General features: G+C 61.6%; 49 protein-coding genes (2 of these 49 running past the window's edge). 31 read left to right on the top strand and 18 right to left on the bottom strand.

All coding sequences use genetic code 11. The features are described 5' to 3' along the window. Window positions 1-1,405 carry the 3' portion of a glutamine-hydrolyzing GMP synthase gene (gene guaA / locus HYE77_RS25440; RefSeq protein WP_003209644.1) on the top strand. Its footprint begins 173 nt before the window's first position, so 1,405 of the gene's 1,578 nt are visible here — the last part of the coding sequence; the start codon falls outside the window, past its left edge; the stop codon is at window positions 1,403-1,405. A gap of 74 nt (window positions 1,406-1,479) precedes the next feature. On the opposite strand, the gene treR is transcribed toward guaA, so the two are convergent. Further along, window positions 1,480-2,184: a trehalose operon repressor gene (gene treR / locus HYE77_RS25445; RefSeq protein WP_003209636.1), complete on the bottom strand. Its 705-nt coding sequence runs from the start codon at window positions 2,182-2,184 to the stop codon at window positions 1,480-1,482. Between the two features lie 235 nt (window positions 2,185-2,419). Between treR and treP the strand changes: the two genes are divergently transcribed. The 5 genes from treP to HYE77_RS25470 all read left to right on the top strand — a co-directional run bounded on the left by treP (window position 2,420) and on the right by HYE77_RS25470 (window position 9,798). Continuing rightward, window positions 2,420-3,862, top strand: coding sequence for a PTS system trehalose-specific EIIBC component (gene treP / locus HYE77_RS25450; protein WP_177027907.1), 1,443 nt, complete (start codon window positions 2,420-2,422; stop codon window positions 3,860-3,862). A 118-nt stretch (window positions 3,863-3,980) separates the two neighbouring features. Continuing rightward, the gene (gene treC, locus HYE77_RS25455) at window positions 3,981-5,627 is read left to right on the top strand and encodes an alpha,alpha-phosphotrehalase (protein ID WP_177069734.1); all 1,647 of its coding nucleotides are present in this window, start codon (window positions 3,981-3,983) and stop codon (window positions 5,625-5,627) included. A gap of 71 nt (window positions 5,628-5,698) precedes the next feature. Next, complete coding sequence (locus tag HYE77_RS25460; RefSeq protein WP_177069736.1) at window positions 5,699-6,919, top strand: carbohydrate porin; 1,221 nt, start codon at window positions 5,699-5,701, stop codon at window positions 6,917-6,919. A 49-nt stretch (window positions 6,920-6,968) separates the two neighbouring features. Then, window positions 6,969-9,500 carry a phosphoenolpyruvate--protein phosphotransferase gene (ptsP, locus tag HYE77_RS25465; protein ID WP_177069738.1) on the top strand — a complete coding sequence of 844 codons (2,532 nt, stop codon included), beginning with the start codon at window positions 6,969-6,971 and terminating at the stop codon, window positions 9,498-9,500. A gap of 1 nt (window position 9,501) precedes the next feature. After that, on the top strand, window positions 9,502-9,798 hold the full coding sequence (locus tag HYE77_RS25470; RefSeq protein WP_003209625.1) for a PTS transporter subunit EIIB: 297 nt from the start codon (window positions 9,502-9,504) through the stop codon (window positions 9,796-9,798). Window positions 9,799-9,935: 137 nt separating this feature from the next. Here HYE77_RS25470 and mltF read toward each other — a convergent pair whose 3' ends face one another. After that, window positions 9,936-11,396: a membrane-bound lytic murein transglycosylase MltF gene (gene mltF, locus HYE77_RS25475; RefSeq protein ID WP_177008154.1), complete on the bottom strand. Its 1,461-nt coding sequence runs from the start codon at window positions 11,394-11,396 to the stop codon at window positions 9,936-9,938. Between the two features lie 287 nt (window positions 11,397-11,683). On the opposite strand from mltF, the gene purL reads away from it, so the two are divergent. Then, window positions 11,684-15,580 carry a phosphoribosylformylglycinamidine synthase gene (purL, locus tag HYE77_RS25480; protein ID WP_177069759.1) on the top strand — a complete coding sequence of 1,299 codons (3,897 nt, stop codon included), beginning with the start codon at window positions 11,684-11,686 and terminating at the stop codon, window positions 15,578-15,580. A gap of 4 nt (window positions 15,581-15,584) precedes the next feature. Beyond that, window positions 15,585-15,896, top strand: coding sequence for an NGG1p interacting factor NIF3 (locus HYE77_RS25485; protein WP_177069740.1), 312 nt, complete (start codon window positions 15,585-15,587; stop codon window positions 15,894-15,896). Between the two features lie 179 nt (window positions 15,897-16,075). Here HYE77_RS25485 and nagE read toward each other — a convergent pair whose 3' ends face one another. The 7 genes from nagE to HYE77_RS25520 form a co-directional block, all read right to left on the bottom strand. After that, complete coding sequence (gene nagE, locus HYE77_RS25490) at window positions 16,076-17,734, bottom strand: N-acetylglucosamine-specific PTS transporter subunit IIBC (RefSeq protein WP_218174601.1); 1,659 nt, start codon at window positions 17,732-17,734, stop codon at window positions 16,076-16,078. Window positions 17,735-17,808: 74 nt separating this feature from the next. Continuing rightward, window positions 17,809-20,316, bottom strand: coding sequence for a phosphoenolpyruvate--protein phosphotransferase (gene ptsP / locus HYE77_RS25495; protein ID WP_177069744.1), 2,508 nt, complete (start codon window positions 20,314-20,316; stop codon window positions 17,809-17,811). A gap of 36 nt (window positions 20,317-20,352) precedes the next feature. After that, the gene (locus tag HYE77_RS25500) at window positions 20,353-21,375 is read right to left on the bottom strand and encodes an SIS domain-containing protein (RefSeq protein WP_023659131.1); all 1,023 of its coding nucleotides are present in this window, start codon (window positions 21,373-21,375) and stop codon (window positions 20,353-20,355) included. Further along, window positions 21,356-22,462 (bottom strand): N-acetylglucosamine-6-phosphate deacetylase, encoded by a 1,107-nt coding sequence (nagA, locus tag HYE77_RS25505; protein WP_087695120.1) that lies wholly within the window; start codon window positions 22,460-22,462, stop codon window positions 21,356-21,358. The genes HYE77_RS25500 and nagA overlap by 20 nt, the downstream gene beginning before the upstream one ends. Window positions 22,463-22,472: 10 nt before the next feature. Next, on the bottom strand, window positions 22,473-23,231 hold the full coding sequence (locus tag HYE77_RS25510; RefSeq protein WP_003209609.1) for a GntR family transcriptional regulator: 759 nt from the start codon (window positions 23,229-23,231) through the stop codon (window positions 22,473-22,475). A gap of 263 nt (window positions 23,232-23,494) precedes the next feature. Then, complete coding sequence (locus HYE77_RS25515; protein ID WP_003209608.1) at window positions 23,495-23,998, bottom strand: murein L,D-transpeptidase family protein; 504 nt, start codon at window positions 23,996-23,998, stop codon at window positions 23,495-23,497. A 42-nt stretch (window positions 23,999-24,040) separates the two neighbouring features. Further along, complete coding sequence (locus tag HYE77_RS25520; protein ID WP_003209606.1) at window positions 24,041-24,589, bottom strand: NUDIX hydrolase; 549 nt, start codon at window positions 24,587-24,589, stop codon at window positions 24,041-24,043. Between the two features lie 146 nt (window positions 24,590-24,735). Here HYE77_RS25520 and HYE77_RS25525 point away from each other — a divergent pair, with 146 nt between their 5' ends. From HYE77_RS25525 to purT, 5 genes are all read left to right on the top strand, one after another. Continuing rightward, complete coding sequence (locus HYE77_RS25525; protein WP_003209605.1) at window positions 24,736-25,338, top strand: CoA pyrophosphatase; 603 nt, start codon at window positions 24,736-24,738, stop codon at window positions 25,336-25,338. 39 nt (window positions 25,339-25,377) lie between these two features. Then, a complete protein-coding gene (locus HYE77_RS25530) occupies window positions 25,378-25,902 on the top strand; it encodes a gamma carbonic anhydrase family protein (RefSeq protein WP_008438249.1) in 525 nt (174 codons plus the stop codon). Continuing rightward, window positions 25,899-26,114, top strand: coding sequence for a DUF1289 domain-containing protein (locus HYE77_RS25535; RefSeq protein WP_008438244.1), 216 nt, complete (start codon window positions 25,899-25,901; stop codon window positions 26,112-26,114). Before HYE77_RS25530 ends, HYE77_RS25535 begins: the two co-directional genes overlap by 4 nt. Window positions 26,115-26,278: 164 nt before the next feature. Then, entirely contained in the window at window positions 26,279-26,746 is a 468-nt protein-coding gene (locus HYE77_RS25540; protein WP_003209599.1) for a hypothetical protein, read from the top strand. A gap of 69 nt (window positions 26,747-26,815) precedes the next feature. Next, the gene (gene purT / locus HYE77_RS25545; RefSeq protein ID WP_177021408.1) at window positions 26,816-27,997 is read left to right on the top strand and encodes a formate-dependent phosphoribosylglycinamide formyltransferase; all 1,182 of its coding nucleotides are present in this window, start codon (window positions 26,816-26,818) and stop codon (window positions 27,995-27,997) included. Window positions 27,998-28,124: 127 nt separating this feature from the next. Here the strand turns inward: purT and HYE77_RS25550 are convergent, their stop codons facing one another. The 3 genes from HYE77_RS25550 to HYE77_RS25560 all read right to left on the bottom strand — a co-directional run bounded on the left by HYE77_RS25550 (window position 28,125) and on the right by HYE77_RS25560 (window position 31,720). Beyond that, window positions 28,125-29,435 (bottom strand): MFS transporter, encoded by a 1,311-nt coding sequence (locus HYE77_RS25550; RefSeq protein WP_177008147.1) that lies wholly within the window; start codon window positions 29,433-29,435, stop codon window positions 28,125-28,127. 221 nt (window positions 29,436-29,656) lie between these two features. Then, window positions 29,657-30,895, bottom strand: coding sequence for a transporter associated domain-containing protein (locus HYE77_RS25555; RefSeq protein ID WP_008438241.1), 1,239 nt, complete (start codon window positions 30,893-30,895; stop codon window positions 29,657-29,659). Between the two features lie 12 nt (window positions 30,896-30,907). Beyond that, complete coding sequence (locus HYE77_RS25560) at window positions 30,908-31,720, bottom strand: inner membrane protein YpjD (protein WP_010176828.1); 813 nt, start codon at window positions 31,718-31,720, stop codon at window positions 30,908-30,910. 234 nt (window positions 31,721-31,954) lie between these two features. Between HYE77_RS25560 and ffh the strand changes: the two genes are divergently transcribed. The 11 genes from ffh (at window position 31,955) to HYE77_RS25615 (ending at window position 45,587) form a co-directional block, all read left to right on the top strand. After that, window positions 31,955-33,331 (top strand): signal recognition particle protein, encoded by a 1,377-nt coding sequence (gene ffh, locus HYE77_RS25565; RefSeq protein ID WP_003209589.1) that lies wholly within the window; start codon window positions 31,955-31,957, stop codon window positions 33,329-33,331. Between the two features lie 250 nt (window positions 33,332-33,581). Next, the gene (gene rpsP / locus HYE77_RS25570; protein WP_003209587.1) at window positions 33,582-33,833 is read left to right on the top strand and encodes a 30S ribosomal protein S16; all 252 of its coding nucleotides are present in this window, start codon (window positions 33,582-33,584) and stop codon (window positions 33,831-33,833) included. Window positions 33,834-33,838: 5 nt separating this feature from the next. Next, window positions 33,839-34,375, top strand: coding sequence for a ribosome maturation factor RimM (rimM, locus tag HYE77_RS25575; protein WP_003175898.1), 537 nt, complete (start codon window positions 33,839-33,841; stop codon window positions 34,373-34,375). 43 nt (window positions 34,376-34,418) lie between these two features. Then, window positions 34,419-35,129 (top strand): tRNA (guanosine(37)-N1)-methyltransferase TrmD, encoded by a 711-nt coding sequence (gene trmD / locus HYE77_RS25580; protein ID WP_256344226.1) that lies wholly within the window; start codon window positions 34,419-34,421, stop codon window positions 35,127-35,129. Between the two features lie 45 nt (window positions 35,130-35,174). Continuing rightward, window positions 35,175-35,525 carry a 50S ribosomal protein L19 gene (gene rplS, locus HYE77_RS25585; protein WP_003175895.1) on the top strand — a complete coding sequence of 117 codons (351 nt, stop codon included), beginning with the start codon at window positions 35,175-35,177 and terminating at the stop codon, window positions 35,523-35,525. Window positions 35,526-35,887: 362 nt separating this feature from the next. Continuing rightward, the gene (gene xerD / locus HYE77_RS25590; RefSeq protein WP_177020419.1) at window positions 35,888-36,784 is read left to right on the top strand and encodes a site-specific tyrosine recombinase XerD; all 897 of its coding nucleotides are present in this window, start codon (window positions 35,888-35,890) and stop codon (window positions 36,782-36,784) included. Between the two features lie 154 nt (window positions 36,785-36,938). After that, window positions 36,939-37,670 (top strand): bifunctional protein-disulfide isomerase/oxidoreductase DsbC, encoded by a 732-nt coding sequence (gene dsbC / locus HYE77_RS25595; RefSeq protein ID WP_003209582.1) that lies wholly within the window; start codon window positions 36,939-36,941, stop codon window positions 37,668-37,670. 126 nt (window positions 37,671-37,796) lie between these two features. Beyond that, entirely contained in the window at window positions 37,797-39,101 is a 1,305-nt protein-coding gene (locus HYE77_RS25600) for a homoserine dehydrogenase (protein ID WP_003209580.1), read from the top strand. A gap of 67 nt (window positions 39,102-39,168) precedes the next feature. Then, window positions 39,169-40,578 (top strand): threonine synthase, encoded by a 1,410-nt coding sequence (thrC, locus tag HYE77_RS25605; protein ID WP_003209579.1) that lies wholly within the window; start codon window positions 39,169-39,171, stop codon window positions 40,576-40,578. A 109-nt stretch (window positions 40,579-40,687) separates the two neighbouring features. Beyond that, entirely contained in the window at window positions 40,688-44,269 is a 3,582-nt protein-coding gene (locus HYE77_RS25610) for a transporter substrate-binding domain-containing protein (protein WP_177069746.1), read from the top strand. Window positions 44,270-44,342: 73 nt separating this feature from the next. Beyond that, window positions 44,343-45,587, top strand: coding sequence for an EAL domain-containing protein (locus HYE77_RS25615; RefSeq protein ID WP_177069748.1), 1,245 nt, complete (start codon window positions 44,343-44,345; stop codon window positions 45,585-45,587). On the opposite strand, the gene HYE77_RS25620 is transcribed toward HYE77_RS25615, so the two are convergent. Both HYE77_RS25620 and HYE77_RS25625 read right to left on the bottom strand, forming a co-directional pair. Further along, window positions 45,556-46,209 (bottom strand): response regulator transcription factor, encoded by a 654-nt coding sequence (locus HYE77_RS25620; protein WP_003209573.1) that lies wholly within the window; start codon window positions 46,207-46,209, stop codon window positions 45,556-45,558. The genes HYE77_RS25615 and HYE77_RS25620 overlap by 32 nt on opposite strands. Before the next feature lie 150 nt (window positions 46,210-46,359). Continuing rightward, window positions 46,360-46,560, bottom strand: coding sequence for a hypothetical protein (locus HYE77_RS25625; protein ID WP_003209572.1), 201 nt, complete (start codon window positions 46,558-46,560; stop codon window positions 46,360-46,362). A 302-nt stretch (window positions 46,561-46,862) separates the two neighbouring features. Here HYE77_RS25625 and HYE77_RS25630 point away from each other — a divergent pair, with 302 nt between their 5' ends. Further along, window positions 46,863-47,147, top strand: a complete 285-nt coding sequence (locus HYE77_RS25630) for a DUF3509 domain-containing protein (protein WP_003209570.1) — start codon at window positions 46,863-46,865, stop codon at window positions 47,145-47,147. A 171-nt stretch (window positions 47,148-47,318) separates the two neighbouring features. On the opposite strand, the gene HYE77_RS25635 is transcribed toward HYE77_RS25630, so the two are convergent. Both HYE77_RS25635 and HYE77_RS25640 read right to left on the bottom strand, forming a co-directional pair. Beyond that, window positions 47,319-48,197 (bottom strand): TIGR02285 family protein, encoded by an 879-nt coding sequence (locus HYE77_RS25635; protein WP_177069750.1) that lies wholly within the window; start codon window positions 48,195-48,197, stop codon window positions 47,319-47,321. Beyond that, complete coding sequence (locus HYE77_RS25640; protein ID WP_003209568.1) at window positions 48,197-49,396, bottom strand: CaiB/BaiF CoA-transferase family protein; 1,200 nt, start codon at window positions 49,394-49,396, stop codon at window positions 48,197-48,199. Before HYE77_RS25640 ends, HYE77_RS25635 begins: the two co-directional genes overlap by 1 nt. A gap of 145 nt (window positions 49,397-49,541) precedes the next feature. On the opposite strand from HYE77_RS25640, the gene HYE77_RS25645 reads away from it, so the two are divergent. The 6 genes from HYE77_RS25645 to HYE77_RS25670 all read left to right on the top strand — a co-directional run bounded on the left by HYE77_RS25645 (window position 49,542) and on the right by HYE77_RS25670 (window position 54,834). Next, on the top strand, window positions 49,542-50,084 hold the full coding sequence (locus tag HYE77_RS25645) for a YaeQ family protein (protein ID WP_003209567.1): 543 nt from the start codon (window positions 49,542-49,544) through the stop codon (window positions 50,082-50,084). A 186-nt stretch (window positions 50,085-50,270) separates the two neighbouring features. Continuing rightward, on the top strand, window positions 50,271-51,980 hold the full coding sequence (recJ, locus tag HYE77_RS25650) for a single-stranded-DNA-specific exonuclease RecJ (RefSeq protein WP_177069752.1): 1,710 nt from the start codon (window positions 50,271-50,273) through the stop codon (window positions 51,978-51,980). Between the two features lie 151 nt (window positions 51,981-52,131). Next, window positions 52,132-53,238: an NADH:flavin oxidoreductase/NADH oxidase gene (locus tag HYE77_RS25655; protein ID WP_003209564.1), complete on the top strand. Its 1,107-nt coding sequence runs from the start codon at window positions 52,132-52,134 to the stop codon at window positions 53,236-53,238. Between the two features lie 192 nt (window positions 53,239-53,430). Next, complete coding sequence (locus HYE77_RS25660) at window positions 53,431-53,931, top strand: ATP-binding protein (RefSeq protein WP_177051551.1); 501 nt, start codon at window positions 53,431-53,433, stop codon at window positions 53,929-53,931. Next, entirely contained in the window at window positions 53,915-54,451 is a 537-nt protein-coding gene (locus tag HYE77_RS25665; protein WP_177020423.1) for a GNAT family N-acetyltransferase, read from the top strand. Before HYE77_RS25660 ends, HYE77_RS25665 begins: the two co-directional genes overlap by 17 nt. A gap of 197 nt (window positions 54,452-54,648) precedes the next feature. Then, window positions 54,649-54,834 (top strand): hypothetical protein, encoded by a 186-nt coding sequence (locus HYE77_RS25670; protein ID WP_003209560.1) that lies wholly within the window; start codon window positions 54,649-54,651, stop codon window positions 54,832-54,834. A gap of 45 nt (window positions 54,835-54,879) precedes the next feature. Here the strand turns inward: HYE77_RS25670 and HYE77_RS25675 are convergent, their stop codons facing one another. Beyond that, a complete protein-coding gene (locus tag HYE77_RS25675; protein WP_102368202.1) occupies window positions 54,880-56,505 on the bottom strand; it encodes a glucan biosynthesis protein D in 1,626 nt (541 codons plus the stop codon). A gap of 357 nt (window positions 56,506-56,862) precedes the next feature. Next, window positions 56,863-57,671 carry the final stretch of an NAD(P)/FAD-dependent oxidoreductase gene (locus HYE77_RS25680; protein ID WP_177069753.1) on the bottom strand. It continues 1,054 nt past the right edge of the window, so only the last 809 of its 1,863 coding nucleotides appear in the window; its start codon lies beyond the right edge, outside the window — the gene reads right to left on this strand; the stop codon is at window positions 56,863-56,865.

Raw genomic sequence — 57,671 nt, forward strand, 5'->3', positions numbered from 1 at the left:
CGGCCCCGAGTCCGTGCACGAAGCCAACAGCCCGCGTTGCCCGCAGGCGGTGTTTGACCTGGGCGTGCCGGTCTTCGGTATCTGCTACGGCATGCAGACCATGGCCGAGCAACTGGGCGGCAAGGTTGAAGGTTCCGAGCTGCGTGAGTTCGGTTACGCCCGTGTCGACGTGGTCGGCAAGAGCCGCCTGCTGGACGGCATCGAAGACCACATCGACGCCGACGGCCTGTTTGGCCTCGACGTATGGATGAGCCACGGTGACAAGGTCACCCGGATGCCGGAAGACTTCCACATCCTGGCCAGCACCCCGAGCTGCCCGATTGCCGGCATGTTCAACGACGAGCGCGGCTACTACGGCGTGCAGTTCCACCCGGAAGTGACCCACACCAAGCAAGGCGGTCGCATCCTGTCGCGCTTTATCCTCGACATCTGCCAGTGCGAAGCCCTGTGGACCCCGTCGAAGATCGCTGAAGACGCCATCGCCAACGTACGTGCCCAGGTCGGCACCGACAACGTCCTGCTGGGCCTGTCCGGCGGCGTTGACTCCTCCGTGGTTGCGGCGCTGCTGCACAAGGCCATCGGCGACCAACTGACCTGCGTCTTCGTCGACAACGGCCTGCTGCGCCTGCACGAAGGCGAGCAAGTGATGGCCATGTTCGCCGAGAACATGGGCGTCAAGGTGATCCGCGCCAACGCTGAAGATCAGTTCCTGAACAACCTGGCCGGCGAGTCCGACCCGGAGAAGAAGCGCAAGATCATCGGTCGCACCTTCATCGACGTATTCGATGCCCAGTCCAACAAACTGGACAACATCAAGTACCTCGCCCAGGGCACCATCTACCCGGACGTGATCGAATCGGCCGGCGCCAAGAGCGGCAAGGCCCACGTGATCAAGTCCCACCACAACGTGGGCGGCCTGCCTGAGGAAATGAACCTCAAGCTGGTAGAGCCACTGCGCGAACTGTTCAAGGACGAAGTCCGTCGTCTGGGCCTGGAACTCGGCCTGCCGTACGACATGGTCTACCGCCACCCATTCCCGGGCCCGGGCCTGGGCGTGCGGATCCTCGGTGAAGTGAAGAAGGAATACGCCGACCTGCTGCGTCGCGCCGACCACATCTTCATCGAAGAACTGCGCAAGGCCGACTGGTATCACAAGGTCAGCCAGGCGTTCGTAGTGTTCCAGCCGGTGAAATCGGTTGGCGTGGTTGGCGATGGTCGTCGTTACGCCTGGGTTGTGGCCCTGCGTGCGGTGGAAACCATCGACTTCATGACCGCCCGTTGGGCACACCTGCCGTACGAACTGCTGGAGACGGTCAGCGGTCGTATCATCAATGAGATCGAAGGTATTTCGCGCGTGACTTATGACGTGTCGAGCAAGCCGCCGGCGACGATTGAGTGGGAGTGAACCTGCGGTAGCAGGTGAGCGCTGAATAACAAAACCCCGGCCTGGTGCCGGGGTTTTGTGTTTCTGGCGTTTGTCTACCGCCGCGCAATATCCGAAAAGTAAAACTTATCCAGCGTATGCCGCGACTCGGTGTACTCGAATTGCCGTCCATCCTGCAAAAACGTCTGGTTGCTCACCACGATCACATGGCTCTGACCTTCGAGGTCCAGGTGTGTCTGATCGTCCTTTCCCCGTGGCAGCGCTTCGATGGTGCGCTGGGCATAGCTGATCTGCAGCTGCAAGGTCTGTTCGATAAACGCATAGATCGACTGCTCGGCAATCTCCCGATCCAGCCCCGGTATCAGGTCGGCGACGAAGTGGTTGATGTCGAGGATCACCCGTTTGCCATCGATCCGCCGCACCCGTTTGACCCGGGTGATCAAGCTGCCAGCTTCGGCCTCAATGTGTTGCATCAACGGGCCTTCCAGCGGGAATTGGCTGAACTCCACCACTTCGGTACTGACGTCGTCGCCGAGGGCGGCATGGGTCTCGCGAAAGCTGACGATACCGCCGAGCTGGAACTCGATGGGGTTGGGTGACAGCACGAAGGTGCCCTTGCCGTGGATCTTTTGCGCGAAGCCGCGCTCCTGCAATTGCTCGATCGCCCGGCGTACCGTGCCACGGCTGGCCTGGTAAGCGTCCATCAGTTCGGTTTCGGAGGGCAGGCGCGTGCCGCGTTGCAGGCGTTCGGTGGTGATGCTGGCAAGCAGATCGGTATAGATCTGGTTGTATTTACTCATGGGGAAGGGCTCTGTGCCGCGTTGGCGTTCAAGGCAGGAACCTTAGTGGCAGCGATGGGGTTTGTCCATGCAACCCATTGTAGAACTCGGAAATTTCTGACTCAAAAAACAGAAAATTAATCATTTTCAAACTCGTACATACGAGTTATTGCTTTAACTCGTACAGACGAGTACTTTTGGCTTCGGCGTGCTGCCTATGACCGCCCAATAAAAAAAACCAGAGTGGATACCAAGCATGAGCCACGACTATCCGAATATTGCCCGCGAGATTCTCAAGAACCTCGGCGGCAGCGACAACCTTGAGCAAGCTGCCCACTGCGTGACCCGCTTGCGCCTGGCCCTCAAGGACCCGAGCCTGGCCAACAGCGGCGAGCTGAACCAGGTCGACCTGGTCAAGGGTTCGTTCTTCACCGGCGGCCTGTTCCAGATCGTGATCGGCCCCGGCGAAGTGGAAAAGGTCTACGCCGCCCTGCGTGAGCAAACGGGCCTCGCCGCGTCGACCATCGCGGACGTGAAACAGAAAAGCGCCGACAAAATAAACCCGATGCAGCGCCTGGTGCGGGTGTTCTCCGATGTGTTCATGCCGATTTTGCCGGCGCTGATCATTGCCGGCTTGCTCATGGGGGTGAACAACCTGATGGGCGCCAAGGGCATGTTCATCGCGGACAAGACCTTGCTCGACGCCTATCCGAACCTGGATGGCCTGTGGAGCCTGATCAACCTGATGGCCAACACCTCGTTCGTGTTCCTGCCGGCACTGGTGGGCTGGTCGGCGGCCAAGCGCTTTGGTGGCAGTGAAATCCTCGGCATTGTCCTCGGCCTGATGCTGGTGCACCCCGATCTGCTCAACGCCTGGAACTACGGCAAGGCGGTCGCCGGCCTCGACGGCCAGAGCCTGCCGTATTTCGATATTTTCGGCTGGTTCAAGATCGAGAAGGTCGGCTACCAGGGCCAGATCCTGCCGATCCTGCTGGCCGCCTACGTGATGAGCGTGATTGAGAAATGGCTGCGGGCACGGGTGCCGAATGCCATTCAGTTGCTGGTGGTGCCGATCACTACCATCGTCGTCACCGGCGTACTGGCGCTGGCGATCATCGGCCCGGTGACCCGCCACCTCGGCATCCTGATCACCGAAGGCGTGGTCACCCTGTTTGACTTGGCGCCGATGGTCGGCGGCGCAATCTTCGGTCTGCTGTATGCACCGCTGGTGATCACCGGCATGCACCACATGTTCCTCGCCGTGGACCTGCAACTTATTTCCACCCAGGGCGGCACCTTTATCTGGCCGATGATCGTCATGTCCAACCTGGCCCAGGGTAGCGCGGCGCTCGGCGTGTTCTACATGAGCCGCAATGCGCGGGACAAGAGCATGGCGTCCACCTCGGCGATTTCCGCCTACTTCGGCATCACCGAGCCGGCGATGTTCGGGGTCAACTTGCGCTTCAAGTTTCCGTTCTACGCGGCGCTGACCGGCTCGGCGCTGGGCAGTATTTTCCTGTCATTGAACAAGGTCCAGGCCTCGGCGATTGGCGTGGGTGGCTTGCCCGGGTTCATCTCGATCATCCCGCAGTACATCCCAAGTTTTGTCATCGGCATGGTCGTCGCGATTGTCGTGCCGTTTGTTTTGACCTGTGTGTTGAGCATGAAGATCGTGCGCTCTGGCTACCGCGTCGCCTGATCTACCGCTTTCGCGAGCAAGCCCGCTCCCACATTTTGAATGCGTTCCCCTGTGGGAGCCGGGCTTGCCCGCGATGAGGCTCTCAAGGCCAGCACATAACTTATTGAAGGAACCCACCATGCAAAACTGGCAACATTCGGTGATCTACCAGATCTACCCCAAAAGCTTCCACAGCCACGCGGGTAACGCCACCGGTGACCTGCTGGGCATCGTGGACAAGCTCGATTACCTGAAGTGGCTGGGCGTCGATTGCCTGTGGATCACCCCGTTCCTGCGCTCGCCCCAGCGCGACAACGGCTACGACATCAGCGACTACTACGCCATCGACCCGAGCTACGGGACCATGGCCGATTGCGACCTGCTGATCAGCGAAGCCGCCAAGCGCGGCATCACGCTGATGCTCGACATCGTGGTCAACCACACCTCCATCGAACACGAGTGGTTCCAGCAGGCCCGCAGCAGCCTCGACAACCCGTACCGCGACTTCTACATCTGGCGCGACCAGCCGAACAACTGGGAATCCAAGTTCGGCGGCTCGGCCTGGGAATACGAGGCGCAGACCGGCCAGTACTTCCTGCACCTGTTCGACCACACCCAGGCCGACCTGAACTGGGACAACCCCAAGGTGCGCGCCGAAGTGTTCAAGTTGATGCGCTTCTGGCGCGACAAGGGCGTGGGCGGTTTCCGCCTGGACGTGATCAACCTGATCTCCAAGCCGGCGGATTTTCCGGAAGACAACAGCGACGGTCGGCGCTTCTACACCGACGGCCCGAACGTGCATGAATACCTGAAGGAAATGCACCGTGAAGTGTTCGAGGGGCATGACCTGATCAACGTCGGCGAGATGTCGTCCACCAGCCTTGAGCACTGCATTCGTTATTCGAATCCACAGTCGAAAGAGCTGTCGATGACCTTCAACTTTCACCACCTGAAAGTCGATTATCCGAACCTGCAGAAGTGGGTCGCGGCCGACTTCGACTTCCTGCAACTCAAGCAGATTCTGTCCGACTGGCAACTCGGCATGCAGGCCGGTGGCGGCTGGAATGCGCTGTTCTGGTGTAACCACGACCAGCCGCGGGTGGTCTCGCGTTTTGGTGACGACGGCGAGCACCGCGTGGTCTCGGCGAAGATGCTCGCCACTGCGCTGCACTTCCTCCAGGGCACGCCTTTCGTGTACCAGGGCGAAGAGTTGGGCATGACCAATCCGGGCTTCGACACCATCGACCAATACCGGGATGTCGAGACGCTGAACATCTATCGGCTCAAGCGTGAGGCCGGTGAGTCCGAGGCATCGAGCATGGCGGCGATCATGCAGAAGTCCCGCGATAACAGCCGCACACCGATGCAATGGAATGCCGAGCAAAACGCTGGCTTCAGTCGCGGCGAACCGTGGATCGGCATCCCGGCCAACGCCGCGCAGATCAACGTGCAAAGCGAGCTGGATGACCCGCAATCGGTACTGGTTCACTACCGTGCGCTGATCAAGCTGCGTCGGCATGAGCCGCTGATTCAGGAAGGCGTTTACCGCCAACTGCTGCCACAGCACACCCAGGTCTGGGCGTACCTGCGCGAAGGCCACGGCGAACGCCTGCTGGTGCTGAACAACTTCTACGGCACGCCATGCCAGATCGAACTGCCCGATGGCCTGCTGACGGCGGCGAGTGAGCAACGCCTGCTGATCAGCAACTACGACGACTGCCCACAGCGCTCGAGCCAGGTCTCGCTGCGCCCGTATGAATCGTTTGTGCTGCATCTCAAGGACTGAGACCCGCTTTACCCCCGGCGTGGGAGAGCCGGGGCGCTTAAAAAAACATAATAAAAATATCGGAGTGCTTCATGAAAACAACAATAAAGCTGGGCCTCGTTGCATCCTGCCTGACCTTGCCGATGGCAGCCCAGGCGTTGGAATTTGCCGGCTACTTGCGTAGCGGTGCGGGGACTTCAACCGGCAGTGGCAAGCAGCAGTGCTTCCAGTTGCCGGGTGCACAATCCAAATACCGCCTGGGCAACGAGTGCGAGCAGTACGCCGAACTCGAATTGCGGCAGGACCTGCTGACCCTCGACGACGGCTCGGTGTTCAGCGTCGACGCCATGGCTTCGCTGTACAACAAGTACGACCGGGCGCTGAAGTTCCAGGGCGAAGACAACGGCTCGGCACGCATGCCGCAGATGTATGCGCAGTGGTCGAACATCCCCAGCCTCAACGGCGGTTCGCTGTGGGCCGGCCGGCGCTACTACAAACGAAACGACATCCATATCTCCGACTTCTACTACTGGAACCAGAGCGCCACGGGCGGCGGTATCGAGGACGTGAAAATCGGCGACCTGAAATACAGCTACGCGCTTTCCCGCAAGGACAACCTGTACCAGAAGGAATACGCCACCCGTCACGACTTTAACGTGGCCGGCTTCAAGACCAATCCCGGCGGCGAGCTGGAACTGGGCTTGAGCTATATCGAAAAAGCCGGTGGCCGTGACACCAACAGCGGCTGGGCCATTACCGCCCAGCATGTGCAGAAACCCTTCCTCGGCGGGCGCAACAAATTTGCCCTGCAGTACGGCGAAGGCCCCGGCACCGGCCTCGGCTACACCGGCGATACCTTCCTCGATAAAAGCAGTAAGAGCTACCGCGCGGTGGAGTTCTTCGACTGGCAAGTGACGCCACGGTTTGGCGGGCAGATCGAGGCCGTGTACCAGAAGGATATTCGCCCGGGCAGCCAGGATCAGACCTGGATGTCGCTGGGCGTGCGCCCGGCCTATGCGATTTCCGAACAGTTCAAGCTGGTCACCGAACTCGGTCATGATCAGGTCGAGGCCACCGGTGGCACGCGCAAGCTGAGCAAATTTACGTTCGCCCCGACCTGGTCGCCCAAAGGCCCGGATTTCTGGGCACGACCGGAAGTGCGCCTGTATTACACCTACGCGACCTGGAACGAAGCGGCCAAGCGTGCGGCCAATGAACTGGCGGCAGGTTCGGCGTTGTCCGACACCGGCAGTTATGGCTCGGAGTTGCATGGCTCCAACTTTGGTGTGCAGGTTGAGTACTGGTGGAAATAAAGCCGTCGATGCCCAATGATTTTTACAGAACCAAACAGCAGGTGAAGTCATGACCACAACCCAATCCCTGGAATTGCTGGCGCCATTGTCCGGGGTGCTGCTCGCCCTGGACCAGGTGCCTGATCCGGTGTTCTCCAGTCGCCTGATCGGCGATGGCCTGTGCATCGATCCGACCTCGCAGACCCTCTGCGCGCCACTGGCCGGGGTGATCAGCAATATCCAGGACAGTGGTCATGCGGTGAGCATCACCGATGACAACGGCGTCCAGGTGCTGATGCACATCGGCCTGGACACCGTGAACCTGGCGGGCAAGGGTTTCACCCGATTGGTCGAGGAAGGCCAGCGGGTGGAAGCCGGACAACCGCTGATTGAATTCGATGCCGACTACGTGGCGCTCAATGCCCGTAGTTTGCTGACCCTGATGCTGGTGGTCAGTGGCGAGCCCTTCAAGCTGCTGACGCCCGAGCAGGGCCTGGTAGACGTGGGGCAGCCACTGCTGCGAGTCACGCCGCAAGCCGTTGCCGACGAGGTGAAAGACGAGGAGGGTGACGCCCTGTTCTCCAGGCCATTGACCTTGCCCAACGCCAACGGCCTGCATGCGCGCCCGGCGGCGGTGCTGGCGCAGGCGGCCAAAGGCTTCAAGGCGAGTATTTACCTGCACAAGCAAACCGAGAGCGCCAACGCCAAGTCGCTGGTACGGATCATGGCATTGCAGACGGTGCAGGGTGACACCTTGCAAGTCAGCGCGGCCGGCGAGGATGCCGAAGCGGCGATCCAGGCGCTGGTGACCTTGCTGGCCGAAGGCTGCGGCGAAACCGTCGCGGCTCCTCAACCTGGCGCTGCACCCGTGGCGCCTGATTCATCGGCGACCTTGCTGCGCGGCGTGTGCGCCTCGCCCGGTTCGGCGTTTGGCCAAGTGGTGCAGGTCAAGGAGCCGGCACTGACGTTCGTAGAGACCGGCAAAGGTGAAGCGCTGGAACGTGCGGCCCTGACCCATGCCCTGAACAACGCCAATCAGGCGCTGCAAGCCCTGCAGGAAAAGGCCGTCGGCACTGCCCAGTCCGAGATCTTCCGCGCCCATCAGGAGTTGCTGGACGATCCGGCCCTGCTGGAACAAACCCGCGACCTGCTGGACCAGGGCAAGAGCGCGGCCTTCGCCTGGAACAGCGCCACCGAGGCCACCGCCACGCTCTTCCAGGGCCTGGGCAACGCCTTGCTTGCCGAGCGCGCTGCCGACCTGGCAGACGTTGGCCAGCGGGTGCTGAAATTGATCCTCGGGGTTCAGGACAGCGCCTGGGATTTGCCGGAGCAGGCAATCCTGATTGCCGAACAACTGACTCCCTCGCAAACCGCCAGCCTCGACACGCGCAAGGTGCTGGGTTTTGTGACGGTGGGCGGCGGCGCTACCAGCCACGTCGCCATTCTCGCCCGCGCCCTTGGCTTGCCGGCCATCTGCGGGGTGCCGGCGCAGGTGCTGGAACTGGCCAACGGCAAGCAAGTGCTGCTGGATGCCGACAAGGGCGAGTTGCACCTGGACCCGGACCTGGCCGAGATCGAACACTTGCAAGCCAGCCGCCAACAACAAGTGCTGCGCCGCCAGCGGGAAGTGGAGCAGGCGTCGTTGCCCGCTACGACCCGCGACGGTCATCATGTCGAAGTGACGGCCAACGTCGCATCGTTGCAGGAGGTGGAGCAGGCGTTGTCCCTGGGGGGCGAAGGCGTTGGTTTGCTGCGTTCCGAGTTCCTCTACCTGGACCGCAACCGCGCGCCGAGCCCCGAAGAGCAGGCGGGCACCTACAGCGCCATCGCCCGTGCATTGGGCCCGCAGCGCAATCTGGTGGTGCGCACCCTCGACGTTGGTGGCGACAAGCCGCTGGCCTATGTGCCGATGGACAGCGAGACCAACCCGTTCCTTGGCCTGCGCGGGATTCGCCTGTGCCTGGAGCGCCCGGAACTGTTGCGTGAACAATTCCGGGCGATTCTCGCCAGTGCCGGTTTCGCCCGGCTGCACATCATGTTGCCGATGGTCAGCCTGCTCTCGGAGCTGCGCCTGGCGCGGCAGATTCTTGAAGAGGAAGCGCTGGCCCTGGGGCTGACGGAACTGCCGAAGCTGGGAATCATGATCGAAGTGCCATCGGCGGCATTGATGGCCGATCTGTTTGCGCCGGAGGTGGATTTCTTCTCCATCGGCACCAACGACCTGACCCAATACACCCTGGCCATGGACCGCGATCACCCGCGCCTCGCCAGCCAGGCCGACAGCTTTCACCCGGCGGTGCTGCGCCTGATCGCCGCCACCGTCAAGGCGGCCCATGCCCATGGCAAGTGGGTCGGCGTGTGTGGGGCGTTGGCGTCTGAAGCGCTGGCGGTGCCGGTGCTGATCGGGCTGGGGGTGGATGAGTTGTCGGTCAGCGTGCCGCTGATCCCGACCATCAAGGCTACCGTGCGCGAGCTGGACCTGGCGGATTGCCAATCCATCGCCCGCCAGGTGCTGGGCCTGGAAGAAGCGTCGCAGGTTCGCGAGGCCTTGCGCCTGTATCACGCGGCTACCGTTGAAACTTTATTGGTTGTGGAGAACTGACATGTTCGAGAAATTTCAGCGGGCGTTCTGGAAGGCCCTGACGCCGGATCTGGTGCTTGAAACGCCGCAGGCAGCTCCAGTGAGCGAAACACTGTTGGCCCCGGCAGTGCTGAATGCGCTGGGCGGCGCGGAGAATCTCAAGTCGCAGCAGCGGGTAGCACTGACCCGGGTGCGGGTGCAGTTGCAGGATGCAGGGCGGTTGGATGCACAGGCGCTCAAGGCGGCAGGCGTGCCGGGCGTGATGGTGTTGGCGGGTGGGGTGGTGCACCTGCTTACCGGCCTGAACACCGCTCTATAAATCAAAGAAGATCAAATGTGGGAGCGGGCTTGCTCGCGAAGGCGGTGTGTCAGTCAATCCATGTGCTGGCTGAACCACCGCCTTCGCGAGCAAGCCCGCTCCCACATTGGTTTTTTGGTGTTTGGATAATTGGGGAGTTACAGCGGCGGGGTTTCTTCCGTCGGCTTGGTCTTGTCCACACCCGGCACATGCAGGTTGCCTTCGACCACCTGGTTGCCTTCCAGCTGCGGCTGCGTCACCCACGTCAGGATGTCGTAGTAACGCCGGATGTTCGCCACAAAATGCACGGGCTCACCGCCACGGGCATAGCCATACCGCGTCTTGCTGTACCACTGCTTCTGCGACAGGCGCGGCAGCATCTTCTTCACGTCCAGCCACTTGTTCGGGTTCAGGCCTTCTTTTTCGGCCAGCTTGCGCGCGTCGTCCAAATGGCCGGTGCCGACGTTGTACGCCGCCAAGGCAAACCAGGTGCGGTCCGGCTCGGCAATCTTGTCGTCCAGCTCATCCTTGATCTTGGCCAGGTACTTGGCGCCGCCCATGATGCTCTGCTTGGCGTCCAGGCGGTTGGACACGCCCATGGCCTGCGCCGTGTTCTGGGTCAGCATCATCAGGCCGCGCACGCCGGTCTTGGAGGTCACCGCCGGCTGCCAGAGTGATTCCTGATAGCCGATGGCCGCCAGCAGGCGCCAGTCGACCTTTTCTTCCTTGGCATAGGCCCGGAAGTGTTTCTCGTATTTGGGCAGGCGCTGCTGCAGATGCTGGGCGAAGGTGTAGGCGCCCATGTAGCCGAGTACGTCGACGTGCCCGTAATAGCGATCTTTCAGGCGTTGCAGCGTGCCGTTCTTTTCCACCTTGTCGAGGTAGTTGTTGACCTCGTTGAGCAGGCTGTTGTCTTCACCGGCGGCGACCGCCCAGGCCTGATGGCTGGCGTCACCGAGGTCGAAGGCCACCCGCACGTTGGGGAAGTACACCTGGTTCATCGCCACTTCGTTGGAGTCCACCAGGGTCAGGTCGATCTGGCCCTCATCCACCATGCGCAGCAGGTCGACCACCTCAACGGCGTCAGACTCTTCGTAGTCAATTCCGGGAAACTGTTTTTTCAGCTGCGCCAGTTGCTCGGCGTGGGTGCTGCCCTTGAGCACCATGATCTTCTTGCCCACCAGGTCTGCCGCGGTGGTCGGCCGGGACTGGCCGTTGCGGTAGATGATCTGCGGGGTGACTTCCAGATAAGGGTGGGAGAAACGCACTTGCTGGCGACGCTGTTCACTGCTGACCAGGCCGGCGGCGGCCAGTACCGGGCCGTTGGGTTTGCCGATCTGCGAGAACAGGTCATCCAGGTTGTCGGCCGCCTCGATCTCGAGCTTTACCCCCAACTCGTCGGCAAAACGTTTTACCAGTTCGTATTCGAAGCCGGTTTCGCCGTTACGGTCCTGGAAATAAGTGGCCGGACTGTTTCGGGTGACCACCCGCAATACGCCATCCTCCTTGATTCGCTCGAGCGTGTTGGGTTTATCCACACACGCACTGAGCAGCAGGAAGAGTCCGGTAACGAAGAGCCATTTGGCGCATCGCGGGCGTAAAGCAGTAGGGGAGAACATCTGCGCAGTATACGCAAAGGACCCTCGGCGCCATATCTCGACAGCGGGGCACTTGTCTGCTAGCGCCCGTAAACCTTGGCTGCAGCCCGCAGAAACGGGGCTTGGCAGCCGATTGTGACGGTTAAAATAACTGCCCGGAATAGCCTGTATGGCCATATGATATCGTGCGATTTATGCCAACTGACGTCCGGCTGCGGCCACTGGTGCCGTTTCGGGTGCCGTTGGCGACGGTTTACGCTAGAATGCACGGCCTCAAAGCACACCCCCTTCCCGAGGCTGTCCCGAAGATGTTGATCCTGCGCGGCGCTCCTGCCCTTTCTGCCTTTCGCCACAGCAAACTCCTTGAGCAACTGAGCCAGAAGGTACCTTCTGTCAGTGGCTTGTATGCTGAATTTGCTCACTTCGCCGACGTTACTGGCGTTTTGACCGCCGACGAACAGCAAGTGCTGGCGCGCCTTCTGAAGTACGGTCCCAGCGTTCCTGTTCAAGAGCCTAACGGCCGCTTGTTCCTGGTTCTGCCACGGTTCGGCACCATCTCGCCCTGGTCGAGCAAGGCCAGCGACATCGCCCGCAACTGCGGCCTGGACAAAATCCAGCGCCTGGAACGCGGGATTGCCTTCTATGTAGTAGGCCAGTTCAGCGAGGCCGAGGCCGAGCTGATCGCCAGCAGCCTGCACGACCGCATGACCCAGATCATCGTCAGCCAGCTGGAACAGGCCGCCGGTCTGTTCAGCCACGCCGAACCCAAGCCGCTGACCGCGATTGACGTGCTCGGTGGTGGCCGTGCCGCCTTGGAAACCGCCAACACCGAGCTGGGCCTGGCCCTGGCCGAAGACGAAATTGACTACCTGGTCAACGCCTTCATCGGCCTGAAGCGCAACCCGCACGACATCGAACTGATGATGTTCGCCCAGGCGAACTCCGAGCACTGCCGCCACAAGATCTTCAACGCCAGTTGGGACATCGACGGCCAGAGCCAGGAAAAAAGCCTGTTCGGCATGATCAAGAACACCTACGTGATGCACAGCGAAGGCGTTCTGTCGGCTTATAAGGACAACGCCTCGGTCATCGTCGGCTCTGTCGCCGGCCGTTTCTTCCCGGACCCTGAAACCCGCCAGTACGGTGCGGTGCAAGAGCCGGTGCATATCCTGATGAAAGTCGAGACTCACAACCACCCGACCGCGATTGCCCCGTTCCCGGGCGCAGCCACCGGTTCCGGCGGCGAGATTCGCGACGAAGGTGCAACCGGTCGTGGCGCCAAGCCAAAGGCTGGCCTCACTGGCTTCACCGTGTCCAACCTGCAGATCCCGGGCTTCGAACAGCCGTGGGAAGTGCCGTACGGCAAGCCTGAGCGCATCGTCACCGCGCTGGACATCATGATCGAAGGCCCGCTGGGCGGCGCCGCGTTCAACAACGAATTCGGGCGTCCGGCCCTGACCGGTTACTTCCGTACTTTCGAGCAATCCATCACCACCCCGCGTGGCGATGAAGTGCGCGGTTACCACAAGCCAATCATGTTGGCCGGCGGCATGGGCAACATCCGCGCCGAACACGTACAGAAAGGCGAGATTCTGGTCGGCTCCAAGCTGATCGTCCTCGGTGGCCCGGCGATGCTGATCGGCCTGGGTGGCGGCGCCGCTTCCTCCATGGCCACCGGCACCAGCTCGGCCGACCTGGACTTCGCTTCCGTACAGCGTGAAAACCCTGAGATGGAACGCCGTTGCCAGGAAGTCATCGACCGTTGCTGGCAACTGGGTGACAAAAACCCCATCAGCTTCATCCACGACGTCGGCGCAGGTGGCTTGTCCAACGCCTTCCCGGAACTGGTCAACGATGGCGACCGTGGCGGCCGTTTCGAACTGCGCAACATTCCAAACGACGAGCCGGGCATGGCCCCGCACGAAATCTGGAGCAACGAATCCCAGGAACGCTACGTGTTGGCGGTAGGTCCTGCAGACTTCGAACGCTTCCAGGCGATTTGCGAGCGCGAGCGCTGCCCGTTTGCGGTAGTCGGCGAAGCCACTGCCGAGCCGCAACTGACGGTCACCGACAGCCACTTCGGCAACAGCCCGGTGGACATGCCGCTGGAAGTGCTGCTGGGCAAAGCCCCGCGCATGCACCGTTCGGCCGTGCGTGAAAACGAACTGGGCGACGATTTCGACCCGTCGACCCTGGCCATCGCCGACTGCGTGGAGCGCGTCCTGCACCACCCGGCCGTTGCCAGCAAAAGCTTCCTGATCACCATCGGCGACCGCACCATCACCGGTCTGGTTGCCCGTGATCAAATGGTCGGCCCGTGGCAGGTCCCGGTGGCTGACGTTGCCGTCACCGCTACCAGCTTCGACGTGTACACCGGTGAAGCCATGGCCATGGGCGAGCGGACTCCGCTGGCGCTGCTGGACGCCCCGGCGTCGGGCCGCATGGCCATCGGCGAAACCCTGACCAACATCGCGGCTTCGCGTATCGCCAAGATCTCCGACATCAAGCTGTCGGCCAACTGGATGTCCGCTGCCGGTCACCCGGGTGAAGATGCGCGCCTGTACGACACCGTGAAAGCGGTCGGCATGGAGCTGTGCCCTGAGCTGGGCATCACCATTCCGGTGGGCAAGGACTCCATGTCCATGGCCACCCGCTGGAACGATGAAGGCGTGGACAAGAGCGTCACCTCGCCGCTGTCGCTGATCGTTACCGGCTTTGCGCCAGTCACCGACATTCGCCAGACCCTGACCCCGCAACTGCGCATGGACAAGGGCACCACCGACCTGATCCTGATCGACCTCGGTCGCGGTCAGAACCGCATGGGTGCCTCGATCCTTGCCCAGGTGCACGGCAAGCTCGGCAAGCAGGCCCCGGACGTCGACGACGCCGAAGACCTGAAAGCTTTCTTCGCCGTGATCCAGGGCCTGAACGCCGACGGCCACCTGCTGGCTTACCACGACCGTTCCGACGGTGGTTTGCTGACCAGCGCCGTGGAAATGGCCTTCGCCGGTCACTGCGGCCTGAGCCTGAACCTCGATGGCCTGGCAGAAACTTCCGCTGACATCGCAGCAATCCTGTTCAACGAAGAGCTGGGCGCCGTGATCCAGGTTCGCCAGGACGCAACCCCGGACGTACTCGCACAGTTCAGCGCCGCTGGCCTGGGCGACTGCGTGGCCGTGATTGGCCAGCCGATCAACAACGGTGAAATCAACATCGTCTTCAACGGCGAAACCGTGTTTGAAGGCCAGCGTCGCCTGCTGCAACGCCAGTGGGCCGAGACCAGCTACCAGATCCAGCGCCTGCGTGACAACGCCGACTGCGCCGAGCAGGAATTCGACGTGATCCTGGAAGAAGACAATCCGGGCCTGAGCACCAAGCTCAGCTTCGACGTCAACCAGGACATCGCCGCGCCTTACATCAAGAAAGGCATCCGCCCACAAGTTGCCGTACTGCGTGAGCAGGGCGTCAACGGCCAGGTGGAAATGGCGGCAGCGTTCGACCGTGCCGGCTTCAATGCGATCGACGTGCACATGAGCGACATCCTCGCCGGTCGCGTCGACCTCAATGAGTTCAAAGGCCTGGTTGCCTGCGGTGGTTTCTCCTACGGCGACGTACTGGGTGCCGGTGAAGGCTGGGCCAAGTCGGCCCTGTTCAACAGCCGTGCCCGTGACGCGTTCCAGGGCTTCTTCGAGCGTAATGACAGCTTCACCCTGGGTGTGTGCAACGGTTGCCAGATGATGTCCAACCTCAGCGAACTGATCCCGGGCAGCGAGTTCTGGCCGCACTTTGTGCGTAACCGCTCCGAGCAGTTCGAAGCCCGTGTTGCGATGGTCCAGGTACAGGAATCCAACTCGATCTTCCTGCAGGGCATGGCCGGTTCGCGCATGCCAATCGCCATCGCCCACGGTGAAGGCCATGCGGAATTCGCCAGCGAAGAAGCACTGCTGGAAGCCGACCTGTCCGGTACTGTGGCCCTGCGTTTTGTCGACAACCACGGCAAGGTCACCGAAGGCTACCCGGCCAACCCGAACGGCTCGCCGCGCGGGATCACCGGGCTGACCAGCCGCGACGGTCGCGTCACCATCATGATGCCGCACCCGGAGCGTGTGTTCCGCGCCGTGCAGAACTCGTGGCGCCCGGAAGAGTGGAACGAAGACGGCGCGTGGATGCGCATGTTCCGTAACGCTCGCGTCTGGGTGAACTAAGGCGGTGTACAAGCTCAGCTTCTTTGTGCCCGACAGCCACGTGGAGACGGTGAAAACCGCCGTCTTCGCAGCCGGCGGCGGGCGCATCGGCAACTACGACAGCTGCGCCTGGCAGGTACTGGGCCAGGGCCAATTCCGCGCGATGGACGGCAGCCAGCCGTTTATCGGGCAGGTGGGGCAGGTTGAAGTGGTTGAAGAATGGAAGGTTGAGCTGGTGGTGGCAGATGAGTTGATCGTGGCTGTGGTGGCTGCGTTGAAACTGAGCCATCCGTATGAGGCACCGGCGTATGAGGTGTGGCAGTTGGCGGATTTTTGATTCGCTGGTTGAAAAACAAGAAACCCGCTGGGCCAGTTTGGTCAGCGGGTTTTTTGTTGCCTGTCACGGCCATTCGCGAGCGAGCCCGCTCCCACATTTGACCGCGTTGCCATGACGGGCACCGATCAAAATGTGGGAGCGGGCTTGCTCGCGAAGAGGCCCTGATGCTCAGCAAAGATTCAGGCTTTTACCCCAACCTCACGGCCACTGACCAACCGCTCCAACGCCTCACCCAACCCCGAAGCCTTGTCACCAATCAGCAAGTGCCAAACCCCACTCTCAAGCTGGCTCACACCCTGGCAACCCAGCGTCGTCAGTTGAGATTCCGACAACACCGAACCATCCCCCAACTCCACCCGCAGCCGCGTCATCGCCACCGCATCCAATTGCAAAACATTGGCCCGACCGCCCAGCGCATTCAGCCATTTCTCGGCCTCATGCACGTTCACCGGCGTGCTCTTCTCAACCGGTGCAGCAGCGACCGGAGTGACTCCAACATACGAAGGCATCGCCAACCGAATCTCATCGGCAATGCTGTCCGCCATCGGCCCGACCACCACCTGCAAACTCCCGCCATTACCCGGTCGAACCACGGCCATCGCACCCAGCGCCTTCAACTCGGCATCCACCGCCTTGTTGCGGTCCACCATGTCCAGCCGCAGACGCGTCGTGCAAGCACCCACACTCAGCAGATTCTCCGCACCACCCAGCGCGCGAATGTAAGCCCCGGCCCGTTGGTTATCGGTCATGGCCTCGGCCTGCGCGACCTGAATATCCTCACGCCCGGGCGTCTTCAAATTGAAGCGACGGATGCAGTAGTTGAACACGCTGTAGTAGATCACCGCATACGCCAGCCCAACCGGGAATACCAACCAGCCGTTGGTGGATTTACCCCAACCCAGCACCATGTCGATAAACCCACCGGAGAAGGTAAAGCCCAGGTGAATGTTGAGCATGTTGGTGATCGCCATCGACAACCCGGTCAGCAGCGCATGCACCAGGTACAGGAACGGCGCGAGGAACATGAAGGCGAATTCGATCGGCTCGGTGACCCCGGTCAGGAACGAGGTCAGCGCCATCGACAGGAAAATCCCGCCCATGATCTTGCGCCGCTCCGGCAGTGCATTGCGGTACATCGCCAGGCACGCCGCCGGCAGGCCGAACAGCATTACCGGGAACATGCCGGTCATGAACTGCCCACCTTTCGGGTCGCCGGCAAAATAGCGAGTCAGGTCGCCGGTCACTACCGCGCCGGTCGTCGGGTCGGTGAAGGTGCCGAAGACAAACCACGCCATGTTGTTGAGGATATGGTGCAAGCCGGTGACGATCAGCAGGCGGTTGAACACGCCAAACACGAACGCACCAAAACTGCCGCTTTCCATCAGCAACACGCCGAAGCTGTTGATGCCTTGCTGCACGGGTGGCCAGATCAAACCAAAGATCACCCCCAGCGCCACTGCGGAGAACCCGGTGACGATCGGCACAAACCGTCGCCCACCAAAGAATGCGAGGTACTCCGGCAGCTTGATGTCCTTGAAGCGGTTATACAGGGCACCGGCCATCAAGCCGCTGGCGATGCCCGCGAGCATGCCCATGTTGATGCTGGCGTCCATCACCTTGAGGGTGGAGACCATCACCAGGTAACCGATGGCGCCTGCCAGGCCCGCCGTGCCGTTGTTGTCGCGGGCAAAACCCACGGCAATGCCGATGGCGAAGATCAGCGCCAGGTTGGCGAAGATCGCCTGCCCGGCGTCGTGCATCACCGCGATGTTCAGCAGGTCAGTGTCGCCCAGTCGCAGCAGGAGGCCGGCGATCGGCAGAATCGCGATCGGCAGCATCAGCGCACGGCCCAGGCGTTGCAGCCCTTCGATAAAATATTGGTACACGGCGTGTCTCCCTATTCTTGTTGTTTTCAGCTCAGCGGCCAGTGGTGTTGACAGGCTTGGCGAACGGCTTTGGCGCTGCTCAGGTTAAGCAGGCTTTGGCTCAGTTGCCGGCATTGGGCTGCGTCCAGGTGACGGACACGGTCCTTGATTTCTCCGATCTGCGGCGGGCTGACGGACAGCTCGCTGATGCCCAGACCGATCAGCACCGGCGTGGCCAGCGGGTCGGACGCCAGCGCCCCGCACACACCGACCCAGCGCCCATGCTTGGCCGCGCCGATGCACGTCTGGGCGATCAGCCGCAGCAGCGCCGGGTGCATGGCATCGACCCGGGCGGCGAGGCCGGCGTGGTCGCGGTCCATGGCGAGGGTGTACTGGGACAGGTCATTGGTGCCGATGGACAGAAAGTCCGCGTGCTCGGCCAGTTGTTCGGCCATCAGCGCCGCCGCGGGCACTTCGATCATCACCCCCAGTTCCGGGCGTTGGGTCAGTTCCAGCTCGGCGCACAGTTCATCGAGGCGCTGGCGAATGTGCAGCAGTTCGTCGACTTCGCTGACCATTGGCAGCAGGATGCGGCAACGTTCCAGCGGGCTGACCTGGAGAAGGGCACGCAGTTGCTGGTCCAGCAGTTCCGGGCGTACCTGGGCCATGCGAATGCCCCGCAGGCCCAGCACCGGGTTGGTCTCGAACGGCAGCGGCAGGTAGTCGAGTTGCTTGTCGCCGCCGACGTCGATGGTGCGGATGATCACGGATTTGTCGCCCATGGCATCCAGTACGGCTTGGTAGGCCTGGCGCTGCTCTTGCTCGTCGGGCGCGGTGCGGCGGTCGACGAAGAGAAATTCTGTGCGCAGCAGGCCGACGCCATCGGCGCCATTCTCGAAGGCCAGTTGGGCTTCGGCGCTGGAGGCGACATTCGCGGCCACTTCAATACGCACGCCATCCTGAGTGCTGGCGGTGCCTTGAGCCTGCGCGTGCTGCTGTTGGCGCCGCAGTTTCTGTGCATCGCGCAACTGGTGAACCTGGGCGTGGCGCGCATCATCCGGCGTCAGCTCCAGGCGGCCGTTGGCGGCATCCAGCACCACACGCTGGCCTTGGGGCACATCAAGCAATTCAGTGCCCAGTGCAACCACGCACGGCAAGCCTTTACCCCGCGCCAGAATCGCCACATGAGACGTCGCGCCGCCTTCGGCCATGCAGATACCGGCGGCGTGTTGATTGCTCAGTTGCAGCAGATCCGATGGGGTCAGCTCATGGGCCGAGACGATAGCGCCGGCCGGCAAATCAAAATTCCAGGCCTCGCCCAGCAACGCCCGCAGCACGCGTTGCTGCAAGTCGCGCAGGTCGTTGGCGCGTTCGGCGAACAGCGGTTTGCCTAGGGCGAGCAGCACCGCGCATTGGGCCTGGATCGCATCACGCCAGGCGTGAGTGGCGGCGCTGCCCTGTTCGATGGCGGCGGTGGCGGCCTCCAGCAACGTAGGGTCTTCCAGCAGGGCCAGGTGGGCGGCGAAGATCTCTTCTTCCTCCACATCCTTGCGCTGACGGGCCTGGTCCAGGGTGTGGCGGATTTCGCCACGCACCTGTTCCAGGGCGCTGTCCAGGTGCTGCAATTGTTCATCCGGCACGTTGTTGCCCGGGTCCACCGGCAGCTCGATTCCGTTCAGGCGGAACAACGGGCCGCAGACCAACCCCGGCGCGGCACACACGCCTTGCAGTACTCCGGCTTCGGTATTCGCGCGGCGTGGGGCGACGGCCACTGGAGCGTGATGCGCTTCGCCAACTTCCACCGACAGCGCAGCGATCAGTGCTTGCAGCGCCGCTTCACAATCCTTGCCACGACAGGTGACCTGCACCTCGTCCTGCTCACCAATCCCCAGGCCCATCAAGCCGATCAGGCTGTCGCACGAAGCCGACTTGCCAGCGAAATGCAGCTGCGACTGGCTGCTGAATGCCTGTGCAGTCTTGCGGATCAAGGCAGCGGGGCGCGCATGCAGGCCGCCACGATGGGTGATGCGAATAGTCGCGCTGGCTTCGGTGACCGACTCATCAATCACTTTCGCTGCACCGGCCAACCGTGCAACCACATGCAGCAGCGGCTCGCCGACCTTCACTGTTTTCAAGGTGATCGGCCGTAGCTCAAACAGCTCGCTGTTGGTCAGGATGATCAGGCTGACCAGGCTTTTGCACTGGCGCGCAATCAGGTCCAGATCAAACTGCACCAGTGCCTGGCCCTTGCTGACGCGCGCACCTTGCTTGACCAGCAGCGCAAAGCCTTCGCCATTCAATTCCACCGTGTCGATGCCCACGTGCATCAGCAATTCAGCGCCGTTATCGGCGCGAATGGTCAGCGCATGCCCGGTGCGGGCGACGTGGATGATCACGCCATCACACGGCGCGTGCAGGCAATCGTTGAGCGGGTCGATGGCAATGCCGTCGCCCATGGCGCCACTGGCGAACACTTCGTCGGGAACGTCGCCCAGGGTCAGCACCGGCCCACTGAGGGGAGCGCTGAGGGTGAGGTCTTTATTATTGTGGGACATGGGCACGGTACTCATCAGGAAAACGCTGCAATCAACTCAGTGGGTGCGGGTCACTTTGCTCAAGTGACGCGGTTGGTCCGGGTCCATGCCCCGGGCCTCTGCCAAACCGGCGGCCATCACGTAGAAACTCTGGATCGCCAGGATCGGGTCCAGGGCCGGGTGTTCGGCGCGGCTCAGAGTCAGGTCGCGCTCGGCGATGTCATCGGGGGCGGCCAGCAGCACGCGGGCACCGCGCTGGCGCATATCGGCGGCCAGGCTCAGCAGGCCGGCTTGTTCGGCGCCGCGTGGGGCGAAGACCAGCAGCGGGTAGTTGTCATCGATCAGGGCCATCGGGCCATGGCGCACTTCGGCGCTGCTGAAGGCTTCGGCCTGGATCGCCGAGGTTTCCTTGAGCTTGAGCGCGGCTTCCTGGGCGATGGCAAAACCGGCGCCACGGCCGATCACCATCAGTTGCTGGCAGTCGCGCAGGGCGTCGATGGCCAGGCTCCAGTCTTGCCTGGCGGCTTCACGCAAACCTTCGGGCAGTGCCTTACAGGCTTGCAGCAACTCGTCTTCCTGATTCCAGTGGCCGATCAATTGGGCGCTGGCGCTCAGGGTGGCGATAAAGCTTTTGGTGGCGGCGACGCTGCGTTCCGGCCCGGCGCACAGCGGCACATGGAATTCGCAGGCGGCTTCCAGTGGCGAGTCTTCGGCGTTGACCATCGAGATGCTCAAGGCGCCGCGCTTGCGCAACAGGCGCAGGCTGTTGACCAGGTCCGGGCTCTGTCCCGACTGGGAGAAACCGAACGCCACTTGCCCGCTGACCTTGAGCGGCGATTGCAGCATGGTCACCACCGACATCGGCAGCGACGCCACCGGAATCCCCAGGTGTTGCATGGTCAGGTAGGCGAAGTAACTGGCGGCGTGGTCCGAGCTGCCACGGGCGATGGTCATCGCCACTTGCGGTGGCTGGCGACGCAGGCGGCCGGCGACTTCCACCAGCAGCGGGTCCAGGCGTTGCAGTTGAGCCTCGACGGCCTCACAGGAGGCCAGGGCCTCTTCAAGCATTTTTGAAGTCAATGGTTTCTCCTTCGACCATTACGTCGGTGAGGTGCAGGGAGCGGTCCAGGCGCACGCAGTCGGCAAAGCTGCCGGGTTGCAGGCGACCGCGTTCTTCGAGGCCCAGGTAGTCCGCAGGAAATTGCGACAGGCGTTGTGAGGCTTCGCTGATCGGCAGGCCGATCTTCACCAGGTTGCGCAGCGCCTGGTCCATGGTCAGGGTGCTGCCGGCCAGCGTTCCATCGGCCAGGCGGACGCCGCCCAGGCACTTGGTCACGGTGTGGCTGCCCAGCTTGTATTCGCCGTCGGGCATGCCGGCAGCGGCGGTGGAATCGGTGACGCAGTACAGGCACGGGATCGAGCGCAGCGCCACGCGCATGGCACCTGGGTGCACGTGCAGCAGGTCGGGAATCAACTCGGCGTATTTGGCGTGGGCCAGGGCCGCGCCGACGATGCCGGGCTCGCGGTGATGCAGCGGGCTCATGGCGTTGTACAAGTGGGTAAAGCTGGTGGCCCCGGCGGCGAGGGCGGCGACGCCTTCTTCGTAGCTGCCCAGGGTGTGGCCGATCTGCATGCGCACGCCGCGTTCGCTGAGGGCTCGGATCAGGCCGTCATGGCCGGCGATTTCCGGGGCAATGGTGATCACCCGGATCGGCGCCAGGCGCAGGTATTCTTCGACTTCGGCCATCAAGGCGGTGTGGGCGAAGTTCGGTTGTGCGCCGAGTTTTCCCGGATTGATGTAGGGACCTTCCAGGTGCACGCCCAGGACACGAGCGGTGCCGGTCGGGCGGCTTTCGCAATAGGTGCCGATTTCGCCGAGCACGCGGGAAATCTCATCCACCGGCGCGGTCATGGTGGTGGCCAGCAGCGAGGTGGTGCCAAACCGCACGTGGGTGCGGGTGATGGTGTGGAAGGCGTCGGTGCCTTCCATGATGTCTTTGCCGCCACCGCCGTGCACGTGCAGGTCGATAAAGCCTGGCAGCAGGTACGGCAGGTCGTTGTCAGCCGGGTTGCACGGGCTGCCTTCTACGGCAGTGACCTTGCCGTGCTGGTGCACCAGGCGGCCGCGAATCCAGCCGTGTGGCGTGAGGATATTGTCTTCGGACATGGGCAGTTCTCTAAATTCGCAGTTCAGCGGAATAGTCGTGGCGGCGCAGTTCTGCGACGAAGTCGTAGTAGTCGTTGCGGCAGTAGGTGTCGGTGATTTCAATCGGGGTGTTGTCGGCGGTGTAGCCCACCCGGGTCATCAGCAGCATGGCGGTGCCGGGGGCGATGCCCACCAGGGCTGCGAACTCATCCGAGGCGTTGATCGCCTGGATGTGTTGCAGGGCGCGCACGATGGGCTTGCCGATGCTTTCCAGGTATTCGTAGAGCGAGTTGCCGATGGCCTGCGGGTGGGGGAGGACGGAGGCGGGCATGGCGGTCATTTCAATCGCCATCACCGTGTCGTCGGCCTTACGCAAACGCTTGAGCCGCGCGACTTTGTCGCTGGGTGACAGGCCCAGGCGAATCAATTCTTCATGGGTCGGCGGGGTGATGTCGCGCTCGAGCCACTGGGAAGTCGGCACAAAGCCCTTGAGCCGGAGCATTTCGCTGAAGCCCGAGAGGCGCGACAGCGGTTGTTCCAGGCGTGGCGTGATGAAGGTTCCGGAGCCTTGGCTGCGACGGATCAGACCTTGTTCGAACAGCACTTCCAGCGCCTTGCGGGCGGTCACCCGGGAAATGCTCAGTTGCTCGCTGAGGGCACGTTCCGACGGCAAAGCCTGCTCGGATTTCCACTGGCCGGCATGAATCGCGGCTTCGAGGTTGCGGGCCAGTTGCAGGTACAGCGGCGTCGATTGTTTATCGTCGGGGCGCAGGGCCAGGATGGGGTTCATCGTGTCGGTTTCCGATGCGGTTATTGGAGTGTTGTCGCCCGGTAGTGATCGCAAGCTAATACCACTTAAATACCATGTCAATGCAGCGAAAACAGTGCAGGCGAGCGTTTGCGGGCGCCTTAATAGTGCGCCAGTTCAAGTGGTATTAGAGAGGTCTTTGTGTCGGGCAGAAGCACGCAGCTTGCCGGGGTGAACTGGTATTCACCGGCAAGCGCCGTGTGGGGCGGGATTTTTTTTCGAATTATTTTACGAGCGGCAGGAAATTACGGACGAATCTCGATCATCGTGCCGTCTTTCACCAGGTTCCAGACTTCGCGCATGTCGACATTGCGCATGCCGATGCAGCCGTCAGTCCAGTCCAGGGTGTGGAACAGCTCTTCGGGGTAGTCCTCGGCGTCGGGGGTGCCGTGGATCATGATCATGCTGCCGGGCTTGACCCCTTCGCGGCGGGCGCGCGCGGAATCGCTGATATTGGGGTAGGAGATGTGCATGGCCAGGTTGAAGCGGTCGCTGGTCTTGCGCCAGTCGATCCAGTAGAAACCTTCCGGGGTGCGGCGGTCGCCTTCCATCAGCTTGGTGCCCTTGGGGTTCTTGCCCAGGGAAATGCGGTAGGTCCTGAGGGGCTTGCCGTCATTGATCAGTTGCAACTGATGGGCAGACTTGAGCACCAGGATTTTCTCGACGGGTTTGCCCCCCAGGATCACTTGGGTGGAGGCTGGCGACAGCGTGGCAAACGACAGGCAGATCAGAGCAAGCAACCAACGCATTGAAACGGTATCCCCTGAAAAGACTACGTGCCGCCTGGATTGTTATTTGGCCAACTGGGTCAGCGGCGGCACCGATTCGCTGCGCACCGGATACGACTGTTGCCGGCGGTCAGCAAAAAAGCATTCTAAGGTACGCCCGACCGTGCGGAAAGCCAGCTCGGACCAAGGGATGTCGGCTTCATCGAATAAGCGCACTTCAAGGCTTTCGGGACCGGCGGCAAAATCCAGGTCGATCAGTTCGGCCCGGTAGAAGATGTGCACCTGGCTGATGTGCGGCACGTCGATCAGGGTGTAGATGCTCAGGTTGCGCACCCGGGCGCAGGCTTCTTCCAGGGTTTCGCGCATCGCGGCCTGCTCGACGGTCTCGCCGTTCTCCATAAAGCCGGCGGGCAAGGTCCAGAAACCCAGGCGCGGCTCGATGGCGCGCCGGCACAGCAGCACCTGGTCGCCCCACACCGGTACGGTGCCCGCGACGATATTGGGGTTCTGGTAGTGAATGGTCTGACAGTGATCGCAGACATAACGCAAGCGTGCGTCGCCTTCGGGAATGCGCTGGGTGACCGGTTTACCGCACTGGCTGCAGAAGTTCATGCTGGGGTTCCTGGAGAGTGCGCCTATCTTGGCGTGACCGGGTATGGGCTGCAAGTTGTCGTTTAGCGACATGGCCAGGGTTTTGGGGTTGGGCGTGCGCAAGGTTTGGTGCATGATGCAAGGTAGCCAACAGACCGAGATGACTCATGCTGGACGAGCTACTTCGCCGGGTAAGCAATCATACGCCCCACACGCTGGAGACCGACGGTCGTTTCCCGGAAGCGGCGGTACTGGTGCCGATCACCCGCAGTGACGAACCCGAGCTGATCCTGACCTTGCGCGCCAGCGGGTTATCCACCCATGGCGGCGAAGTGGCGTTCCCTGGCGGGCGGCGGGACCCGGAAGACCCGGACCTGATCTTCACCGCGCTGCGCGAAGCCGAAGAAGAGATCGGCCTGCCGCCGGGCCTGGTGGAAGTCATCGGGCCGTTGAGCCCGCTGATTTCCCTGCACGGTATCCGTGTCACGCCTTATGTAGGCGTTATCCCCGATTACGTCGAATACCTGGCCAATGACGCCGAGATCGCCGCGGTTTTCAGCGTGCCCCTGGAGTTTTTTCGCCAGGACCCGCGCGAACATACCCACCGTATCGATTACCAGGGCCGCAGTTGGTACGTGCCCAGTTACCGGTTTGGCGAATACAAGATCTGGGGCCTGACGGCGATCATGATCGTCGAGCTGATCAATCTGCTCTATGACGATGCCGACATCAGCCTGCATCGACCGCCGAAAAGCTTCATCAATACCTAAGAGCCAGATGGCCATCGTTCCTGCCGTGAGGATCCACCTATGAAATACCGCCTGGGCGACGCCCGAGTCGAAACCCATCCCAACAGCTGGGTGGCCCCCAATGCCACGCTGGTGGGCAAGGTCAAACTGGAGGAGGGCGCCAACGTCTGGTTCAACGCGGTGTTGCGCGGCGACAACGAGCTGATCCTGATCGGCAAGAACAGCAACGTGCAGGACGGCAGCGTGATGCACACCGACATGGGTTACCCGCTGACCCTCGGCACCGGCGTGACCATCGGCCATAACGCCATGTTGCATGGCTGCACCGTCGACGATTACAGCCTGATTGGCATCAATGCGGTGATTCTTAACGGGGCGAAGATCGGCAAGCACTGCATCATCGGCGCCAATTCGCTGATCGGCGAGGGCAAGGAAATTCCCGATGGTTCGTTGGTGATGGGCTCGCCGGGCAAGGTGGTGCGGGAACTGACCGACGTGCAGAAGAAAATGCTCGAGGCCAGCGCTGCGCACTATGTGCATAACGCCCAGCGGTATGCCCGTGATCTGGTTGAGCAGGAAGAATGAACCCGGTAGAACGACCCGTCGCCTCGCCGTGCGTGAGCATTTGTGCGCTGGATGACGATGATATCTGCACGGGATGCCAGCGCACGGTGGATGAAATCACCCGCTGGAGTCGCATGGACAATACCGAGCGCCGGGTGGTGTTGGGGTTGTGCCATGAGCGGGCGAAGGCGAGTGGGCTGGTGTGGATGATTCCGGGGAAGTCCGGCGCCTGATAGACGGCTTTCGCGAGCAAGCCCGCTCCCACATTTGATTGCGTTTATCTTGGAGGAATGCGTTCAAAATGTGGGAGCGGGCTTGCTCGCGAAAGGGCCCGCCCAGACGACATATTTCCAAATGTGAAGTACCCTGTGCCCCTTGTTCACAGGTCCCTCGCCCCATGTTCTTCCTGATTGCCTACATCAGCAGCGTCGTGCTGATCAACTTTGCCTTTTCCACCGCTCCGCACCTGGATGTGATCTGGTCCGCCTGGGGCGGTTTGGTATTTGTCCTGCGGGACATGGTGCAAACCCGTTTCGGCCATGGCGCGATCATCGCCATGCTGGCGGCGCTGGTGCTGTCCTATATCACCTCCGATCCGTCCATCGCCCTGGCCAGCGCCACGGCGTTCGCGGTGTCCGAATGCATTGACTGGCTGGTGTTCAGCATCACCAAGCGCCCACTCCACGACCGCCTGTGGATAAGTTCGGCGCTGAGTATCCCCCTCGATACCTTCATCTTTTTCGGCCTGATCGGCGCCTTGACGCCCGCGGTCGCCGGCACTGCCCTGGTGTCGAAATTCGCCGGCGTTACCGTGGTGTGGCTGGCCATGGCCTGGCGTTTGCGCCGGCAGCGCGTCGCCAACTGAAGCCAATCTTTACAGTTCATGTAAAATGCCGGCCTTTCTCCCCACGATCCGCTCCCCTGAGGACCTGAGATGACCCGAATCGGAACTCCATTGTCGCCAACCGCGACCCGCGTAATGCTGTGTGGCTGCGGTGAGCTGGGCAAGGAAGTGGTAATCGAACTGCAACGCCTGGGCGTTGAAGTGATTGCCGTGGATCGCTACGCCAACGCACCGGCCATGCAGGTTGCCCACCGCAGCCACGTGATCAACATGCTCGATGGCGCCGCCCTGCGTGCCGTGATCGAAGCCGAAAAGCCGCACTTCATCGTGCCGGAAATCGAAGCGATCGCCACCGCCACCCTCGTGGAGCTGGAAGCCGAAGGCTTCACCGTGATCCCGACCGCCCGCGCGACGTTGCTGACCATGAACCGCGAAGGCATCCGTCGCCTGGCCGCCGAAGAGCTGGACCTGCCGACCTCGCCGTACCACTTCGCCGACACCTTCGAGGACTACAGCAAAGCCGTCACCGACCTGGGCTTCCCGTGTGTGGTCAAGCCGGTGATGAGTTCGTCGGGCAAGGGCCAGAGCCTGCTGCGCAGTGTCGATGACGTGCAGAAAGCCTGGGATTACGCCCAGGAAGGCGGGCGTGCCGGCAAGGGCCGCGTGATCATCGAAGGCTTTATCGACTTCGACTACGAAATCACCCTGCTGACCGTGCGCCACATTGGCGGCACTACCTTCTGCGCGCCTGTCGGTCACCGTCAGGAGAAGGGCGATTACCAGGAATCCTGGCAGCCACAGGCCATGAGCCCGATTGCACTGGCGGAATCCGAGCGCGTTGCCAAGGCGGTAACCGAAGCGTTGGGTGGTCGTGGTCTGTTTGGCGTCGAGCTGTTTATCAAAGGCGATCAGGTGTGGTTCAGCGAAGTGTCGCCGCGCCCCCATGACACTGGCCTGGTGACCCTGATTTCCCAGGACTTGTCGCAGTTCGCCCTGCATGCGCGGGCAATTCTCGGCCTGCCGATCCCGTTGATCCGTCAGTTCGGGCCTTCGGCTTCGGCAGTGATCCTGGTGGAAGGCAAGTCGACCCAGACGGCGTTTTCCAACCTGGGTGCAGCCTTGAGCGAGCCGGATACGGCGTTGCGTCTGTTCGGCAAGCCGGAAGTGAATGGCCAGCGCCGTATGGGCGTGGCGCTGGCGCGGGATGAGTCGATTGAGGCAGCGCGGGCTAAAGCCACTCGTGCTTCGAAGGCTGTTGTTGTAGAGCTGTAACCCCCCCGCCGATCGTTCCCACGCTCCGCGTGGGAATGCCGCGCTGGACGCTCCGCGTCCGCTCTTAAGGGCGTGACGCAGAGCGTCACCGGATGCATTCCCACGCAGAGCGTGGGAATGATCATCATCAGGCGACCTTGTTCAAATCGTTATGGCGCGTCTCTTTCAGGCACAACACAGCAATCAAGCTGATCACCGCTGCCGCCGACACATACCCGCCGACATAACTCAAACCGCCCATCGCCACCAGCTTGGTCGCGAAGAACGGTGCCGCCGACGCACCCACGATCCCACCCAGGTTATACGCCGCCGAAGCACCGGTATAACGCACGCGGGTCGGGAACAGTTCCGGCAACATCGCGCCCATCGGGGCAAACGTCACGCCCATCAGGAACAGCTCCAGCGCCAGGAACAGTGCCACGGCCCAGGTTGAACCGTGGGTCAGCAACGGCTCCATGGTGAAGCCGGAAAGGATGGTCAGGATCGCACCGACAATCAGCACCGGCTTACGCCCGTAACGGTCGCTGGCCCACGCCGCCAGCGGCGTTGCCGCGCCCATGAACAGCACCGCGAAGCACAGCAAACCCAGGAACGTTTCACGGCTGTAGCCCAGCGTAGACACGCCATAGCTCAGGGAAAACGCGGTGGTGATATAGAACAGCGCATAACACACCACCATCGAGGCCGCACCCAGCAGGACCGGCAGCCAATGCTGGCTGAACAGTTCCACCAGCGGCACCTTCACCGGCGCTTCCTTGGCCACGGCGTTCGCGAACACCGGCGTTTCATGCAGTTTGAGCCGCGCATACAGCCCCACCATCACCAGCGCCGCGCTGAGAATGAACGGAATGCGCCAGCCCCAGCTGCGGAACTGCTCGTCGCTCAGGCTCATGGCCAGGATCAGGAACAGCCCGTTGGCCGCCAGAAAGCCAATCGACGGGCCCAGTTGCGGGAACATGCCGAACCAGGCGCGTTTGCCCTTCGGGGCGTTCTCGGTGGCCAGCAACGCCGCGCCGCCCCATTCGCCGCCAAGCCCGAGGCCCTGGCCGAAGCGCAGTACGCAGAGCAGGATCGGTGCCCAGGCGCCGATGCTGTCATATCCGGGCAGCAAGCCGATCAGCGTGGTGCACACGCCCATCAGCAGCAGGGAAGCCACCAGTGTCGACTTGCGGCCAATCCGGTCACCAAAGTGGCCGAACAGCGCCGAGCCCAGTGGCCGCGCGATAAACGCGATACCGAAGGTCAGGAACGAGGCGAGCATCTGCGCCGTGCCGGAGGTTTGCGGGAAGAACACCGGGCCGATCACCAGCGCGGCGGCAGTTGCGTAGATATAGAAGTCGTAGAACTCGATGGCGGTGCCGATGATGCTCGCGGTGGCGACCCGGGCCGTCGAGTTGGTCGGGGCGGCGGTCGCCGTCTCGTTATAGGTGGTGCTCATTGAGGTATCCCTGACGGTCATTGCGCGTTTGGACGCGGATTATTATTGGTCGAACACCCATGGATCAGGGTTGTGCGCGGGGCGGCTCGGGATGGGAGCAAACACCGGTCAGACACGGTAAAGCGGTGCCTGGACGCGCTCAGTGCGGGTAGCACGCGGTCGGGCGGGGCTTGGGTAAGCCGCCCGATTATAGGAAGGGGTTTGCGGATCCAACAAGGGGCTTAAGCGGCGACCGGCACCGTGCTGGTGTGCCAGATCAGCACCTTGGCGACGCGGTTGTCCTCGGTCTCGAGGATTTCCAGGCGATAGCGGCCGATTTTCAGGCACACGGCGCAATCCGGAATGGTCTCCAGTGCTTCGGTCACCAGGCCGTTGAGGGTCTTGGGGCCGTCGCTGGGCAGGTGCCAGCCGAGGGTTTTGTTCAAGTCACGGATCGAGGCGGCGCCGTCGATCACGTAGCGGCCATCCAGTTGGGGCTGGATGTGCGGGTTGTCGAGGTGCTGCTCGTTTTCGAACTCACCGACGATTTCTTCAAGAATGTCTTCCAGGGTCACAATGCCCAGCACTTCGCCGTATTCGTCCACCACCATGCCCAGGCGGCGCTGTTGCTTGTGGAAGTTCAGCAATTGCAGTTGCAGCGGTGTGCTTTCCGGAACGAAGTAGGGCTCGTGGCAGGCCTCCAGCAGCGCTTCCTTGGTCAGGCTGGCGTCCGGCAGCAGGTGGCGGATCTGCCGCGTGTTGAGCACCGCCTCGACCTGGTTGATATCGCTGTGGAACACCGGCAGCCGGGTTCGGGTGGAAACCCGCAGTTGCTCGATGATTTCCTCTACCGGGTCATCCAGGTTGATGCCGTCCACTTCGCTGCGGGGCACCAGGATGTCGTTGACGGTGATGTTGTCCAGGGCGTGGATGCCCGGCATGCCCGGCGCGCGGGTGTTGGGGATTTCGGCTTCCGGCTCGTCGTCCTGGTCCGGCTGCGGCTCGTCGCTCTTCTTGACCAGCCCGGGCTTGCGGGTGAACGGGCGCAGCAGCAACAGGCTGACACCGTTGAGCAGCCAGGCCAGCGGATAAAGGATTTTCAGCGGCACGCTCAGCAAGGTATTGCCGAAGCCAAGGATGGTTTGCGGGTGGCGAGTGGCCAGGGCACGCGGAAGATAGTCGGCCAGCACCAGCAGCACCGCGCTGGAGATCACCCAGCCGAGCCACGGGCCGTTTTGCGCCCAGGCGTAGATCGCCAGCAGGGTGCAGAGAATCACCACCACGGCGCGGCACAGGGTGTTGCAGAGGATCAGGCTGTTGCGCGGGAAGTTCAGGCGGGCGGCGGCTTTGTCACCCTGGCGGGTGCCGGGGCGCAGGGCCAGCAAATGTTGCTGGGCGGCTTCGATGGCGGTAAACAGCGCCGACCATAAAACCAGCAAGGCTACTACCGCAAGCATCGGCCCCAAGGGCAAGTTGTCCATGTCGGCTGCCCGTCAGATATGCAGGATGTATTCGCGAACCAGCTTGCTGCCGAAATAGGCCAGCATCAGCAGGCAGAAACCGGCCAGGGTCCAGCGGATCGCCTTGTGCCCGCGCCAGCCGAGACGGTTGCGGCCCCACAGCAGCACGCTGAACACCACCCAGGCCAGGCAGGCCAGCAGGGTTTTATGCACAAGGTGCTGGGCAAACAGGTTCTCGACGAACAGCCAGCCGGAGATCAGTGACAGCGACAGCAGCGTCCAGCCGGCCCAGAGGAAGCCGAACAGCAGGCTTTCCATGGTTTGCAGCGGCGGGAAGTTCTTGATCAGCCCCGACGGGTGCTTGTGCTTGAGTTGGTGGTCTTGCAACAGCAGCAGCAAGGCCTGGAACACCGCGATGGTGAACATGCCGTAGGCGAGGATCGACAGCAGGATGTGGGCGAGGATGCCCGGCTCTTCATCAATGACCTGCACGGTGCCGGTCGGTGTGAATTGCGCCAGCAGCACCGTCAGCATCCCGAGCGGGAACAACAGCACCAGCAGGTTCTCCACCGGGATCCGGTAGCAGGCCATCAGGGTCAGCGCGATCACCGCGGCGGCAATCAGGCTGGCAGCGCTGAAGAAATCCAGGCCCAGGCCGACCGGCGTCATCAAGTGCGTGAACAGGCTGGCGGCGTGAGCCAGCAGGGCGAGGACGCCAAGGCCTACCAGCAGGCGTTTGTCGGCCTTGGCGCCTTGGGCCAGACGAGTGCCCTGATAGAGGGTCGCAGCGGCATACAAGATGGCGGCGGCGAGGCTGGGTAGCAAACTGGGTGACAAAGGGAGCATAAATCCTGTTAAGCAGGCCCGAAAGGCGCTGAGTTTGGCATACACCTGCGTAACACGAAAGACTCTCAGGCCAGACAGCGGGTGTGCATGGCGACAGTCTTCGCTATAATCCGCGACCTGCCCACGCCGCAGGCTCGCCGAGCGCTGTTTTTAATAGCGATTTACCACAGCCTGGGCCGCCATTACCTCGGTCTAACAATGCATTTCGATGAATAGGGCCTGAAAGGATCGCGCATGTTTGAAAATCTGACTGACCGTCTCTCGCAGACGCTGCGCCATGTCACCGGCAAGGCCAAGCTGACCGAGGACAATATTAAAGACACCCTGCGTGAAGTGCGCATGGCGTTGCTGGAAGCCGACGTCGCCTTGCCGGTGGTGAAGGACTTCGTCAACTCGGTCAAAGAGCGCGCGGTCGGCACCGAAGTGTCCCGCAGCCTGACGCCGGGCCAGGCCTTTGTGAAGATCGTCCAGGCCGAACTCGAAAGCCTGATGGGCGCGGCCAACGAAGATTTGAACCTCAGCGCCGTGCCGCCAGCCGTTGTGCTGATGGCCGGTCTGCAAGGTGCGGGCAAGACCACCACCGCCGGCAAACTGGCGCGCTTCCTTAAAGAGCGCAAGAAGAAGTCGGTGATGGTGGTGTCTGCCGACGTTTACCGTCCGGCGGCTATTAAACAGCTGGAAATGCTCGCGGGCGAAGTGGGCGTGACCTTCTTCCCGTCCGACCTGAGCCAGAAGCCGGTCGATATTGCCCAGGCGGCTATTAAAGAAGCCAAGCTGAAATTCATCGACGTGGTCATCGTCGATACCGCCGGTCGCCTGCACATCGACGAAGAGATGATGGGCGAGATCAAGGCGCTGCATGCCGCGATCAACCCGGTAGAAACCCTGTTCGTGGTCGATGCCATGACCGGCCAGGATGCGGCCAATACCGCCAAGGCCTTTGGTGATGCACTGCCGCTGACCGGTGTGATCCTGACCAAGGTCGACGGCGATGCCCGTGGCGGTGCCGCCTTGTCGGTACGCGCCATTACCGGCAAGCCGATCAAGTTCATCGGTATGGGCGAGAAGAGCGAAGCGCTCGAGCCGTTCCACCCTGAGCGTATCGCCTCGCGTATCCTCGGCATGGGCGACGTGCTCAGCCTGATCGAGCAAGCGGAAGCGACCCTCGACAAGGACAAGGCCGACAAGCTGGCTAAAAAGCTGAAGAAGGGCAAGGGCTTCGACCTCGAAGACTTCCGCGACCAGCTGCAGCAGATGAAGAACATGGGCGGCCTCGGCGGCCTGATGGACAAGCTGCCGAACATCGGCGGCGTGAACCTGGCGCAAATGGGCAATGCCCAGGGCGCGGCAGAGAAGCAATTCAAGCAGATGGAAGCCATCATCAATTCCATGACCCCGGCCGAGCGCCGCGACCCTGAGCTGATCAGCGGTTCGCGCAAACGTCGGATCGCCATGGGTTCCGGCACCCAGGTGCAGGACATCGGTCGCTTGATCAAGCAGCACAAGCAGATGCAGAAGATGATGAAGAAATTCTCCGCAAAAGGCGGGATGGCCAAGATGATGCGCGGCATGGGCGGTATGTTGCCCGGCGGCGGCATGCCGAAAATGTAAAGAATTCGAGCAGAAGTTCGCTTCTGCTCCGACCCGCAGGGATGCGGGATCTCCAGCAAACCCGCCATTGGCGGGAGCTGACTTGCCGTTTTAACCGACGGCTCTATAGCAGATCTGAATGGCACGCTGATAGGCGCCAGAAAAAGACATTTGCAAAAGTCCGGATATTCCTTAGAATATGCGGCCTTTCGGGCACCTATGCCCGCTGTGCATTTAGATTTGCAGCACCGACTACAGGAACGATGTTCACATGCTAACAATCCGTCTTGCCCTTGGCGGCTCCAAAAAGCGCCCGTTTTACCACTTGACCGTAACTGACAGCCGCAACCCACGTGACGGCTCTCACAAGGAACAAGTTGGCTTCTTCAACCCGATCGCTCGTGGTCAAGAAGTCCGTCTGTCCGTGAACCAAGAGCGCGTAGCCTACTGGCTGAGCGTTGGTGCACAACCTTCTGAGCGCGTTGCTCAGTTGTTGAAGGATGCATCTAAGGCTGCGGCCTGAGCAATATGAACGCGACGCCAGCGGTTGCTGATGATTTGATCGTTATCGGCAAGATTTATTCTGTTCATGGCGTTCGCGGCGAAGTGAAGGTGTATTCCTTTACTGATCCGACTGAAAACCTGTTGCAGTACAAGACCTGGACGCTCAAGCGCGAAGGTAGTGTGAAACAGGTAGAGCTGGTCAGTGGACGCGGGAGCGACAAGTTCCTGGTCGCAAAGCTCAAGGGTCTTGATGATCGTGAAGAAGCTCGTCTTCTGGCCGGTTATGAGATCTGCGTGCCGCGCAACCTGTTCCCTGAATTGACCGACGGCGAGTACTACTGGTACCAGCTGGAAGGTCTGAAGGTTATTGATCAACTCGGGCAATTGCTCGGGAAAATCGATCATCTTCTGGAAACCGGCGCCAATGATGTAATGGTGGTCAAGCCTTGCGCTGGCAGCCTGGATGATCGCGAACGCCTGTTGCCCTATACCGAGCAATGCGTGTTGGCCGTCGACCTGGCAGCGGGCGAGATGAAGGTGGAATGGGACGCGGACTTCTAACGTGGCTAACCTGCGCGTTGAAGTGATCAGTTTGTTTCCCGAGATGTTTTCTGCCATCAGCGAGTACGGCATCACCAGTCGGGCGGTGAAACAGGGGCTCTTGCAGCTCACCTGTTGGAACCCGCGAGACTACACGACGGATCGACATCACACTGTGGACGATCGCCCATTTGGCGGTGGCCCGGGCATGGTGATGAAGATCAAGCCCCTGGAAGATGCGTTGGTTCAGGCCAAGGCAGCCGCCGGGGAGAAGGCGAAGGTAATTTACCTGTCCCCTCAAGGCCGTCAGCTGAATCAGTCGGCGGTACGCGAGTTGGCGAATCTGGAAGCATTAATCCTGATTGCCGGTCGCTATGAAGGCATTGACGAGCGGTTTATTGAAGCTCATGTCGATGAAGAGTGGTCGATTGGGGACTATGTCCTGTCTGGCGGCGAGCTGCCGGCGATGGTCCTGATAGATGCGGTTACACGACTGCTGCCTGGAGCTTTAGGGCATGCGGACTCCGCGGAGGAAGATTCCTTCACGGATGGTTTGCTGGATTGCCCGCACTACACCCGACCGGAGGTGTATGCGGATCAGCGTGTTCCCGACGTATTGCTAAGTGGCAATCACGCACACATCCGGCGTTGGCGTTTACAGCAGTCCCTCGGGCGGACCTATGAACGACGCGCCGATCTTCTGGAAAGCCGCTCGCTTTCTGGAGAAGAGAAGAAGCTGCTCGAGGAATACATCCTCGCGCGGGACGATAGTTAACAACGTATCGATGGTAGGTCCGACGACTTACCTTAGGAGCACAGCATGACTAACAAAATCATCCTTGCACTCGAAGCAGAGCAGATGACCAAAGAGATCCCTACCTTTGCCCCGGGCGACACCATTGTCGTTCAGGTGAAAGTGAAGGAAGGCGACCGTTCGCGTCTGCAAGCGTTCGAAGGCGTGGTAATTGCCAAGCGTAACCGTGGTGTGAACAGTGCTTTCACTGTTCGTAAAATCTCCAACGGTGTTGGCGTAGAGCGTACTTTCCAGACCTACAGCCCGCAAATCGACAGCATGGCCGTTAAACGTCGCGGTGACGTACGTAAAGCCAAGCTGTACTACCTGCGTGACCTGTCCGGTAAAGCAGCTCGCATCAAGGAAAAACTGGCTTAAGTCCAGCTTCCCGATGCAGAAAAAAGCAGCCTACGGGCTGCTTTTTTGTTGCCTGAAATTTGTCTATTTCCCCGGTATCTATTCATGACTCCCCGCCTCGAAGAAATTCAGCGTCGCACTGACCTTAAAGCCGTTTTCCGCTTTTGTGGCGAGGGAGCTTGCTCCCGTTGGGCTGCGCAGCGGCCCTGAAACCGGCAATAGAAGTCTCTCTGTTGGACCTCAATGGTCAATCAGGGCCGCTTCGCGCCCCAGCGGGAGCAAGCTCCCTTGCCACAGATTATTTGCCCGCTTTCATTGATGTGTAGCGGCCCGTGCTGCGATAGGATCTACCCGATACCGCCATTTTCCCTGCTTGAGCCCTCATGCCCGCCATCGACCACCCGCAGATAGATCGCTTCCTCGACGCCCTCTGGCTGGAAAAAGGCCTGTCGGACAACACCCGCCAGGCTTACCGCAGCGACCTCGCGTTGTTCAATGGCTGGCTGCAGGAGAAAAACCTCGAGCTGCTCGACGCCGGTCGCGAGCTGATTCTCGACCACCTGGCTTGGCGCCTGGAGCAAAACTACAAGCCTCGCTCTACTGCGCGTTTTCTCTCAGGCGTGCGTGGCTTCTATCGCTACCTGCTGCGGGAAAAGCTGATCGCTGTCGACCCAACCCTGCAAATCGACATGCCACAGTTGGGCCGGCCACTGCCCAAATCCCTGTCGGAAGCCGACGTCGAAGCCCTGCTCGCAGCCCCCGACCTGAGCGAAGCCATCGGCCAGCGCGACCGTGCCATGCTGGAAGTGCTGTATGCCTGCGGCCTGCGCGTCACCGAGCTGATCAGCCTGACCCTGGAACAGGTCAACCTGCGCCAGGGTGTATTGCGCGTAATGGGCAAGGGCAGCAAGGAGCGCCTGGTGCCCATGGGTGAAGAGGCGATCGTGTGGATCGAACGCTACATGCGCGACGCCCGAGCCGAGTTGCTCAACGGTCGGCCCAGCGATGTACTGTTTCCCAGCCAGCGCGGCGAACAGATGACCCGCCAGACCTTCTGGCATCGCATCAAGCACCAAGCCAAGGTTGCCGGCATCGGCAAGTCGCTGTCGCCCCACACCCTGCGCCACGCGTTCGCCACGCATTTGCTCAACCACGGCGCGGATTTGCGCGTGGTTCAAATGCTCCTGGGCCACAGCGACTTATCCACCACCCAGATCTACACCCACGTGGCGCGGGCACGTTTGCAGGAGATGCACGCCAAGCACCATCCCCGTGGATGAAAAATACTTCGGAAAAAGCCCAATTTCCCCGCGACTGGCTGCCCTGCGGCCCAACTGTGGTAGGCTTTGCCGGTTCGCAAAGGGGACGGCCCAAACCCGTGTTTGAAGATCGGTGTTCCTGCTCCCGTCCCTGCATCTGCCTTCAGGAGTTCCCATGCGCTTGACCCAGATTTTTGCCATCGCAGCCATTGCGTTGGTCTCAACCTTTGCCGTCGCCGACGACGCCGCAGAGAAGACAATCCGCAAGAGCCTGGAAGCCCTCCAGCTCGACACCCCGATTGAAAGCATCAACGCCAGCCCGATGGCCGGCCTGTACGAAGTCAAGCTCAAGGGCAGCCGCGTGCTGTACGCCAGTGCCGATGGCCAGTACATCGTCCAGGGCTACCTGTTCCAGCTCAAAGACGGCAAGCCGGTGAACCTCACCGAGAAAGCCGAGCGCCTGGGCGTGTCCAAGCTGATCAACGGTATTCCGGTGGCTGAAACCGTGGTTTACCCGGCCATCGGCGAAACCAAGACCCACATCACCGTGTTCACCGACACCACCTGCCCGTACTGCCACAAGCTGCATGCCGAAGTGCCTGAGCTGAACAAGCTCGGCGTTGAAGTGCGCTACGTGGCGTTCCCGCGCCAGGGCCTGGGTTCGCCGGGTGACGAGCAGTTGCAAGCCGTCTGGTGTTCGGCCGACAAGAAAGCGGCCATGGACAAGATGGTCGATGGCAAGGAAATCAAGGCCGCCAAGTGCGCCAACCCGGTTTCCAAGCAGTTCGCCCTCGGCCAGTCGATTGGTGTGAACGGTACGCCGGCCATCGTTTTGGCTGACGGCCAGGTGATTCCGGGCTACCAGCCTGCGCCGCAAGTTGCCAAACTGGCACTGAACGCAAAGTAAGCATTATCGTCGAGCCTTGACGATCATGATCCGCCGACAGTTCGGCGGGTCATTAATAGAGAGCCGCAGTTGTGCGGCTGTTTTCACGGCCGACCTTGAGTCGGCCGTTTCATGGGGAGTTCTTCAGTGAAACCGGTCAAAGTAGGCATCTGTGGGTTAGGGACCGTCGGTGGCGGCACCTTCAACGTACTTCAGCGTAACGCTGAAGAAATTTCCCGCCGTGCAGGGCGTGGGATTGAAGTGGCACAAATTGCCACGCGTACGCCAAAGCCTCAGTTCCAAACGACCGGTATTGCGATTACCAACGATGTCTTCGAAGTCGCCACCAACCCTGAAATCGATATCGTCATCGAGCTGGTAGGCGGCTACACCGTGGCCCGCGAGCTGGTGCTCAAGGCCATCGAAAACGGCAAGCATGTGGTCACTGCCAACAAGGCGCTGATTGCCGTGCACGGTAACGAAATCTTCGCCAAGGCCCGCGAGAAGGGCGTGATCGTGGCGTTCGAAGCCGCCGTGGCCGGTGGCATCCCGGTGATCAAGGCGATCCGTGAAGGCCTGTCCGCCAACCGTATCAACTGGGTGGCCGGCATCATCAACGGCACCGGTAACTTCATCCTCACCGAAATGCGCGAGAAGGGCCGTACCTTCGAAGACGTGCTGGCCGAAGCCCAGGCCCTGGGTTACGCCGAAGCCGATCCGACCTTCGACGTGGAAGGCATCGACGCTGCCCACAAGCTGACCATCCTGGCGTCCATCGCCTTTGGTATCCCGCTGCAGTTCGACAAGGCCTACACCGAAGGCATCACCAAGCTGACCACCGCCGACGTGAACTACGCCGAAGCCCTGGGCTACCGCATCAAGCACCTCGGTGTGGCGCGCAGCACCCCGGCCGGTATCGAGCTGCGTGTGCACCCGACACTGATCCCGGCCGACCGCCTGATCGCCAACGTCAATGGCGTGATGAACGCCGTGATGGTCAACGGTGACGCTGCCGGTTCCACCCTGTTCTACGGCGCCGGCGCCGGCATGGAGCCGACCGCTTCGTCTGTGATCGCCGACCTGGTGGACGTGGTGCGTGCCATGACCAGCGACCCGGAAAACCGCGTACCGCACCTGGCCTTCCAGCCGGATTCGCTGTCGGCCCACCCGATCCTGCCGATCGAAGCCTGCGAAAGTGCCTACTACCTGCGCATCCAGGCCAAGGATCATCCGGGCGTGCTCGCTCAGGTGGCCAGCATCCTGTCGGAGCGCGGCATCAACATTGAATCGATCATGCAGAAGGAAGTCGAAGAACAAGACGGCCTGGTGCCCATGATCCTGCTGACTCACCGTGTGCTGGAGCAGCACATCAACGACGCCATCGCCGCGCTTGAAGCGTTGCAGGGCGTGGTTGGGCCGGTGGTGCGGATTCGCGTCGAACACCTGAACTAATCGTTTTGCGGCAAGGGCCCCACGCGTTCGGCGGCCCTTGTTCAAGCATGCTCTAGAGGAGCCAGTCATGCGTTATATCAGCACCCGCGGCCAGGCACCGGCCCTGAATTTCGAAGACGTTCTGCTGGCCGGTCTGGCCACTGACGGCGGCCTGTACGTGCCGGAAAATCTGCCACGCTTCACCCAGGAAGAAATCGCTTCGTGGGCCGGCCTGCCGTACCACGAGCTGGCGTTCCGGGTCATGCGCCCGTTCGTCACCGGCAGCATCCCGGATGCGGATTTCAAGAAGATCCTGGAAGAAACCTACGGCGTGTTTTCCCACAGCGCCATCGCCCCGTTGCGTCAACTGAACGGCAACGAATGGGTCCTGGAGCTGTTCCACGGCCCGACCCTGGCGTTCAAGGATTTCGCCCTGCAACTGCTGGGTCGCCTGCTGGACTATGTGCTGGAAAAACGCGGTGAGCGCGTGGTGATCATCGGCGCTACTTCCGGTGATACCGGCTCGGCGGCGATCGAAGGCTGCAAGCACTGCGAAAACGTCGACATCTTCATCCTGCACCCGCACAACCGCGTGTCGGAAGTGCAGCGTCGGCAGATGACCACGATCTTCGGCGAGAACATCCACAACATCGCCATCGAAGGCAACTTCGATGACTGCCAGGAAATGGTCAAGGCCAGCTTCGCCGACCAGAGCTTCCTCAAGGGCACCCGCCTGGTAGCGGTGAACTCGATCAACTGGGCGCGGATCATGGCCCAGATCGTCTACTACTTCCATGCTTCCCTGCAGTTGGGCGGCCCGGCGCGTTCGGTGTCGTTCTCGGTGCCAACCGGCAACTTCGGCGACATCTTCGCCGGTTACCTGGCACGCAACATGGGCCTGCCGATCAACCAGCTGATCGTCGCCACCAACCGCAACGACATCCTGCACCGCTTCATGAGCGGCAACCAGTACGTCAAGGAAACCCTGCACGCCACACTGTCGCCGTCGATGGACATCATGGTCTCGTCGAACTTCGAACGCCTGCTGTTCGACATGCACGGTCGCAACGGTGCTGCCCTGGCCGGCCTGATGGACAGCTTCAAGCAAGGTGGCGGTTTCAGCGTCGAACAGGAGCGCTGGACCGAAACCCGCAAGCTGTTCGACTCCCTGGCGGTGGACGACGCAGAAACCTGCGAGACCATCGCCGAAGTCTACGCCCAGACCGGCGAGCTGCTGGACCCGCACACCGCCATTGGCGTCAAGGCCGCGCGCGAATGCCGCCGCAGCCTGGACATCCCGATGGTGATTCTCGGCACCGCGCACCCGGTCAAATTCCCGGAAGCGGTAGAGAAGGCCGGGGTTGGCAAGGCGCTGGAATTGCCGCCGCACCTCACCGACCTGTTCGAGCGTGAAGAGCGTTGCACGGTATTGGCCAATGACCTGAAAGCGGTACAGGCGTTTGTCAGCCAGCATGGCAATCGCGGCAAGCCACTCTGAGCCAACGGCTTTGCGTGGTGGATCAAGCCCGTCTTCGTGACGGGCTTTTTCATTCTGGCGAGCCATACTTGCGCGGCGACCAACAAGAATAATCAAGGAAACCCAACCGGTGTATTTATCGACCCGAGCACACGCGTGGCTGGCATGTGTGCTGCTGCTTGGCCATGGTTCGGCAAGCCTCGCGGCTGTCAGCCTGCCGTTCAAGCTGGTGCCGGCGTTCATTGCCCTGGAGCCCATGCCCCTGACGGTCAGCGAGCAGCAATGGCTGGCGGCCCATCGGCCACTGAGAGTGGGCATTTCGATTGATGACTATCAGCCGATCGATATCACCCGCGACCGCAATCGCTACCAGGGCATCAGCGCCGATTACCTGAGCCTGATCGGCGCGCGTCTGCATGCACCGATGCAAGTCCTGGGTTTTGCCGAGCGGGCGCAGGCGGTGGAGGCCCTGCGGAGCGGCGCCATCGATATTCTCACCAGTGCCAACGGTTACGAGCGTGATGTGTCGGGGTTGCGCTTTACCGAAGACTACATGCCGGACCGCTCGGTGGTGGTCGTGCGCCGGGATGACAGCACCCAGAACGAGGACCTCAAGGACAAGAAGCTGGTGTTGCTGGACGGTTACGCCAACGTCAAGAACGTCCATCAGGCGTATCCCGGCAGCCACATCATGCTGGCACCGAATCTCTACAGTGGCCTCGAAGCGCTGAAGCAAGGTGATGCCGATGCGTTTATCGGCAACGAAGTGATCGTGCGCGCCTATAAATCGCTACGGCCCTACCTGGGCTTGCAGATCAAGGTGGAAAGCCGGCTGGCGCCCATCGGCTTTGCCTTTGCCACGCGGGAGGCCGACCCGTTGTTGGGGACGCTGATGGAACGGGCGCTGGCGAGTATTGATGAGTCTGTGCGGCGGGAGATCCTTGCGCGCTGGACCACCGGACTGGGGGTGGGCATTGCCGCCGAGCGCATCGCCTTGTCGGCCCCGGAGCGGGCCTGGGTACTTCAGCATCCGCATGTGGTGGTGGCGTCCCAGCAACTGTCTCCCTATGTATTCAAGGACAAGGACGGCCAGTGGGTGGGGCTGAATGTGGACTTGCTCAACCGCATTTCACGCATGACCGGCCTGCAGTTCGTGATGGAGGAAGTGTCCTCCACGGCACAGACCCTGGGGTTGCTGGAAACGGGCAGGGCGGACATGAACACCACCCTGGCCGAAAATCAGGAGCGCAAGGCCTTTCTCGATTTCAGCCATGGGTTCGGGGGCTCAGGCTGGGTGTTTATCCAGCGCGCTGACGCACCGCCAGTGGCCAGTTTGAGCGAGCTTTCAGGCAAGGTGCTGGCGCTGCCGGCACGCCATGTCCTGGAGGGATATATTCGTCGCGAGCACCCCGGGATCAAGCTGCAATCGGTGGATAACTACGTCCAGGCCCGTGAGCTGGTAACGCAGGGTCGCGCGGCGGCGACTATCCAGAGTGAAGTGGAAGTGCAGAGTTACCCGGCCGATGAGTTGCGCATCGGCCGCAGTGTCGAGGGCAAGTGGTCGGCCAACAGCCTGTCGGTGCGCAAGGATCAACCGGAACTGCTGAGCATTTTGAACAAGGCGCTGGAAGCGCTGCCGGTCGCGGAATTGAGCGCCCTGCGTTTGCGTTGGCTGGGTAGCGTACCCGTCCCGGTGCCGGCCTGGCAGCGTGTGCCGCCGTGGGCCTACTGGACGGTCGCCACGGCGCTGCTGTTTGTGCTGGTGTCACTGGCCTGGAACAGCCGGCTCAAGCGCCAGATTCGCCAGCGCCTCCAGGCCGAGCAGCGGCTCAACGACCAGTTGGCGTTCAAGCGCGCGCTGCTGGACGGCATGCCCAACCCGGTATTTGTGCGTGATCTGGAAGGACGCCTGGTGACCTGCAACACCAGCTATGAACAACAGTTGAACACCCGGCGCGAGCAGATCCAGGGCCTGACGCTGATGGAAAGCGGGCTGATGCCTGACGCTACGGCCGCGCGCCTGCATGCCGGCCACATGGAGCAATTGGCGAGCCAGCAGTCGCTGTTCGTCGACCGGCAGCTGGAGTTCAATGGCGGGGCGTTTCATGTGTATCAGTGGACGGTGCCGTTCTTCGACGCCAAGGGCCAGCTCCAGGGTTTGCTCGGTGGCTGGGTCGATATCAACGAGCGCAAGGTCCTGGAGCTCCAGCTGATGGATGCGCGGCAGGCCGCTGACGAAGCGAACTACGCAAAAAGCGCGTTTCTCTCGACCCTGAGCCACGAGATTCGCACGCCGATGACCGCCATTATCGGTCTGCTCGAGCTGGAGCAGGAGCGTGCCCTGGCTGAAGGCAAGCCAGTGTCTGAAGCCCTGCGAGTGGCCCATCGCTCGGCGCGGGAGTTGATTGCCCTGATGGGTGACAGCCTCGACCTGGCCAAGATTGAAGCCGGTCATCTGCAACTGGCGCCGCAGGCCACTGACTTGAGAGGTTTCTTCGAGGGCATACAGCGCTTGTTCGAACCCATGGCGCAGAAAAAGGGCCTTCACCTGACCCTGGCATTCGACCCGAGCGCGCAAGGGTATTACTGGTTCGACCCGCTGCGCCTGCGTCAGGTTATCCATAACCTGTTGGGCAACGCGCTCAAGTTCACCTCGCGCGGCGAGGTTCGGGTCAGTGTTGCGCGCAAGCTTGACCCGGCGGGGGCCGAATATTTGCACCTGTGTGTGGAGGACAGCGGGCCGGGCATTGGCGTCGAGCAGCAGGCGCGAGTGTTCAAGCCGTTTATCCAGGTCAGCGCGCGGACGGCTGCCGAGCACGGCGGCACGGGACTGGGCTTGAGCATCTGCCAGCAACTGGTGGAATTGATGGGAGGCAGCATCACCCTGAGCAGCGTGGTGGGAGAGGGCACGGTGGTGTGCATCGACCTGTACCTTGATCGGGTCAGCAGTGACGACGTGCCGGCATCTGCCGGTGTACCGCTGCTGGTCGCCGGCCGCAACCTGTCGGTGTTGGTGGTGGATGACCTGCCGGCCAATCGGCTGGTGCTGGTTCAGCAGTTGCAGTTCCTGGGTCATCAAGTAGTGGCCGTCGACTCGGCCGAAGCGGCCTTGCAGCGTTGGCATCATGAGGTGTTTGACGTCCTGGTCACCGATTGCAATATGCCGGGCATGTCCGGCTACGCCTTGAGTGAGGCCATCCGCCGGCTGGAAGCCCAGGAGCAACGGCCACGCCTGGCGCTGGTGGGTTGCACGGCGAATGCCCTGGATGATGAACAGCAGCGCTGCCGGGAGGCGGGAATGGATGAACTGCTGGTCAAGCCCGTGACCCTTGAGCACTGGACGCGTGTGCTCGCCCGCGTCGCGCCTGCACGCTCTTTCAGCATCCAGACCCTGCGCACCATGACCCAGGCCGACGGACCGGTTTTGCAGCGGATGCTGCAGGAGCTGGCGAGGAGCCTTGAGCAGGAGCATAACCTGATGGCCTCCGCCATGGCGGACCACGACCAGGTCCGGCTGGCCGCCTCGCTGCACCGCCTGAAGGGCATATGCTGCCTGGTGGATGCGTTGCCGCTGGCCAAGGCCTGTGTGGCGCTGGAAGGGTGTATTCGGGAGCAGCGCAACGCTGAGATTGAAATGCATTGGTTAGCGCTGCGCGAAGCATTGATCGAATTCCAGGTCGAGCTTGAGGCTTATCTGGACCCGTCCGAATAAGACATGTCCTATGGGGAAGGCGCGGGGTTTTTATTAGTCTGTGCACCCTCGCTTCTCCCCGGTAACGTTTTTCATGCGCTCCCTCAACGTCCTGATCCTCGAAGATAACCCGTTCCAACTGATGGCCCTGCATCAGATGCTCAACGCCAACGGCGTATTCAATGTACGCACGGCCGAAACGGTCGACGCCGCTCGCCAGTCACTGGAGAGCAAGGGCGCGGTGGACATCGCGATTTGCGATCTGTACCTGGAGCAGGGTGATGGCCTTGAGCTGATTCGGGAAATGGCCGAGCGCCGCCAGGCTCAGGTGTTGATCCTGCTGAGCAACGCCGAGCCGGATGTGCTGGAAGGCGTGGCGCACATGGCCCGACAGTTGGGGCTCAACGTGCTCGGCTGCCTGCCCAAGCCGGCGTCGGCAACGCTGATCGGGAAAGTCCTCGAGGCGTGCCGGGAGCGCTTGCGGCCCGGGCCGCCGGTGGTGTCCTGGGAGCGGGTGCGCCAGTTGCTGGACTTGAGCGAATCCGAGCAGTTGCCGCCTTCGGCGGATCTGAGCCAGGCCGCTATCGCCCGCTGCGGCACGGTCTGGTATCAGCCCATTGTCAGCCAGGCGGGCGTGTTGCAAGGTGTCGAAGCGCTGGCCCGCTGGCAGCTTCCTGACGGCGAGTTGCTGTTGCCTGACGCGTTTCTGCCGGTGCTGGAGTTTGCCGGAATGGAAGAGGCGTTTACCTGGCACGTGCTGGAACAAGCGCTGGGCCAGGCGGCACACGTCATGCGCGAAACCGGGCAGGTGCTGCCGGTGGCGGTGAATATCCCGGGGCGGATGCTGGAGCGTCCGCACTTTCCCCAAGTGCTGCAAGGCTTGCTGCAACTTCACGGCGTGCCCGCCCGTGGCCTGACCCTGGAACTGGTGGAAACCTCGCGCCTGAACACCGACAGCGCCCACGTCACCGGCTTGCTGCGTTTGCGGATGATGGGGTGCAAACTGTCCATCGGTGATTTCGGCGTGGGCGGCACCAGCCTGCAACGCTTGCTGGAATTGCCCTTCAGCGAATTGAAGATCCCGCCGGCGTTTGCCAGCGGCATGGCCAGGGACGATCGCAAGGCGGCAGTGGTTGCCGGCGCCATGAGCATGGCGAGGCGACTGGGTGTGGGTGTGGTGGTGACCGGGGTTGAAAGCGCCGCCGACTATCACGCGGTGAGTGAACTGGGGGCTGCGTGGTTGCAAGGCTGCTTTATCGCCGGCCCCATGGACGCCGAGGCGCTCAAGCAGTGGATCGCGTTTCAGGCTAGGCCAGCCCGTGTTCCTGCACATAGATAAACAGCGCGGCGTCGTTGCTCAGGCCCAGCTTGCGCATGGCGCTGACCTTTTGTGCACTGACGGTTTGCTTGCTGCGATGAAGATTTGCGGCGATCTCGCCTACCGTCAGGCCGCCGGCCAGCAGGCGGATGACTTCCAGTTCACGGGGTGATAGTTGATCCTGGGAGTGCACACGCTCGACGCCTGCCAGGTTCAGTGACTGACTGATGGTCTGGGCCACATAACGTCGCTGCTGGCGCACCTGACGGATTGCTTCAGGCAATTCGTCTGCGAGACTGGCCTTGCTCAGCAGGCCCATGACACCCAGCTCCAGGATGGCGTGGAACAGGCCGGCGTTGTTCAGCATGGTCACCACCACGATGGGCAGGCCCGGGTGATGCCGGCGCAGTTGTTCGATCAGGCGCAAGCCGTCGGCCTGGGGCTCGGCGGGCATCATGAAGTCGGTCACCAGAATGTCGCAGGCACAACGTTGCAGCAGTTCGCCAAGGGCCTGGGGTGAGTTGGCTTCACCGACGATGGTTAGCCTCTCGTCACGTTCCAGGACTGCCCGCAGACCGATGAGGAAAATCGGGTGGTCGTCGGCGAGGACGATGCGCAATGGCTTGTCAGACGTTTCGTTCAATACAGGCTCCCGGGGTAATTCGGGGATTCTAGCCTGTTAACGCAGGAGAGAGTCTGAAGGTGCGGTTTACAAAGGTGTGAAAAACGCCGCGTCCCCGTCCGTGGGGCAGCGGCGTTTTTCGTTTCTGGCAGGCCCGGCCGGAGCGATCGTTTAGGCGAGTAGTTTTTGCGCCACTGCCATTACGGTTCCGACAGCCGTGAAGAAGCCGATGGCGATACCAACGGGATACCAGAAATTCTCTCGGGTTATCTTGTGGGACTCTGCGTTTAGCTTGCGTTGCTCGGCATAAATTCTGGATATGTCGGCGTGAATCTTCTCTAGTATTGCCTGCTCTTTTTCGTGTTCCAGCATGGTCTTCGTCCTTCGCAACGGGGCCTTTTGGTATGCGCTGTTTATCGATGTGCCGGCATGATCAGCACTCACCGAGTATAGGATTCACCCTCGGCATCAGCGCCAAAACGGCAACTCATTGAGTAAGCAGTTATGTGCTGCCGTTTTTTGCTTGTCATGTTGCAAGCGCATGCTGGACACGTCATCCCCCGGCAACCCTTGAAAGACGAAAAAGCGAACTTTCCTACGACGCAAATAGTCACTTAGGATAGATGCAGCTCCCGTTTACACGATTGTTTCCGAACTATTGAGTGGTGATCGAGATGGAAAGTATCAGCCTATTGCTCGGTGAAGCACTGAGCCCTTATCAGGTCACGCTGACCACCTCGGGTGTGCAGGGCGAATGCCTGGTGACCGTAAAGAATCCGGCCGGTGCCATCGTGGTCGAACGAGAAGTCGACCAGGCACAATTGACCGACAAGCGTGCATTGGTGGATGTGGTGGACTGTTTGCACCGCGACTTGATGATTGCCGAAGGACGCCTGGAACCCTCGGTCATGGCGGCCCTGCGCAATGCGGCCCTGACTCGGCCGATCGCCTGCGCATGAAGATTTATTTTTGTTGGGAACCTTCCTACGGCAAGGTGAGTCAGATTTTGTAACAGCGAGATCAAGCATTGTGCTCCGGTGCTTGTGGCTCGTTGTTACTGGTCTTTTTAGGCCCTTATTAACCCCGAGTTGTCTCCCCACTGCTCGGGGTTTCTTTTTGCCTGCGATTTGTCATGGGCTCGGGGCATCCTGGAAAAACGTCGGGTGGTCTTGCAGGTATTGCTCACGCATGACCGGGTCGAGCCATGAGGCGTAGGACTGTCGCAGTTGCTCCTGCGGGATCTCGCGCAGCACCTGATTGATCCGCTCGATAGCCGTGCGGCCTGAGGCGTTATCCGTGCAGGCAATCCGGGTCAGTTGATAGGGCGGGGTGCCTTTGATGGGGTAGAAGATCAGCTCTTGTGGATCAATGCCTTGTTGCAGCGCCTGGTAGCGCACTTCTGTCCAGTAACCCAGCACCGCTTCCAGCCGCCCCTTTCGTTGCATCTGCAGCAGGCTGCCGAGGGCGTCATTGCCGTAATGTGGCGCCAGTTTGTGAGCACTGGTGTGCTTCAGCGCTTCATCGATGATGGCGCCGTAGCTGCGTTCGGCGATGATGCCAAGGCGCGCATCCCGTGCATTCAAAAATGCCTCCAGGTCGAACAGTCCATCCACCACAAACGGCGCCAGCAGCGCCCGCTGACCCTGGCGGATCGTCACCCCGTTGCTCGCGGCCGCGAAGGCCTGGGCGGAAAACACGATGGTTTTAGCGCGCTCCGCCGTCCACAGCAGGGACGGGTCGCAGGTAAGCGTGCCGGGGTCGCGGAGCATCTGCATGCCGCGCGCGCGGTTCACGTGGAGGATCTGATGTCGATACTCCGGCATGTGTTCGGCGAGTATCGGCAGCAGTTGGTCGAGGGCGCCCTGGCCTTTTTGCGGGCCTTCGAAAATCGTCACTGGCGGCAGGTCACGCAACAGCCAGATCAAGGTTTCCTGGGCCTGGCTCGACAGTGGCCAAGTCCCGAGCAGTGAACCCAGGAGGCAGAGTCGAATGATGAAGCGCCGGCCCATCAGATCGCGCCGTTCTCACGCAGGCGGGCAACGGCGGCCGCGTCGTAGCCCAATTCAGCGAGCACCACGCTGTTGTGCTCGCCCAGCTGCGGTCCGACCCACTCACAGCTGCCCGGTGTGTCCGACAGTTTGGGCACGATGCCGGGCATCTTGAAGTCCTTGCCGCCGGGGAGCTGCGCCTTGAGGAACATCTCGCGGGCGAGAAATTGCGGGTCTCCCAGCATGTCTTGCGCGCTGTAGATACGGCTGGCGGGCACTTCGGCCTTGTTCAACTGTTCCACCACTTGCTCAAGCGGCAGCGAGTTGACCCAGCGATCAATCACCCCGTACAACTCATCGCGCCGGCTGTCGCGGCCATCGTTGCTGGCCAGTGCCGGGTCGTTGGCCAGGTCGTCGCGACCAATGGCCGACATGAAGCGCTTGAAGATCGCGTCGCCATTGGCGCCGATCTGCACATGCTTGCCATCTTTGCTGGTGTGGATCGAGGAGGGCGTGATGCCGGGCATGATGTTGCCGGTGCGCTCGCGGATAAAGCCGAACACGTCGAACTCCGGGATCATGCTCTCCATCATCGCGAAGATCGCCTCATACAGCGCCACATCCACCACCTGGCCGAGCCCGCCATTCACTTCACGATGACGCAGGGCCATCAGCGCCCCGATCACGGCCCACAACGCCGCGATCGAGTCCCCGATGGAAATCCCGGTGCGCACCGGCGGGCGGTCCTCGAAACCGGTGATGTAACGCAGGCCCCCCATGGATTCGCCCACCGCGCCAAACCCAGGCTGGTCCTTCATCGGCCCGGTCTGGCCAAAGCCCGAGAGGCGCACCATCACCAGTTTCGGGTTCAGGGCGTGCAAGGTTTCCCAGCTCAGGCCGAGCTTTTCCAGCACGCCAGGGCGAAAGTTCTCGATCAAAATGTCGGCATCCGCCAACAGTTGCTTGAGGATCGCCAGGCCGTCCGGGTGTTTCAGGTTCAGGGTCAGGGATTTCTTGTTGCGCGCCTGCACAAACCACCACAGCGAGGTGCCTTCATACAGCTTGCGCCACTTGCGCAGCGGGTCGCCGCCATCCGGGGATTCGACCTTGATCACCTCGGCGCCGAACTCGGCGCAGATGCGCGACGCAAACGGGCCGGCGATCAAGGTGCCGAGTTCGATGACTTTCAGGCCGGCAAGTGGTTTGGCGGTAAACGACATGAGGAACCTTTCGGGCAGGGCAGGGATGTGAGCCTTTTAACATAGGCGAGTGGCGCAGTGATAAGGATGATGCAGCGCAGTATTCGTTGAATCACCTCGCCATCGGTTAGACTTGCCGCCTTTCCCTGTCTCTAGAAGTCCGTTCATGGCCCAGCCGTCCACGACCTACAAGTTTGAACTCAACCTCACCGACCTTGACCGTTCGGTGTACGAGAGCGTCAAGCAGACCATCGCCCGCCACCCTTCGGAAACCGAAGAGCGCATGACCGTGCGTTTGCTGGCCTACGCGCTTTTCTACAACGAGCAGCTGTCTTTCGGTCGTGGCCTGTCAGATGTAGACGAGCCGGCGCTGTGGGAAAAAAGCCTGGATGATCGCGTCCTGCACTGGATCGAAGTCGGCCAGCCGGACGCGGACCGCCTGACCTGGTGTTCCCGCCGTACCGAACGCACGACCTTGCTGGCCTACGGCAGCTTGCGCGTCTGGGAAGGCAAAGTGGTGCCGGTGGCGAAGAACCTGAAAAACGTGAGCATCGCCGCCGTACCCCAGGAAATCCTGGAAGTGCTGGCCAAGGACATGCCCCGGGTGATCAAGTGGGACGTGATGATCAGCGAAGGCACGATCTTCGTGACCGATGACCGTGGGCAGCACGAAGTCCAGCTGGAATGGCTGGCTGGCGAGCGCGGCTGAAACGTCGATAACTGATTGGACGCTGGTCGAGTGTGGGAGCTGTCGAGCTTCAGCGAGGCTGCGATGCAGGCGCTGCGGTCTGACAGGTACACCGAGGTGATCCCATCGCAGCCTCGCTGGGGCTCGACAGCTCCTACAAGGGATCACTGCTAATTTTCAACATTAAAGAGAAGCTTCCGTCACCCCATGCGTATCGATCCTCGCCCGTTGCCCGCCGTCCTGCCATTCCTCGGTGAATTGCCACCGTTGTTGACCCGTCTCTACGCCGCACGCGGGGTGCAATCGGAAGCCGAGCTGGATAAAAGCCTGGCGCGGCTGATCCCGTATCAGCAGCTCAAGGGCATCGATGCTGCGGTGGACTTGCTGGTGACGGCCCTGGAGCAGCGCCAGCGGATCCTGATCGTGGGTGACTTCGACGCCGACGGCGCCACCGCCAGCACCGTGGGCACCCTGGGCCTGCGCTTGTTGGGCGCCGCCCATGTCGACTACCTGGTGCCCAACCGTTTCGAATACGGCTACGGCCTGACCCCGGAAATCGTCGCCGTGGCCCTGCAGCACCAGCCACAGCTGCTGATCACCGTGGACAACGGTATCTCCAGCGTCGAAGGCGTGGCGGCCGCGAAAGCGGCGGGGCTCAAGGTGCTGGTTACCGACCACCACTTGCCGGGCGACGAACTGCCCGCAGCCGACGCCATCGTCAACCCGAACCAGCCGGGCTGTGAATTCCCCAGCAAGGCCCTGGCCGGTGTGGGCGTGATCTTCTACGTGCTGATGGCCCTGCGTGCGCGCTTGCGCAGTTTGGGTTGGTACGAGAACAAGCCGCAGCCGAATATCGGCGAACTGCTGGACCTGGTGGCCTTGGGCAGCGTGGCCGACGTGGTCCCGCTGGACGCCAACAATCGCATCCTGGTCTACCAGGGCCTGGAACGCATTCGCGCCGGTCGTGCCCGGCCGGGGATCAAGGCGATCCTCGAAGTGGCCAAGCGCGATCACGCCCGCATCACCTCCACCGACCTTGGTTTTATCCTGGGCCCGCGCCTGAACGCCGCCGGGCGCCTGGATGACATGAGCCTGGGTATCGAGTGCCTGCTCACCTCGGATTTCGCCGCCGCCCGGGAAATGGCCGCGCAACTGGACGGCATGAACCAGGACCGCAAGTCCATCGAACAAGGCATGCAGCGCGAGGCCCTGGCCCAGCTCAAGGACTTGCCGGTGGAGTCGATGCCGTATGGCTTGTGCCTGTTCGACCCGGAATGGCACCAGGGCGTGATCGGCATCCTTGCCTCGCGCATGAAAGAGCGTTACTTCCGCCCGACCATCGCCTTTGCCGACGCCGGTGACGGCCTGCTCAAGGGCTCCGGACGCTCCGTGCCGGGTTTTCATATCCGTGACGCGCTGGCCGTGGTGGCCAGCCAGCACCCAACGCTGATCGCCAAGTACGGCGGCCACGCCATGGCGGCAGGTCTTACCTTGCCCGAGGCCAACTTCCCACTGTTCGCCGAGGCCTTTGACGCCGAAGTGCGTCGGCAACTGCGCGAAGAAGACCTGACGGGCCGGCTGCTGTCCGACGGCACCCTCGCGGTTGAAGAGTTTCACCTGGAACTGGCCCGCGCCCTGCGCAACGCCGGGCCGTGGGGCCAGCATTTCCCAGAGCCGTTGTTTCACGGGGTGTTCCAACTGGTGGAGCAGCGCGTCGTCGGCGAGCGCCATCTGAAGGTGGTGCTCAAGAGCGAGTGTGGATCGGTGAAGCTCGATGGCATTGCTTTCGGCATCGACCGCGAGATCTGGCCCAACCCCACCATTCGCTGGGTGGAACTGGCCTACAAGCTCGACGTGAACGAGTTCCGTGGTCAGGAAACCGTGCAACTGATGATCGCGCATATCGAGCCGCGCTGAACCCTGTGCAATCCTCTGTTGTCGACTAGTCTCTAAGCACTGTGTGATCGGTCTTGTGACCTTGTCTTATTTCAGCCCGCCGGGGACGGGTTTTTCGTCGACCTTTCAAACAGAACCCTGGAGCCTGCCCACTGCATAAAAGAGGTGCCCCATGAGTCTGCTGCTTGAACCCTATACCCTGCGCCAACTGACCCTGCTCAACCGCATCGCCGTTTCGCCGATGTGCCAGTATTCCAGCGTCGATGGTCTGGCCAATGACTGGCACCTGGTGCACCTCGGCAGCCGTGCCGTCGGTGGCGCCGGGCTGATCTTTACCGAAGCCACCGCCGTGACTGCCGATGGCCGCATCACCGCCCAGGACCTGGGCCTGTGGAACGACGAACAGATCGAACCGCTGCAACGCATCACGCGCTTTATCAATGCCCAGGGCGCGGTGGCGGGCATTCAACTGGCCCACGCCGGGCGCAAAGCCAGCACGCACCGGCCATGGATCGGCAAGCACGGCAGCGTCAAGCCGGAAGATGGCGGCTGGGTGCCGGTGGGCCCTTCGCCGATTGCCTTCGATCCGCAGCACACTTCACCCAAGCAACTCGATGAAGGGCAGATCCAGCAAGTGATCGCTGACTTCGTCGCTGCCGCCAAGCGCGCGTTGACTGCCGGTTTCAAAGTGGCGGAAATCCATGCCGCCCATGGCTACCTGTTGCATCAATTTCTTTCGCCCCTGAGCAACCAGCGCCAGGACCAGTACGGCGGCTCGTTCGAAAACCGCATCCGCCTGGTGCTGCAAGTGACCACGGCGGTGCGTGAGGCCTGGCCGCAAGAGCTGCCGCTGTTTGTACGGGTCTCGGCCACCGATTGGGTCGAGGACGGCTGGAACCCGGATGAAACCGTCGAACTGGCGCGCCGCCTGAAAGACCTGGGCGTCGACCTGATCGACGTCTCCTCGGGTGGCACCGCGGCCAATGCGGAAATTCCTACCGGGCCCGGCTACCAGACCCGCTTTGCCGAGCGTGTGCGCAAAGAGTCGGGAATCGCCACCGGCACCGTGGGCATGATTACCGAGCCCGCCCAGGCCGAGCACATCTTGCGTACCTGTCAGGCCGATATCATTTTCCTCGCCCGTGAACTGTTGCGTGACCCGTACTGGCCACTGCATGCCGACGATGACCTGGGCGGGCGCAAAGCGACCTGGCCGGCGCAGTATCAGCGGGCTACGCATCGCGACCAGCCGATTCATGAGTCGGACTTGCGGGATTAACCTTGCGTAGGAAAACGCCTGAAGCTAATGTCGAAACTATGACTCTATTACTGAACGCCTCGATTATTCCCACCCTCCAGGAGAGGGTGGGCTGACGCGTGCTGGAAAAGCATGAAAAACCCGCCCTTGATCCGGCGGGTTTTTTATTGCCCGCCGATCACCGGCCAAGCCCTGCGACACAAGGAGAAGCTCATGTTGCACCTGATCTGCGGCAAAATCGCATCCGGTAAATCGACCCTGACCCAGCAGTTGTCGCAAGCCCCACAGACGGTATTGATCAGCGAGGATGAGTGGCTGTCACGCCTTTATCCCGGACAGATCCAGGCTCTGGGCGACTACGTGCGCTGCACCGGCCACCTGCGCGATGCGTTGACGGCCCATATCATCTCGTTGCTCAAGGCCGGCGTCTCGGTGGTGCTGGATTTTCCCGCCAACACCCTGGCCAGCCGCCGCTGGATGCGCTCATTGTTCGAAGGCGCAGGCGCTGACCACCAATTGCATTACCTGGACGTACCGGACGAGGTCTGCAAGGCACGCCTGCGTGCGCGCAACGCGGCGGGTACCCACGCGTTCGAAACCAGTGACGCCCAGTTCGACTTGATCACCGGCTATTTCGAAGCACCGACACCTGCGGAAGGCTTCAACCTTGTTCACCATCAACCCTTGGAAGCACAGCATGTTGATCAAGCGTGACCTGACCGAACAGGACCTGCCGTTGCTGGCGCTGATTGACCGTACCGAACGGATCGAGGCGTGCTATCGCGTGGAGCACGGGGAGTTGCTGCTGTACCCCGAGCACCACGACATGCGCGGCTGGCCCGAAGGCGAAGCCGAGCAGGATGCCGTGGCCTTGCAGGCGTGCCTGAAGCGCGGCGGGTGGCTGCACGGTGTGTTTGACGATGCAAAGCTGCTGGCGGCCGTGGTAGTGGACAACCGGGTTATCCTCAACCAGGGCCTGCGTATGCGCCAGCTCAAATTCCTGCATGTGAGCCATGGGGCCCGTGGCCTGGGCCTGGGTGGCCAGCTGTTTGCCCTGGCCTGTGAACACGCCCGCGCAGCCGGGGCCGAGGCGTTGTACGTATCGGCCACGGAATCGCGCAATACGGTGGAGTTCTATCTGCGGCTCGGCTGCCGGTTGCTCAAGCAGCCGGATCCCGAGCTGTTTCAACAGGAGCCGCACGACATCCACCTGTACCGGCCGCTTGTGGGATAACGCTGTAGGTCATTGCCCTGCAAGCGTTTTTTTAAGTGATTACTCTAAAAAAGTCCCACGCCCTGCAAGATAGTTTCTACGCTTAAGGTAAGCATGATTTCTGGCCCAGGAAATCAGCTTGTTGATCCTCGCAGGTCGCATCGCGGGATGGGGTTATGGGCAACCAGGAGCAGTTGATTGATACGAGGAGACAGTCCATGGCCAAGTCTTATGGTGTAGCGGGGGTGTTGTCGTCTTTTCTGGCCCGCAGGATGTCGCTGCGCAGCCGGCGCCTGAGTTCGGACGAAGAGCAATTGCTGGAACAGTACCGCGCCCTGACCGAGAGTGATCAGGTGGCGATGCGGTACTTGATTGGGGCGATGAAGAGTATTTCGCGGTTCTGAAGATCCCGAAGGGGCGTTCCCACGCGAGCGTGGGAACGTTCGGTATCAGGTGTACTTGCGCTTGTCTGGTGCAGGTGGGAAGTATTGGTACAGCCAGGTTTCGCTCAAAGTGCGGTCCTGGGTGCGGATGAACAGCCGCAGTTCAACCGGCTCGACGCTGTCGCTGGTCGGGTACCAGTCAAACAGAATTCGATAGCCCTTGATGGCATCCAGTACCAACACGCTGAAGTCTTTGACCTCACCATGGGAGCAGGTCACCACCGGCTCGATCCCGGTGCCTTCAGGCAAACGATCCAGCCCGCCGCCGTTGAAGTCCACGGCAAAGCGCCGCGCCCAGACTTCGGGGTAGTGCTCGCCCGGCGCCCAACCTTCGGTGAAACCGCCCATGCCCGAACGGGTGGCATTGACCTGCGCCAGTGGCGTGCTGACCGGCGGCAGGGCGCTCCAGTAGAGCTTGTAGCCGTAGTTCAGGGATTCGCCGGCAGCGACGGGCTTCTTCGGGGTCCAGAAGGCCACGATGTTGTCCAGGGTCTCGCCGGTTGTAGGAATTTCCAGCAGATCGATAGAGCCTTCACCCCACGCAGTAGTAGGTTCTACCCACAGGCTTGGGCGTTTGCTGTACCAGTCCACCGTGTCCTGATAGCTGGCGAACTCATGATCGGTCTGCACCAGGCCGAAGCCTTTCGGGTCGGTGTCGGCAAACGCGTTGAATTGCAGGGTAGCCGGGTTGTTCAGCGGGCGGCAGATCCACTCGCCATTGCCGCGCCACATGGCCAGGCGATCCGAGTCGTGGATTTGCGGGTGAATGGTGTCGCACATCCGCCGCTCAACGGTGCCGCAACTGAACATGCTGGTCATCGGTGCGATGCCCAGTTGCTCGATGGCGGTACGCGCATTGATATGGGCGTCGATGGCCATTACCACCTGGTTGGCCTGGCAGTCGATATCGAAGCGATAGGCACCAGTGGCGCTCGGCGAATCCAGCAGGGCGTAGACCACGAAGCGGGTGCTGTCCTTGTCCGGGGTTTCGAACCAGAACTTGGTGAAGTCCGGGAATTCCTCGCGCTTTTTCGCGTAGGTGTCGATGGCCAGGCCGCGTGCGGAAAGGCCGTACTGGCCGGTGGAATCCACCGCACGGAAGTAGCTGGCGCCGAGGAAGGACAGCACGTCGTGGCGGTCCAGTTCCGGGGCCTTGAACAGCTTGAAGCCGGAGAAACCCAGGTCGCCGGTCAACTGCTTGGTGTCTACCGTGGTTTTTTCATAGTTGAACAGCGAAGGGCGGAAGTGCACCTCGCGGGCCTGGCGGGTTTTCGGGTCGACGCTGTACATGCGCACCGGCGTCTTGAAGCCCATGCCGACGTGGAAGAACTGCACGTCCAGCTGGCCGTTCAATTCTTTCCACAGCGAATGCTTGCCGTCGTAGCCGATGGCGTTGAAATTCTGCGGGGTCATGGTCGCCAGGGTCGGCGGCAATACCTGCTTGGTGTCCTGGTAGCGATTGCTTGCCAACTGCTTGGCCTGGATCTTCAGGGCCTCGAAATCGAAGGCCTGGGCCTCGCCATCAGCGGCGCGGTTGCCCGCCCAGGCCTGGGCGGCCAGCAGGCCACTGGCCGACAGACCGGTGTAAGCCGCGATGGCCATGGACGCTTTGAGCAAATTCCTGCGGTGCATAAATACAACCTGTCGTGAACAATCCCGCGCCGTTCCTGGCACGTGCTGGATCAAGGAAAACGGTTCGGACATGCCTTCGGCCAAACGCAACGGACATTAAACAGATACCAAATAGCTTAAGCGGTTCGGTGCGCAAGGAAAAATGATTGATGGCGGGTTGATGGCGCTGCATATGAAACAAGACGTTTCTGTGGAAACCGTGTGGTGAGGGAGCTTGTTCCCGTTGGCGCGCGAAGCGACCCCAGGTCAGGCGATCGAGATCCTTCAGGGATATCTCGAGCGCCTGGTTTGGGGCTGCTGCGCAGCCCAGCGGGAGCAAGCTCCCTCGCCACAACAACCTCTTCAGGAACGCCGGGATCAGCCCACTTCGCCTACCGCTCGATATGCCTCATCAATCGCCGCATGGGCATACGCGCTCCACGCGGCATCCGAGTTGGCGATGCTCACATGCCCCACCGGCTGGCGCGCCAGGTCCTTCAGTTTTTCGCTTTCATCGGCATCGTCAAACAAGCTGTTGGAGAAGGTCGCATAGCCGTGTGACCAACGGTTGACAGTGATCGCCAGAATGTCGGTCTGGTGGTTGAAGCCACCCGGACCGAGCATGCGCTGCAGTTGGTCGCGTAGTTGCGCTTCCAGTTGTTCAAACGTCTGCCCGTACAACTTGCCCCGCCCGGCGCGGGCCTGGTCGCGGCCGTTCATGCCGCTGTTGGGGCTGGTGGGCACGTACACCATGTGCAAACCAATCGGCTGCGTCGGGTCGCGCGGGTGCTCGTAGCCGCCCATGCTCACCGGGTAATCCAGCTTGATCCGGCTGTAAGGCTGGGTCGCTGCATAAATCTCGTGCACCCCCAGCTTCTGGAACGAGGTCCAGTTGCGCACCACCACTTTGGTGTAGACCAGCGGGTACTTCACGTTCTGGCTCAGGGCCTGGGCTTGTTCTGCCGGCAGATCGCGCAGCAGGTACGGGATCATCATGTTGTAGCAGGCCAGGATGCAGCGTTTGCCGCGTACCTGTGCGAGTTGGCCGCCACGGCTGTAGCCGATGTGCACACCGTCACCGACGTTACGCACACTGACCGCAGTGCTGTTCAAACGCACCCGCACCGGCGTCCTGGGCTGATCAAGCCTGGCGTAGTCAAACGGCGCCAGCACGATGTCATCCATGG

Origin of the sequence: Pseudomonas sp. IPO3774 (assembly GCF_013386835.1) — a bacterium.
Taxonomy (GTDB): domain Bacteria; phylum Pseudomonadota; class Gammaproteobacteria; order Pseudomonadales; family Pseudomonadaceae; genus Aquipseudomonas.

Coding starts and splice junctions, on each gene's coding strand:
- treR (WP_003209636.1), bottom strand. CDS start 2,184: ATGAGTAAATACAACCAGATCTATACCGATCTGCTTGCCAGCATCACC.
- treP (WP_177027907.1), top strand. CDS start 2,420: ATGAGCCACGACTATCCGAATATTGCCCGCGAGATTCTCAAGAACCTC.
- treC (WP_177069734.1), top strand. CDS start 3,981: ATGCAAAACTGGCAACATTCGGTGATCTACCAGATCTACCCCAAAAGC.
- HYE77_RS25460 (WP_177069736.1), top strand. CDS start 5,699: ATGAAAACAACAATAAAGCTGGGCCTCGTTGCATCCTGCCTGACCTTG.
- ptsP (WP_177069738.1), top strand. CDS start 6,969: ATGACCACAACCCAATCCCTGGAATTGCTGGCGCCATTGTCCGGGGTG.
- HYE77_RS25470 (WP_003209625.1), top strand. CDS start 9,502: ATGTTCGAGAAATTTCAGCGGGCGTTCTGGAAGGCCCTGACGCCGGAT.
- mltF (WP_177008154.1), bottom strand. CDS start 11,396: ATGTTCTCCCCTACTGCTTTACGCCCGCGATGCGCCAAATGGCTCTTC.
- purL (WP_177069759.1), top strand. CDS start 11,684: ATGTTGATCCTGCGCGGCGCTCCTGCCCTTTCTGCCTTTCGCCACAGC.
- nagE (WP_218174601.1), bottom strand. CDS start 17,734: ATGCTGCCGATCGCGATTCTGCCGATCGCCGGCCTCCTGCTGCGACTG.
- ptsP (WP_177069744.1), bottom strand. CDS start 20,316: ATGTCCCACAATAATAAAGACCTCACCCTCAGCGCTCCCCTCAGTGGG.
- nagA (WP_087695120.1), bottom strand. CDS start 22,462: ATGTCCGAAGACAATATCCTCACGCCACACGGCTGGATTCGCGGCCGC.
- HYE77_RS25510 (WP_003209609.1), bottom strand. CDS start 23,231: ATGAACCCCATCCTGGCCCTGCGCCCCGACGATAAACAATCGACGCCG.
- HYE77_RS25515 (WP_003209608.1), bottom strand. CDS start 23,998: ATGCGTTGGTTGCTTGCTCTGATCTGCCTGTCGTTTGCCACGCTGTCG.
- HYE77_RS25520 (WP_003209606.1), bottom strand. CDS start 24,589: ATGAACTTCTGCAGCCAGTGCGGTAAACCGGTCACCCAGCGCATTCCC.
- HYE77_RS25525 (WP_003209605.1), top strand. CDS start 24,736: ATGCTGGACGAGCTACTTCGCCGGGTAAGCAATCATACGCCCCACACG.
- HYE77_RS25530 (WP_008438249.1), top strand. CDS start 25,378: ATGAAATACCGCCTGGGCGACGCCCGAGTCGAAACCCATCCCAACAGC.
- HYE77_RS25535 (WP_008438244.1), top strand. CDS start 25,899: ATGAACCCGGTAGAACGACCCGTCGCCTCGCCGTGCGTGAGCATTTGT.
- HYE77_RS25540 (WP_003209599.1), top strand. CDS start 26,279: ATGTTCTTCCTGATTGCCTACATCAGCAGCGTCGTGCTGATCAACTTT.
- purT (WP_177021408.1), top strand. CDS start 26,816: ATGACCCGAATCGGAACTCCATTGTCGCCAACCGCGACCCGCGTAATG.
- HYE77_RS25550 (WP_177008147.1), bottom strand. CDS start 29,435: ATGAGCACCACCTATAACGAGACGGCGACCGCCGCCCCGACCAACTCG.
- HYE77_RS25555 (WP_008438241.1), bottom strand. CDS start 30,895: ATGGACAACTTGCCCTTGGGGCCGATGCTTGCGGTAGTAGCCTTGCTG.
- HYE77_RS25560 (WP_010176828.1), bottom strand. CDS start 31,720: ATGCTCCCTTTGTCACCCAGTTTGCTACCCAGCCTCGCCGCCGCCATC.
- ffh (WP_003209589.1), top strand. CDS start 31,955: ATGTTTGAAAATCTGACTGACCGTCTCTCGCAGACGCTGCGCCATGTC.
- rpsP (WP_003209587.1), top strand. CDS start 33,582: ATGCTAACAATCCGTCTTGCCCTTGGCGGCTCCAAAAAGCGCCCGTTT.
- rimM (WP_003175898.1), top strand. CDS start 33,839: ATGAACGCGACGCCAGCGGTTGCTGATGATTTGATCGTTATCGGCAAG.
- trmD (WP_256344226.1), top strand. CDS start 34,419: ATGTTTTCTGCCATCAGCGAGTACGGCATCACCAGTCGGGCGGTGAAA.
- rplS (WP_003175895.1), top strand. CDS start 35,175: ATGACTAACAAAATCATCCTTGCACTCGAAGCAGAGCAGATGACCAAA.
- xerD (WP_177020419.1), top strand. CDS start 35,888: ATGCCCGCCATCGACCACCCGCAGATAGATCGCTTCCTCGACGCCCTC.
- dsbC (WP_003209582.1), top strand. CDS start 36,939: ATGCGCTTGACCCAGATTTTTGCCATCGCAGCCATTGCGTTGGTCTCA.
- thrC (WP_003209579.1), top strand. CDS start 39,169: ATGCGTTATATCAGCACCCGCGGCCAGGCACCGGCCCTGAATTTCGAA.
- HYE77_RS25615 (WP_177069748.1), top strand. CDS start 44,343: ATGCGCTCCCTCAACGTCCTGATCCTCGAAGATAACCCGTTCCAACTG.
- HYE77_RS25625 (WP_003209572.1), bottom strand. CDS start 46,560: ATGCTGGAACACGAAAAAGAGCAGGCAATACTAGAGAAGATTCACGCC.
- HYE77_RS25630 (WP_003209570.1), top strand. CDS start 46,863: ATGGAAAGTATCAGCCTATTGCTCGGTGAAGCACTGAGCCCTTATCAG.
- HYE77_RS25635 (WP_177069750.1), bottom strand. CDS start 48,197: ATGGGCCGGCGCTTCATCATTCGACTCTGCCTCCTGGGTTCACTGCTC.
- HYE77_RS25640 (WP_003209568.1), bottom strand. CDS start 49,396: ATGTCGTTTACCGCCAAACCACTTGCCGGCCTGAAAGTCATCGAACTC.
- HYE77_RS25645 (WP_003209567.1), top strand. CDS start 49,542: ATGGCCCAGCCGTCCACGACCTACAAGTTTGAACTCAACCTCACCGAC.
- recJ (WP_177069752.1), top strand. CDS start 50,271: ATGCGTATCGATCCTCGCCCGTTGCCCGCCGTCCTGCCATTCCTCGGT.
- HYE77_RS25655 (WP_003209564.1), top strand. CDS start 52,132: ATGAGTCTGCTGCTTGAACCCTATACCCTGCGCCAACTGACCCTGCTC.
- HYE77_RS25660 (WP_177051551.1), top strand. CDS start 53,431: ATGTTGCACCTGATCTGCGGCAAAATCGCATCCGGTAAATCGACCCTG.
- HYE77_RS25665 (WP_177020423.1), top strand. CDS start 53,915: ATGTTGATCAAGCGTGACCTGACCGAACAGGACCTGCCGTTGCTGGCG.
- HYE77_RS25670 (WP_003209560.1), top strand. CDS start 54,649: ATGGCCAAGTCTTATGGTGTAGCGGGGGTGTTGTCGTCTTTTCTGGCC.
- HYE77_RS25675 (WP_102368202.1), bottom strand. CDS start 56,505: ATGCACCGCAGGAATTTGCTCAAAGCGTCCATGGCCATCGCGGCTTAC.